A 57,671-nucleotide genomic window follows, 5' to 3' on the forward strand; every position below is an offset into this window, starting at 1 on the left:
ACAAAATGCAGCCGCGCCCCGGCCGGTGCGCACTGCTCGAACAACTGCCAGGCGCAGAGAAAATTCAGCCCGGTGCCAAACCCGGTCTCGCCGATCACCAGCCGCCCGTCGTCCGGCAGCGCGGCAAAACGCTCGGTCAGGTTGTTCTGTTCAAGGAACACATAGCGGGTTTCTTCCAGGCCCGACTGATCGGAAAAATACACATCGTCGAACACCCGCGAGCGCGGGCGACCCTGATCGTCCCAGTCGAGTTGGGCGTGGTGCTGTACGGGTGTCATGGCAGGCTCGGTCAAAACTGGGAGGCCATTCTAGCCGATCGGTATGGGCTTGCTTGACCCATCGCAATACAGCGTTCGTCTGGATGGAATCTGCTGCACCGGCCCGCGTCCAATCCGCTAGTCTTGCCCCATTCCCTGGAAGGAGCTGTCCATGTTCGAATCCGCTGAAATCGGTCACGCCGTCGATAAAGACACCTATGACGCCGAAGTGCCGGCACTGCGTGAAGCGTTGCTCGAAGCCCAGTACGAGCTACACCAGCAGAGCCGTTTTCCGGTCATCGTGCTGATCAACGGCATCGAAGGCGCCGGCAAGGGCGAAACGGTGAAATTGCTCAATGAGTGGATGGACCCGCGGCTGATCGAAGTGCGTACCTTCGATCAGCAGACCGACGAGGAGCTGGCGCGGCCACCGGCCTGGCGTTATTGGCGGATGCTGCCGGCCAAGGGACGCATGGGGATTTTCTTTGGCAACTGGTACAGCCAGATGCTGCAGGGGCGCGTTCATGGCCAGATCAAGGACCCACGGCTCGATCAGGCCATCAATGGCGCTGAACGGTTGGAGAAAATGCTCTGCGATGAAGGCGCGCTGATCTTCAAGTTCTGGTTCCACCTGTCCAAGAAACAGATGAAAGCCCGGCTCAAGGGGCTCAAGGACGACCCGCTGCACAGCTGGCGCATCAGCCCGCTGGACTGGCAGCAGTCCCAGACCTACGACAAGTTCGTCAAATACGGTGAGCGGGTCCTGCGCCGCACCAGTCGAGACTACGCCCCGTGGCATGTGATCGAAGGCATGGACAGTTATTATCGAAGCCTTACGGTCGGACGGATCCTGCTTGACGGGATGCGCCAGGCCTTGCACCGCTCGAGGATCAAAGCGGAAAAGGTCAATGTGGCGCCACTGCCGCCGCTGGACGACCAGGTCACGCTGCTGGACAGCCTGGACATGACCCTGCGTCTGGACAAGGCCGATTACGAAGAACAACTGATCGCCGAGCAGGCGCGTTTTTCCGGCCTGTTGCGCGATAAACGCATGCGCCGCCATGCCCTGGTGGCGGTGTTCGAGGGCAATGATGCGGCGGGCAAGGGTGGGGCGATCCGGCGGGTCGCGGCAGCGCTCGACCCGCGCCAGTACAGCATCGTACCGATTGCCGCACCCACCGAGGAAGAGCGCGCCCATCCCTACATGTGGCGGTTCTGGCGGCATATCCCGGCGCGGGGCAAGTTCACCGTGTTCGATCGCTCCTGGTACGGCCGGGTGCTGGTGGAGCGGGTCGAAGGTTTTTGCAGCAAGGCCGACTGGCTGCGGGCCTACGGCGAGATCAACGATTTCGAGGAGCAGATTGCCGACGCCGGAGTCGTGGTCGTCAAGTTCTGGCTGGCCATCGACAAGGAGACTCAACTGGAGCGCTTCCAGGAACGCGAGGAAATTCCTTTCAAGCGCTTCAAGATCACCGAGGACGACTGGCGCAACCGTGACAAATGGGATGCCTACCGGGCGGCGGTGTGCGACATGGTTGACCGCACCAGCACCGAGATTTCTCCCTGGACCCTGGTGGAGGCCAACGACAAGCGCTGGGCGCGGGTCAAGGTGTTGCGCACGCTTAATGAAGCGCTGGAGGAGGCCTTCGAGCGCTCGGCAAAGCAGGCTCGCAAGGCGAGCAAGGGCAAATAGTGGGCGATGGGAACGCATACGCGGGGTGAATGATCGTCGCGGTCGGTTATGCAGTGGATTTATGCTCAATTGACTCCTAACCGACAATAACAATTGAGGTACAGCCATGCGTGAAGTGGTGATCGTCGACAGCGTGCGGACCGGCCTGGCCAAGTCTTTTCGCGGCAAGTTCAACATGACCCGTCCGGACGACATGGCGGCCCATTGTGTCGATGCATTGTTGGCGCGCAACGGGATCGATCCGGCCAGCGTCGAGGACTGCATCGTCGGCGCCGGTTCGAACGAGGGCGCCCAGGGCTATAACATCGGTCGGAACGTGGCGGTGCTCTCGCAATTGGGCATCGGCACCGCCGGCATGACCCTCAACCGCTTCTGCTCCTCGGGCCTGCAAGCCATCGCCATCGCCGCCAACCAGATCGCCTCCGGTTGCAGCGAGATCATTGTTGCCGGTGGCGTGGAATCCATCAGCCTGACAATGAAAAGCGTCAATACCGATCACCTGATCAACCCGCTGCTCAAGGAGCAAGTGCCGGGGATTTATTTCCCCATGGGCCAGACCGCCGAGATCGTCGCCCGCCGTTATCAGGTCAGCCGTGAAGAACAGGACCGCTACGCTTTGCAGAGCCAGCAGCGCACTGCCCAGGCCCAGGCGGCCGGGCTGTTCGACGACGAGATCGTGCCGATGTCGGTCAAGTACAAGGTCGAGGACAAGAACACCGGTGCGGTGCAGATTCTCGACGGCGTGGTTGATCGCGACGATTGCAACCGCCCCGACACCACCTATGAAAGTCTGGCGGGCTTGAAGCCGGTGTTCGCCGAAGACGGCTCGGTGACAGCAGGCAACTCGTCACAGTTGTCCGACGGGGCTTCGATGACCCTGGTGATGAGTCTGGAAAAAGCTCTGGCCCTGGGGCTCACGCCCAAGGCGTTTTTCCGTGGCTTTACCGTGGCCGGTTGCGCGCCGGACGAAATGGGCATCGGTCCGGTGTTTTCGGTGCCCAAACTGCTCAAGGCCAAGGGCTTGCATATCGATGATATCGACTTGTGGGAACTCAACGAAGCCTTCGCATCCCAGTGTCTCTACAGTCGTAACCGGCTGGAAATCGATAACGAGAAGTACAACGTCAACGGCGGTTCGATTTCCATTGGCCACCCGTTCGGCATGACCGGTTCGCGCCAGGTCGGCCATCTGGTGCGCGAGCTGCAACGGCGCAGCCTGCGCTACGGCATCGTGACCATGTGCGTGGGCGGCGGGATGGGGGCGACGGGGTTGTTTGAGGCGGTGAGATAACCGGGCGCTGACAGTTAGCGAGATGATTACTTGTGGCGAGGGGATTTATCCCCGCTGGGTTGCGCAGCAACCCTAAAATCTACAACCGAGGTATATCAGGCTGACAGAGTGGTTTGCTTTGGGGCTGCTTTGCAGCCCAGCGGGGATAAATCCCCTCGCCACAAGGGGGGCTGCGTCAGCTGCGCTAGCTGGCAACCTGGGTCAGTTGCTGCATCCGCGCGATATACGCTTTTATCTCCCGTTCTGCCGCCTCGCGGCTGGCGAACGGGCCTTCCTGCGTGCCTTCTCGGGTATTGAAATAAAACTCGCCGTTTACCCGGCAGATCCGGTCGCTGCGAAAAATCGTCGTAGGGGCGGGATCCTGGGCGCGTTTGCCAAACATGGCGGTCTCCAAAGGCAGCGGGGGCAATGTCATTTGAGCTTATGCGCAGTCCTTGGTTTGCGCCTGGCCAGGCGATCGACGGCAACGACCCGTACAGTCCCATGGACGTCCACGGCCTAACTGTCCCTGTGTCCTGAAGCGATCCGCGCCTAGAATGGGGGCTCTTTGTCTTGAGCTGCGAGGATTGCATGCACATATCGTCCGGTCGCTGGGTCTACGGCCTGTTCCTTGCCCTGCTGACCGCCCTGCTGTGGGGCATCCTGCCGATCAAGCTCAAGCAAGTGCTGCAGGTGATGGATCCGGTCACCGTGACCTGGTTTCGCTTGCTGGTGTCCGGTGGCTTGCTGTTCATCTACCTGACGGCCACTCGCCGTTTGCCCAGTCGCAAGGTGTTGGGCCCCCGGGGTGGCTGGCTGGTGGCGATGGCGGTGTTGGGGCTGGTCGGCAACTACGTGCTGTACCTGATGGGCCTCAATCGCTTGAGCCCCGGCACCGCGCAACTGGTGGTGCAGATGGGGCCGATCATGTTGCTGGTGGCCAGCCTGTTTGTGTTCAAGGAGCGTTTCAGCGTGGGACAGGGCATCGGCCTGCTGGTGTTGTTGATCGGCTTCACGCTGTTTTTCAACCAGCGCCTCGGCGAGCTGCTGACGTCCCTGAGCGACTACACCGCCGGGGTCTTGATGGTGTTGCTGGCGTCGACGGTCTGGACCTTCTATGCCCTGGGCCAGAAGCAACTGCTGACGGTGTGGAATTCGTTGCAGGTGATGATGGTGATCTACCTGTTCTGCGCGCTGCTGCTCACGCCCTGGGTGCATCCGCTGGAGGCACTGCAACTGAGTCCGCTGCAAGGCTGGCTACTGCTTGCTTGCTGCCTCAATACCCTGATTGCCTACGGCGCCTTTGCCGAGGCCCTGGCTCACTGGGAAGCGTCGCGGGTCAGCGCGACCCTGGCGATCACGCCGCTGGTGACCTTCGCTGCGGTGGCGTTGGCAGCCTGGTGGTGGCCTGACTACGTGCATGCCGAGCAGATCAATCTGTTGGGGTATGGCGGGGCGGTGCTGGTGGTGTTGGGATCGGCATTGGTTGCCCTGGGGCCGTCGCTGATTGCCGGGCTCAGGGCCCGGCGTGAGCGACTGGCTGTCGGGCGATAGACCGCGACTGCAAGAAGAACCGCTTTTTTGTGGGAGCGAGCCTGCTCGCGATAGCGGTCTGGTCGTCGATAATGATGTCGAGCCGACCGGCCTCATCGCGAGCAGGCTCGCTCCCACAGGTGGGTTGTGTTGAGCGCACGCTTTGCGTCCAACCAAGCACACATCTCAACCCTGGCTTCCGGCCTCCAGCATATTCTCCGGCCGCACCCAGGCATCGAACTCTTCGTCGGTCAGATACCCCAACTGCAAGGCCGCTTCGCGCAGGGTCAGTCCTTCGCCGTAGGCTTTCTTGGCGATTTCGGCGGATTTGTCATAGCCGATGTGTGTGTTCAGGGCGGTGACCAGCATCAAGCCACGTTCCAGATGCGCCGCCATCTGCTCGGCATCCGGTTCGAGCCCGGCGATGCAGTGCTGCTGGAAATTGCTGCAGCCATCGGCCAGCAGACGGATCGACTGCAACAGGTTGTGAATGATCACCGGCTTGAACACGTTCAATTGCAAATGACCCTGGCTGGCGGCGAAACCGATGGTCACGTCGTTGCCCATGACCTGGCAGGCCAGCATCGACAAGGCCTCGCACTGGGTCGGGTTGACCTTGCCGGGCATGATGGAGCTGCCCGGTTCATTGGCTGGCAACTTCACTTCGGCGAACCCGGCCCGTGGCCCGGAGCCCAGTAGGCGCAGGTCATTGGCAATCTTCATCAGGGTCACGGCCAGGGTTTTCAGCGCGCCGGACAACGTGGTCAGGGGCTCATGGCCGGCCAACGCCGCGAACTTGTTTGGCGCGGTGACGAAGGGCAGGCCGGACAGCGCCGCCAGTTCAGCGGCGATCGCCTCGCCGAAGCCGTGGGGCGAGTTGAGTCCGGTGCCCACTGCCGTGCCGCCCTGGGCAAGTTCGCAAACCGCCGGCAGTGCCGCACGGATCGCCCGTTCGGCGTAATCGAGTTGAGCGATGAAGGCTGACAGTTCTTGGCCGAAGGTGATCGGCGTGGCGTCCATCATGTGGGTGCGGCCGGTCTTGACCAGTTTCATGTGGCGCGCCGCCAGTTCCGCCAGTGCGCCGGACAACTCGGCGATCGCCGGCAGCAATTGCTGATGGACCGCCTGGATGGCGGCGATGTGCATGGCGGTGGGGAAGCAGTCGTTGGAGCTCTGGGAGCGGTTGACGTGATCGTTCGGGTGCACCGGGCTCTTGCCGCCGCGGGGATTGCCCGCTAGCTCGTTGGCGCGCCCGGCGATCACTTCGTTGACGTTCATGTTGCTTTGGGTTCCGCTGCCGGTCTGCCAGACCACCAGGGGGAATTGGTCGTCATGCTGGCCGGCCAGGACTTCGTCGGCGGCCTGTTCGATCAGGCGCGCGATGTCGGCAGGCAAGTCGCCATTGCGGTCATTGACCCGCGCGGCGGCTTTCTTGATCAGCGCCAGGGCGTGCAGCACCGACAGCGGCATGCGTTCGTTGCCAATGGCAAAGTTGATCATGGAGCGCTGCGTCTGGGCGCCCCAGTAGGCTTCATCCGGGACTTCAACCTGGCCAAGGCTGTCGGTTTCGATACGGCTCATCGGGTCAAACTCCTGTAGGTCTGAATGCGCAGTTTAGGCCCTGAAGGGCGACACGGGTTCCCTCAATCATTTTTCGATCGTTTCGGCCCGTCAATCGGACGCGTAGAGCAATGGGGTTGAGGCTCGGTGTTTATTAGGCGCAGAATGATCGCCCTTGGGGTTTTACCTCGCCTGTAGAAAAGGAAACTCGATGACCCGTCTTCGTGCCATCTGTACCGCAGTTGCTCTGGTGTGTGCCAGCAGTCCTGTTTTTGCCGATACCGCCAGCCACAACGCCAGTGCCGAAGAGTTCCTGACCCTGGCGCACGCCGACAAACTGGGTACCCCGGTGTACATGCAAGTGCAGCAGATGTTTGCCCAGCGCTTTGAACAGACCAAGGCTCCCGAGTCGAAAAAAGCCACCCTCGAAACCTACCAGGCCAAGGCCAACGCCGCGCTGGATCAGGCCATCGGCTGGAAGAAGCTCAAGCCGGACATGGTCAAGCTTTACACCTCCAACTTCAGCGAGCCGGAGCTCAAGGAACTGGTGTCCTTCTACCGTTCGCCTCTGGGCAAGAAAGTCCTGGAAAAAATGCCCCAGCTGACCCAGCAATCGGCCCAGTTGACCCAAGCCAAGCTGGAAAGCGCGGTGCCGGTGGTCAACAAACTGCTGGCAGACATGACCGCCGAGCTTGAGCCCAAAGCCGCCCCTGCCAAGAAAAAGCCGTAAGCGGAGCCCGGTATGAGCATGCAACAACGCATCGAATCGACGCTCGGGCTGTTGCAGCCCGAGCACCTGCAAGTGCTGGATGAAAGCCACATGCACAGCCGTGGGTTACAGACCCACTTCAAGGCCGTGGTGGTCAGCCACCAGTTCGAGGGGCTCAATCGCGTCAAGCGTCATCAGAAGGTCTACGGCACGCTGGGCGAGCTGATGGGTGAGTTCCATGCGTTGGCGCTGCACACCTATACCCCCGAGGAATGGGCGCAGATCGATACAGCCCCGGCTTCGCCGACTTGTGCCGGTGGCAGCAAGCACTGATCTGCAGAGAATGACTGCTGTTGTGGCTGTTGTCGCTGCACTCCTGCAACCCCTCTGTTTTTTGTTAGAATCCGCAACGCGCCTCACGGGGCGCGTTTTTTTTCGCATCCGGTTCACCCTTTGCGAGGGTAGCCACCTGGAGAAATACCCATGACACCATCCATTGTCGTGGCGGCACTGTATAAGTTCGTCACCCTTGAAGATTACGTCGAGCTGCGTGAGCCATTGCTCAAGGCCATGCTCGACAACGGCATCAAAGGCACGCTGCTGATCGCCGAAGAAGGCATCAACGGCACCGTTTCCGGCACTCGCGAAGGCATCGACGGATTGCTGGCCTGGCTCAAAAACGACCCGCGCATGATCGACATCGACCACAAGGAGTCGTACTGCGATGAGCAGCCGTTCTATCGCACCAAGGTCAAGCTCAAGAAGGAAATCGTCACCCTCGGCGTCGAAGGCGTGGATCCCAACAAACAGGTTGGCACTTATGTCGAACCGCAGGACTGGAACGCACTGATCAGCGATCCGGAAGTCTTGCTGATCGACACGCGTAACGACTACGAAGTGTCCATCGGCACCTTTGAAGGCGCGATCGACCCCAAGACCACCAGCTTTCGCGAGTTCCCCGAGTACATCAAAGCCAACTTCGACCCGGCCAGGCACAAGAAAGTCGCGATGTTCTGCACCGGTGGCATTCGCTGCGAAAAAGCTTCCAGCTACATGCTCGGCCAGGGTTTCGACGAGGTCTATCACCTCAAGGGTGGCATCCTGAAGTACCTTGAAGAGGTGCCTCAGGAAGAAACCAAATGGCGCGGCGACTGCTTCGTGTTCGATAACCGCGTGACCGTTCGCCATGACCTTAGCGAAGGCGACTACGATCAGTGTCATGCCTGTCGTACACCGGTGAGCGTAGAAGACCGTGCTTCGGAGCACTATGTGCCAGGCATCAGTTGCCCGCATTGCTGGGACAAGCTGAGCGAGAAGACCCGGCGCAGCGCCATCGACCGGCAAAAGCAGATCGAACTGGCCAAGGCCCGCAACATGCCGCATCCGATCGGCTACAACTATAAGCAATCACCTTCCGAGGCTTGAACCATGGCGCCACGCCTGCTCTATGTGATGGACCCGATGTGTTCCTGGTGCTGGGGTTTTGCGCCGGTTGCCGAGGCACTGGTCGAGCAGGCGCAGGCCGCCGGGGTAGAACTGCACCTGGTGGTGGGCGGTTTGCGCACCGGCAGCGGTTCGGCCCTGGAGCCGACCACCCGACGCTACATCCTCGAGCATTGGCAGGCCGTCACCCAGGCCACCGGCCAGACGTTCAAGCTTGAAGGGGCGCTGCCGGACGGTTTTGTCTATGACACCGAACCGGCCTGCCGGGCACTGGTGACGGCCCGTGGCCTGGCGCCGGACCTGGCCTGGAAGCTGTTGAAGCTGATCCAGCAGGCGTTTTATGTCGAGGGTCGTGATGTGACCCACGCCAGCGTCCTGGTGGAACTGGCCGAACAGGCTGGACTGCCACGCATCGAGTTCGCCGCAGCCTTTGACCGCGCCGAGCAACATGCGGCCACTGCCGCGGATTTCACCTGGGTGCAGGATCTTGGCATCGCGGGTTTTCCTACGCTGCTGGCCGAGCGTGACGGTCAATTGGCTTTGCTTACCAACGGCTACCAGCCCCTGAGCCAGTTGTCTCCACTGTTGGGCCGCTGGCTGGAGCGCGCGGCCTGTGCCTGACCGGGCGGATGACGCATCCCCTGGGCAGCGCGTCGACCGTTTGAGCTGGGCAGAAATCCGCCGTCTGGCCCTTAAACACAAGAAAGCCCTGTGGATCGCCAACGGCGTGGCCGTGCTGGCGACGCTGTGCAGCGTACCGATCCCGCTGCTGCTGCCACTTTTAGTGGACGAAGTGCTGCTGGGTCAGGGCGACGCGGCGTTGAAGGTCATGAACCATGCGTTACCCAGCGGCTGGCAAAGCGCGGCCGGTTATATTGGCCTGATGCTGGTGGTGACACTGGTCCTGCGATGCGGCGCTTTGCTGTTCAACGTGCTGCAGGCGCGATTGTTCGCCAGGCTGGCGAAGGACATCGTTTATCGCATTCGCGTCCGATTGATCGAACGGCTCAAACGTATTTCCCTGGGCGAGTACGAAAGCCTGGGCAGCGGTACCGTGACCACGCACCTGGTCACCGACCTGGACACCCTGGACAAATTCGTCGGCGAAACCCTCAGTCGTTTCCTGGTGGCGATGCTGACACTGGTGGGCACGGCCGGCATTCTGGTGTGGATGCACTGGCAACTGGCGCTGCTGATCCTGTTGTTCAACCCGTTGGTGATCTACGCCACGGTCCAGTTGGGCAAACGGGTCAAGCACCTCAAGAAGCTCGAGAATGACAGCACCTCGCGCTTCACCCAGGCCCTGACCGAAACCCTGGATGCCATCCAGGAGGTGCGTGCCGGCAACCGCCAGGGTTATTTCCTGGGTCGATTGGGGACACGGGCCAGGGAGGTCCGTGATTACGCAGTGAGCTCACAGTGGAAAACCGATGCCTCGAACCGCGCCAGCGGTTTGCTGTTTCAGTTTGGTATCGATATTTTCCGCGCAGCGGCGATGCTCACCGTGCTGTTCTCCGACCTCTCCATCGGCCAGATGCTGGCGGTGTTCAGCTACCTGTGGTTCATGATCGGACCGGTGGAGCAACTGCTCAATCTGCAGTACGCGTTTTATGCCGCCGGGGGCGCATTGTCGCGGATCAACGAGTTGTTGGCCCGTGCCGACGAACCGCAATACACCGGCAGTGTTAACCCGTTCCAGGGGCGTGCCACCGTGGGTATCGAAGTTCAGGGGCTGAGTTTCGGCTACGGCGACGAACTGGTGCTGAACCAGATGAACCTGTCGATTGCCCCCGGTGAGAAAGTCGCGATTGTCGGGGCCAGCGGGGGTGGCAAAAGTACCTTGGTCCAGTTGCTGTTGGGGCTGTACACGCCGCTCGCCGGGACTATCCGTTTCGGCGGTTCGACTCAGCAGGAAATCGGCCTGGAAACCGTGCGCGACAATGTTGCCGTGGTCCTGCAGCATCCCGCGCTGTTCAACGACACGGTACGGGCCAACCTGACCATGGGCCGCGAGCGCACGGACGAGGCCTGCTGGCAGGCACTGGAAATCGCCCAACTGCACCAGACGATCATAAGTTTGCCCAACGGTCTGGACAGCATCGTCGGCCGTTCCGGCGTGCGTCTGTCCGGCGGGCAGCGCCAGCGCCTGGCCATTGCCCGGATGGTGCTGGCCGAGCCCAAGGTGGTGATCCTCGACGAGGCGACGTCGGCGCTGGACGCCGCCACCGAGTACAACCTGCACCAGGCGCTGGCGCGGTTCTTGAGCAACCGTACCACCTTGATCATCGCGCACCGGTTGTCGGCCGTGAAGCAGGCCGACCGGGTGCTGGTGTTCGACGGCGGACAAATCGCCGAGGATGGCGACCATCAGCAACTGATTGCTGACGGTGGTTTATACGCCAAGCTCTACGGGCATCTGCAGCAGCATTGATCGCCAGGGATCAATCGGATTCGGTTGAAGAGCTCATTTCAGTTGCCGGACGCTTACGGCGCTGTCCCCAGATGACGTTCAACGCAGCGGCTCCGCGCTCATGACCGAACTCCTTCATGACAATCGCGCAGGATTCGCAGGGAGGCAGGGTGGTGGCAAGCGTGATCGACTTGATGTCTTCAGGGTTTGGATACTTTTCGCTGATGTAGGCAATCAGTTTGCTTTCACTGTCCGCAGAGGTCACTCGACTTAGCCTGTCCGAGGTGCCCGGAGCATCCATCAGATGAGGGATGGCGAGCAATTTTCCATCGGCGCTCAGAGTGAGGGAGGCAGGGTCAATCGCGTTCCTGATGCCATCAACATTGAAGTAAGTGGCCTCTTTGACGTTGACTTGCGTATAGCCACTGTGGGATTTGAACAGCGGCAGGTGCTGGGTGTAGTCCTCGATTCCGGAAACACTGACATATATTTCGTTGTTTCCGGATGCCGTGATGACGTGGGCAAAAGCTATGTTCTTTTGATTTTTGGTCGGAAGGGTTTTTTGCAGTTCTCGCATGGCGTCATTGATGGTCACCGCTCGGGTGGTGGATTGAGACGGGCCGGCAATGGCCGGCGATGAAAAAAGCGCGTTGAAGATGCTTGCGGTTGATTTTTGTATGGCTTCGGGCGCTTGTGTGGTGGGTCGCCACACGGCTGCCCCGTTAGGCAAATCAGAGACAATCATCCTGGTGCGACGATCGAATAACACCGCCTCGGCGGGGTAGGTACTGACTTTCAACCACTTCATATTGGAGGGTGGATGGCTCGGTGCGCCAATGGGTATCGAAATTTCATCGATCTTGTCCAGTGCCCGTTCGACCTGGTCTCTGCCGTAGATTCGCGCGGCGTTGTTGGCGTTCAACGAACCGATATAAACCCGTTGCAGCTCTTCTCCCAAAGAGCCGGGCGTCAGGTCGCTTGGGCCAAGCCTTTTCAGGCTCAGAGCAGACTCGACACTCTCAGTGGAGAGCAATCTGGTCATGTAATAATCATCCATGTTCAAGCGGGTGAATATGTACGTGAACTGCTCATCGATCGAGGGAATGATGAGCGCGCCGGTTTGATGGATATCGTCAATTTTTTCTGCCGAACCGGTTACTTTGATGCCACCGTACAGACCGGTTTGAAATTCCAGGGTCGCCGTAATGGTTTCTCTGGGGATGGGGACTCTGCTGGAGAGACCGATCCATTGCGGTTTGCCTTTGTAGGTGTTGAGCTTGCCGTCCTTGAGCTCATAGATTTTCCCTTCGAAGGCGAGCAGGGCGCGATCGTTGGGATGCTTGGGCGTGGAGGGATAGAACGTTGCGTCACCAAACCAGGGCGCCCAGCTTAACTCAGTGCTGAACTCGCCCGCGGGTGGGCGCTCGGCAGGTTTGTCTTGCACTACATACCTGGTTTTGCACGCCTCATCCGGCGCACGACGAACACGGCACGCCAGTTTCCTGAAGGGTGGATTGTCATCCCGGTGGCTGATGCGACGCAGGGTTCCGGCCTTCAAACGATAGGGCACGCCATCCACATAGAAGAGGCGGCTGCCATCGGCTTCAAGCACTTCTAGTACCCGGGCATTTTCCGGTAACTCAACGAGGGTCTCGGTGTCGGTTTGCGCCCGTGTGTTGAAGTGGGAGCGGCCCGGTGATACGTCAGCGCCCAGCCCAGGGCCGTAAGGCCTGGACGATAAAGGGTCAATCAAACGGTAATCGGCGCTGCCTGTGGCTGTGGTGTTGCGCACAGGAACATCGTCAACTCCGCGCACAGTGCTCAACTGGTCATTCATTGTCAGTGGACGCCAGCGGCCCGGGTCCGTGGCTTGGGCCATGCCTTGGACGAAATCGTATTGGCCGGCGCGCCCGGACAACGTCTTGAGACTCAGATAGCCCTTTTTACTGAACCTGTACACGCTCTGGCTGCCTGCCCGTAGCAAGGACGCAATGCCGTCGAGCGGGTTCAGGGTGGCGTTGAGCAAACTACCTGTCAGCGTTGCAAAGGCAGGCAGTGCTTTGCCAATGCTCAACTTGCCCGCGGCGCTGACCAACTTCAGCGAGCCTGACGCAAACTTGCCCATGGGCCGGGCGAATGCAACAAAATCTGTGAACAGGCCAAAGGCTCCACTCACCAGGCGATCACGGTCCCCCGAAGCCAGGTCTTCGATACTGCCCCAGAAAGGCACAAACATTTTGAGGATTTCCAGGTTTTTTTCACGCCTGGCCTTTTGGCGATCGAATTCGGTTTCGCCATAACAACTGTCGTAGAGCTGTTTTTCGTCAACGAAAAGCAGCTTCTCGCAAATGTACCGGGCCAGGTCCAGGGTGACTTTCGACTCCAATGTCCGCGGTAGGGGGTGGTTGGCGTCGTTATTGTTCGATTCGCCGAACGTGCCGCCCAGTGGGTCCAGGATGGCTTGGCATTCTTTGTGAGCGCCGGGGAGGGTGCCTTTTACGTGGGCATCCCAATCGAACGGAAGGGTTTTATGGCGAAGAACATCCACACTCACTGCCGAGCCGCGGCTGATTCTCCACTTTTCGATTTTGCGCTCTGCGCCAATATGGTGTGGCTGAATATCTGGGCGTGGGCGGATCACCCCAGCCCGCGGGAGCAGTTCGTAGTACGAGGTTTTGCGCTGGCTCGTCGTTTCCAGAATGAAGCCATTACGCGCGCGCAGGGGCAGCGTCTTATCTTCGGATTCATTGTTTGCTTCAATGCCCGTGGTTTCTTTTCTGAGGGTGTAGACCTTTGTGACGCCGTACTCCAGGGCTTGGCGATCAGCCAGGGGTAGGGATGCGAGCAGGTGGGTGATCAACGTGCGATAGGAGCTTCTGATGAAGCTGAGGTAGATGTCGAAATGGGTTTTGAACGTTTGCTCGATATCGGGGAGCTTCCTGTCCTGCTGGGCAATAGCGCTAAAGCCGGGCCCGGCAAAGTTAGTCTGTAGGGTCGTATCGTGGTCGATCTTGAACCAGACATCGGTGATGACTTTTCCATCGGGCCGGGTGACGAACCATTTATGCTCAGTGAGTTGGCCGGCTGCATACACATCCACGAATGTGTAGGTTTGGGGGACGAGTCTTCCGAGGGGGCCGCTGAGCCGAGTCACGGGGGCGGCGTAAGTGCTGGCCTCCTTCACCAGCTTCCTGCCATCCGTCACGAACCGGCCGTCTGCGAAGAGCTTCGCCATTTTAAGCCTGGCGATGTTCAGCCTCTCGGGGGGGCGGCTATCCAGCCAGTTGACCGCCCGGGTCATGCTATCGATGGTGAAGTCGAGCTTTTCTGCAGCGGTCTGTATGTCCTGCAGGGTGTAGTGCCCGTCGGCCTTATGGGCAACCAGGCCGTTTGTCACGGCCCATTCCAGCATGGGTTTCAATCTGGTCAGGGTGACCAGTTTCAGGTCATCAGCCGTGGCTTCACTGGCGTATTGGCCAGGGAAGTCGACCAGTTGCTGGAAACTCAGTCTTTGCAGCAATGTCGGGTCGATCGCGTCAGCCAGATACACACCATGAGCAAAATTTACCCAAACGGTAGAGCTTCGGTAAGGCAGTTGCGACGGTATATCGTGAATCTGGAAGTGCGGCGGGAACAAGGATTGATAAAGACGCGCGAGCAGAATGGATTCGTTCACTGACGCGGCGCGTTTTGAAGACAGCAGATGCGCCTCGAACTCGGCCCGAATCTGCCCATAGCTTTTCCCCCAGTTGGACGAACGTTGCCACGGGTAACCGGCGATACTGTCCGGGCTCTCGTTTTGCCCGTTTTCAAGCCAAAGACGAATGGCGTGGGCGAGCAGCTTGGTGCATATCCCTGCAGCCGTGTCCTCACCGGGTCTGCCGCCAAACCAGCCCAGCACTTGCAATAACCTGGTTGCCAGCTGCCGGGCGTTCGTCGATTGCAGAATAGCCTCCAGATACGCCGAAGGCTTCGCCCGGATTTGCGTCGTCGTCAATGTGTCGATATCCGAAGCGCCGAGGTAGGCCAGCAATGGGGTGTGCGGCGTAGGCAGGAATTGACGCACTGTGTCAGTGATCAGGTTCTCAGTGTGGGGGCTCAGGGCGTCGATGTTTATTCCATGTCCAAGTCCCAGCGTGTGGTGAGCGCGTTTCTCTTCCAGCGCATTCATCGTGGCGTTGCGTTGCTCGGTGTTTTGCCGAGTGCATGGGGTAATACCGTAAAACCAGGTCATTCGTGCAAATGTTACTTGGCCGTCGAAACGAATTTGCCCGCCCAATAGTCGAGCAGTTTTTTCAATCTTTGCACGCAGCCCGTTCCAAGAGGGGTCGTTGTTCAGTGGAACCCGAATGGTGGTTTCTCTGTTCCTTGACAGTGTCTCGTAGAGGGCTTTGCCGTCTTTTAAAGTGACGATCAAGTGGTAATGAGGGGCGCTCAGCGTTTTGCACAGCGCCTGATAGTTTTTATCCTGGATGAGCGTGTGCAGTGCTCGTTGTCCGGTTTCATTTTCCAACGCGATGGGTGAACAAAGCCTGGGCTTGACCAGGCTGTCGGCCAACGTCTGCAGCGGTATCTGATGGTTTCGAACGAGCGATAGCATGGCCTCGTAATCGCCCAGCAAACCCTGATGTTTCTCGGCATAAGAGGGTGTCGGGCTCAGACTCGTTGAAAGGCCGGGGGCGGCGGTAGATTGCATATGGAGGTTTCCTGGTGATTAACGAACGTTTCTCTACGCGCCTCGATAAAGTGCAAGGTCTAGAGAAGTTCCGTATCAAAACAGTCCAGGCAAACCCGGGGTGGTAGATATGTATGGGGTGCAGGAAAGTTGTAACGGCGTTTGGCAATTACCAGGGTTTTATCACCGCTGTTGTCTCAGGCATCCAGGGGCATGGGGTGTCAAATAGTGTCCGGCCTCTTGCGGGGAGCTGCTACGCCTCCTAGTCTTGCGGGAATGAGCGGTCTGAATGCTGATCGCCTACGCCTATGCAAGGGATCTCATGACTCAAGCGCGGACTCTCGGAACCCCCCGGTTGTTGGGCATCGTCTGGCCTTTTATCGCCGTCGTCCTGTTTCAGGCATTGTTGGGGGGTGTCAGTCTTTACGTGTTGTCTGCGGTGCGCGGCTACGTGGCGGGAGAAAGCCTTTGGTCCAAGGGTCAGAAAGACGCCATTTATTACCTCAATCTTTATGCCGACAGTCGCGACGAAACAATCTTTCAAAAGTACCAGCGGGCCATCGCCGTACCTGAGGGCGGGCATGAGCTGCGGGTGGCCTTGGACCGTCAGCCGCCGGATCTGGAGGCTGCACGGGCGGGAATCCTCAAGGGCGGCAACCACCCGGACGACGTGTCCAGTCTGATCTGGCTCTACCTGAATTTTCGACACTTCAGTTACCTGGAAGAGGCTATCGATCTCTGGACGGTGGGCGACGGCTACCTGATTGAACTGGATGACGTCGCCCGCCAGATGCACAGCCGGATTACCGCAGGTCAGGCTTCTGAGGCCGATATTCGTGGCTGGAAGGCGAAAATCTTTGCCATCAACGATTCCGTCACCCCGGCAGCCAAAGCTTTCAGCGATGCGCTGGGGGAGGGGTCGCGCTTCATCCTGCGCCTGTTGCTGGTGACCAACTTCGCCACCGCACTGGGGTTGATCGTGCTGGCGCTGTTGCGCACGCATAAACTGCTGGCCCAGCGGCAGGTCTTCGCCAATGCCCTGCAACTGGAAAAGGAGCGGGCGCAGATCACCTTGCAGTCCATTGGCGACGGCGTGATCACCACCGATGTGGAAGGGGCAATCGCCTACATGAACCCCGCCGCCGAAGCGATGACTCACTGGAAGGCCGAGCACGCCACGGGATTGCCTCTGGCCGCCCTGTTCAATTTGCTCGATGACAACGCCCAGAGTGAAGGGCTGACCCTGATCGAGCATATTCTCAGCGGCCGGCTCGGTGGCGGCAGCGAGCATTCCAAACTGATCCAGCGCCTGGATGGCAGCACTGTGTCCGTCACGCTCGTAGGTGCGCCGATCCGCCACGCCGGCAAGGTCAGCGGAGCGGTGCTGGTGTTGCACGACATGACCCAGGAACGCCAATACATCGCCAACCTGTCGTGGCAAGCCACCCATGATGCGCTGACCGGCCTGGCCAATCGCCGGGAATTCGAATATCGCCTTGAGCAAGCCTTGCACAATCTGACGCGCCAGGTGGGGCGCCATGCATTGATGTTCCTCGACCTGGACCAATTCAAGCTGGTCAATGACACCTGTGGTCATGCCGCCGGTGACGAACTGTTGCGGCATATATGCGCACTGTTGCAATCGGGGCTGCGGGAAAACGACACCCTGGCCCGACTGGGGGGCGATGAGTTCGGTATCTTGCTGGAGAACTGCTCGCCGGAGGCCGCGGAAAAGATCGCCGAAGGGCTGCGCCAGACCGTACAGAACCTGCATTTTGTCTGGAAGGGCCGGCCATTCGTGACCACCGTTAGCATCGGTCTGGTGCATATCGCCCAAAGCCCGACGACGCTGGAGGCGTCCCTGCGTGCCGCCGATATGGCCTGTTACATGGCCAAGGAAAAGGGCCGCAATCGCGTCCAGGTCTATCACGCCGACGACTCGGAGCTGTCCCTGCGCTTTGGCGAGATGGCTTGGATCCAGCGCTTGCACATGGCTCTGGAGGAGAATCGCTTCTGTCTTTATGCCCAGGAAATTGCCGCGCTGGGTCCGGGCGACCATGGCGGCGGGCATATCGAGATCCTGTTGCGCCTGCATGATGAAGCCGGAAGGATGATTCTGCCGGACAGTTTCATTCCTGCGGCAGAACGCTATGGCTTGATGACTTCCCTGGATCGCTGGGTGGTGGAAAACGTCTTCAAGATCATCCGCCAGTGCCTGAACGATTCGCGACAGGGACCGATGGCCATGTGTGCGATTAATCTGTCAGGCACAACTATCGGAGATCAGGCATTCCTTGATTTCCTGCGTAAACAGTTCGCGGCCTACTCGATTCCACCAGAAATGATTTGTTTTGAAATAACCGAGACCAGTGCTATTTCGAATTTGGGCAGCGCCATCCGCTTTATCAATGAACTCAAGAGCTTGGGTTGTTACTTTTCGCTCGATGACTTTTGTGCCGGAATGTCTTCATTCGCTTACCTGAAACATTTACCTGTAGACTTCCTGAAGATCGACGGGAGTTTCGTAAAGGATATGCTGGACGACCCGATTAACCGTGCAATGGTCGAGGTGATCAATCACATCGGCCACGTCATGGGTAAGCGCACGATTGCCGAGTTTGTTGAAACTACCCAGATCGAGCAGGCGTTGCTGGAGATTGGGGTGGACTACGCTCAAGGGTATGTGATTGAACGCCCGCAGTTGTTTACCTGTGATACGTTGCAATGCAGGCCGGCCCGGCCGCAGCCGCTGTTATTCAAGGCCCCCGGCACGTTCCGCTGAACCTCTTGTTGATCCGGAAAAAATCACAATCAAAAGGAGCCCGACAGTGATCGACACATTCAACCGAACAGGCCCGCTCATGGACGCCACAAGCTATCCGAAATGGGCACAACAGCTCATTACCGATTGCAGCGAGAGCAAGCGCCGGGTTGTCGAACACGAGCTGTATCAACGCATGCGCGATAACAAGCTCAGTGCCAAGACCATGCGCCACTACCTTATTGGTGGTTGGCCGGTCGTTGAACAGTTCGCCTTATACATGGCACAGAACCTCACCAAGACACGCTTTGCCCGCCATCCCGGCGAGGACATTGCGCGTCGCTGGCTGATGCGCAACATTCGTGTCGAACTCAACCATGCCGATTACTGGGTCAACTGGAGCGCCGCCCATGGCGTGACCCTGGAAGATCTGCAGGCGCAGCAAGTGCCACCCGAACTCCATGCGCTGAGCCACTGGTGCTGGCATACGAGTTCTTCGGACTCGCTGATCGTGGCCATCGCCGCGACCAACTATGCCATCGAGGGGGCAACCGGGGAGTGGTCGGCACTGGTGTGTTCCAGCGGTATCTACGCGGCGGCTTTCGCCGAGGAAGACCGCAAGCGAGCCATGAAGTGGCTGAAGATGCACGCCCAGTACGATGATGCCCATCCCTGGGAAGCCCTGGAAATCATCTGCACCCTGGCGGGCATGAACCCGAGCAAGGCCTTGCAGATCGAACTGCGCCAGGCTGTCTGCAAGAGCTACGACTACATGTACCTCTTCCTGGAGCGCTGCATGCAACTGGAGCAATCGGAATCGGTGGGGAAAACCTCATCGCCCCGTGAGCGCCTGGCACTGGCCGGAAGCTGATATCCGATAGCCAGCCCATGTGGGAGCGAGCGTGCTCGCGAAGGGGTCAGGACAGTCAACGGGGAGGTTGATTGCCTGATCGCCATCGCGAGCACGCTCGCTCCCACATTTTTCGACGGTGTTCACAGAATCTGTCATTGCTGGTTTTCAACCCGCCATCGCCAGCCGGTTGCGGCCCTCGCGCTTGGCCACGTACAACGCGTTGTCGGCCCTGCGCAGCAGGCTTTCGACTGACTCACCCGGCAGCAGCGTCGCGCAACCCAGGCTGACCGTCAGTTCGATCCGCGTACCTGCGGCAAAATAATCCTGCGCCTGGGCGGCATGACGCAGTCGTTCTCCGACCAAGGCCGCGGCGTCCCTGCTGGTGTTCGAGAGCAGAATCAGGAATTCTTCGCCGCCGAACCTGAACACCATGTCCACATTGCGCAGCTGATTCTTGATGGCCTCGGCTACGTCCTTCAACACCTCATCGCCGATACCGTGCCCATGACTGTCGTTGACGCGCTTGAAATGATCGATGTCCAGCATCAACAGTGACAGCGGTTGCACATGACGCTTGGCCATATCAATTTCACGGATCAGCGTCTGGTCCATGGCGATGCGGTTGCCGGTGCCGGTCAGTGGGTCACGCAGGGCACTTTGGGTCGCGGCGCGGTAGAGCAGAGCATTGCGCAACGGAAACAGCAGCGTCGACAACACAGACTCAAGGTCGGCTTGTTCGGTCTCGGTGAAGCGTTGATTGCGGCGAAACACCAGCTCGCCCAAATACTCGCTTTCATGGCTGAGGTTGTAGGTGAGGGTGTGATGCCCGCGTTGCCCCAGCTCCAGGCGCAGATCGCTGGGGCTGTGGCGATAGATCAGCGCGTCCAGCGGCACCAGCCGCTGAACCTCACGAAAAAACAGCCCCAGGATCCGTTGCGGCTCCAGGCTGGTCTGCAATTGCTGGCTCAGCTGCTGACGCAACTGCGAAAGATTGACAGAGCGTGCCACCAGCGGTGACGGCTGGCCAAAGCCCAGGCGCTGCAGTTTGGCGCTGTCGAAATCAATCGCGTTGATCTGGGTTGGCGTTTTCATATGGCGTGAGCCCCTAAGCAAATCTGTCCTGACAGGTTGGGTGAGGCGGCTTTGGGCGGCGCGTCGTACTGGTCCTTCAGTCCCGTAGGACATCTGATTTGAGTTTAGTCCGCTTTACCTGGCAGGCATAAGTCTCATCTCAACATCCATTACCCGCCGAACATGGCGTGTTTGAGGATCTTTAGAGCGAAAGTCGTGCCATTCGGTTCAGTAGAATAAAAACCGATTGTAAATCAATGTATTGACTACAAACGGCGAGCGCCTCGTCGGCATGGGGTGACATGGGCTTGGCGGTTCGCCTGGCTACGTATTGGGCGCAGGGACGTCGCGACGGTAAACCGACGCGACGCGAAGGTGAACAATTATTGGGCGTTGAACGCCTGACCGTTGACGCCTGTGCTATCCGGCCCCATGAGGTACAGGTAGACCGGCATGATTTCTTCAGGCGTAGGGTTGTTGAGCGGGTTTTCCCCCGGATAGGCCTGGGCGCGCATGCTGGTGCGGGTGGCGCCGGGGTTGATGCTGTTGGCGCGCATGGGTGCGACGGTCTCGATTTCGTCGGCCAGGGTTTGCATCAGCCCCTCGGTGGCAAACTTGGAGACACCATAAGCCCCCCAGTAAGCCCGTCCCTTACGCCCGACGCTGCTGGAGGTGAACACCACGGACGCGTCCTTGGACAGCTTGAGCAGCGGCAGCAAGGTGCTGGTGAGCATGAACATGGCGTTGACGTTCACCTGCATCACCCGCATGAAGTTCTCGCCGGACAACTGCTCCAGCGGCGTACGCGGGCCGATGATCGAGGCGTTGTGCAGCAGGCCGTCCAGATGGCCGAATTCGGTTTCAATCATCGCCGCCAGTTCATCGTACTGATGGGGCAGGGCGGTTTCGAGATTGAACGGGGTCACCACCGGCTGTGGATGCCCGGCCGCTTCGATTTCATCGTAGACCTGGGTCAGGTTGGCTTCGGTCTTGCCCAGCAGCAATACAGTAGCGCCGTGGGCGGCATAGGTCTTGGCGGCTGCGGCGCCGATGCCGCGACCAGCGCCGGTGACCAGGATGACCCGGCCATTGAGCAGGTCGGGGCGGGCGGAATACTCAAACATAAAAAAACCTCAACAATTAAAGCAGCACGGTTCCTGTGGCACAGAACTGTCATGGCGAGTGAGCTTTTGTGGCGAGGGAGCTTGCTCCCGCTCGGCGGTGAAGCCGTCGCCAGCTGACTCAGGGACCGCTTCGCGGTCCAGCGGGAGCAAGCTCCCTCGCCACAAGAGCGGTCAGCTCAGCAACTGCACAGCGCGTTATCCAGCACTTCACGCAGCGCCGAGGGGTGATCGATCACCACATCCGCGCCCCAATGGTTCGGGTTGTCGTCCGGGTGAATGTAGCCGTAGGTCACCGCGCAGGTCCTGGTGCCGGCGCTGCGGCCAGACTCGATGTCCCGCAGGTCGTCGCCTACGAACAATACGCTGGCCGGATCCAGGTCGAGCATCTTGCACGCCAGGGTCAGCGGTTCGGGGTCCGGCTTGCTGTTCTTTACATGGTCGGGGCAGATCAGCACTTTCGAGCGTTCGGCCAGGCCTAGCTGCTGCATGATCGGCTCGGCAAAGCGCACCGGTTTGTTGGTGACCACCCCCCAGATCAGGTTGGCGGCCTCAATGTCGGCCAGCACCTGGGCCATGCCGTCAAACAGGTGGCTGTGCACCGCGCACCCCTTGAGGTAGCGGTCGAGGAATTCCTGGCGCAGTTCCTCGAAACCCGGCGACTCCGGGTCCATGGAGAAGGTCACCGCGACCATCGCCCGGGCGCCGCCGGAAATCTCGTCGCGAATATGCTGCGTGTTCATCGGTGGCAGGCCACGGTCGGCACGCATGGCCTGGCAGATGGCGATGAAGTCCGGCGCGGTGTCGAGCAGCGTGCCGTCCATGTCGAAGAGAACCGCTTTGAGACGCATCGACTTACTCCTCGCGCAAGGTCTGGATCATGTAGTTGACATCAACGTCGGCGGCCAGCTTGTAGTGCTTGGTCAGCGGGTTGTACGTCAGGCCGATGATGTCCTTGACGGTCAGCCCGGCCATGCGGCTCCAGGCCCCCAGCTCCGAAGGCCGGATGAATTTCTTGAAGTCGTGAGTGCCACGTGGCAACAGCTTCATGATGTATTCGGCGCCGATGATGGCGAACAGGTAGGCCTTCGGATTGCGGTTGATGGTGGAGAAGAACACCTGGCCACCGGGCTTGACCATGCGAAAGCACGCGCGGATGACCGATGATGGATCCGGTACGTGTTCAAGCATTTCCAGGCAAGTGACCACATCGAACTGCTCGGGCATTTCCTCGGCCAGGGCTTCGGCGGTGGTCTGCCGGTATTCCACGCTGACGCCGGATTCCAGTTGATGCAGTTGCGCAACCGCCAGCGGTGCTTCGCCCATGTCGATGCCCATCACCGTCGCTCCGCGCTGGGCCATGGCTTCGCTGAGGATGCCGCCGCCGCAGCCGACATCGAGCACCTTCTTGCCAGCCAGGCTGACTCGCTCGTCAATCCAGTTGACCCGCAGCGGGTTGATATCGTGCAGCGGTTTGAATTCGCTTTCACGGTCCCACCAGCGATGGGCCAGGGCTTCGAATTTGGCGATTTCAGCGTGGTCGACGTTGCTCATGTGCAGATCCTCGAAAAACTTGAAAAATCGTAGGGCCCGAGCCGTGGCTCAAGGGACCTGGTTATTCGTTGTGGCCGCTGATGCGACGACCCCATGCCTGTGCCGTGGCACTGAGCTGCGATTCGTCCAGGCGGGTCAGGCGGCCGTCCTCAAGCAAGGGCTTGCCGGCCACCCACAGATGTTTCACGCAGTCGCGACCGGTGGCGTAGATCAGTTGCGACACCGGGTCATAGACCGGCTGCTGGGCCAGTCCCGACAAGTCAAAGGCCACCAGGTCGGCGGCCTTGCCGACTTCCAGCGAGCCGACCGTCGCTTCGATGCCCAGCGCCCGGGCGCCATTGAGCGTGGCCATGCGCAACGCCCGGTGGGCGTCCAGGGCCGTGGCCGAACCGGCAACGGCCTTGGCCAGCAACGCGGCGGTACGCGTCTCGCCCAGCAGGTCCAGATCGTTGTTGCTCGCCGCCCCGTCAGTGCCGACCGCGACATTGACCCCGGCCTGCCACAAGCGCTCCACCGGGCAGAACCCGCTGGCCAGCTTCATGTTCGATTCCGGGCAGTGGATCACGCTACAGTTGCTTTCTACCAGCAACGCCTGGTCTTCATCGCTGACCTGAGTCATGTGCACCGCCTGAAAGCGTGGCCCCAGCAGGCCCAGGCGCCCCAGCCGGGCCATGGGTCGCTCACCGGTGTTATCCACAGCCTGCTGTACTTCGAAGGCGGTTTCGTGAACATGCATATGAATGGCCGCGTCCAGTTCTTCGGCGATCACCCGGATTTTTTCCAGGTTCTTGTCGCCGACGGTGTAGGGCGCATGGGGGCCGAATGCCACTTTGATCCGTGGATGATGCTTGAGGTCGCCAAACAATTCGATGCCCTGACGAATGGCATTGTCGGCGCTGGCGGCACCGGGGATCGGAAAATCGAGGATCGGAATGGCGATTTGTGCGCGGATACCGCTGTTATGCACACGCTCGCTGGCAACCTTGGGGTAGAAATACATGTCCGAGAAACACGTGATGCCGCCCTTGAGCTGCTCGGCGATCGCCAGGTCAGTGCCGTCGCGAACAAAATCTTCGTCGACCCATTTGCCCTCGGCCGGCCAGATGTGTTGTTCAAGCCAGGTTATCAAGGGCAGGTCGTCGGCCAGGCCGCGGAACAGGGTCATCGCCGCATGGCCGTGGGCGTTGATCAGTCCGGGGCTCAGGAGCATGCCCGGCAGTTCGCGGACCTGGGCTGCGTCACACTTGAGGGCTTCTGCCCGTGGACCGATGAACACGATGCAGCCGTCGCGGATGCCCAGGCCATGATCCTTGAGCACGACACCGGCGGGTTCGACAGGCACCAACCAGGTCGGCAGCAGTAATAAGTCGAGCGCAACGGCAGGCTTGGGCATCGTGGAACGGTTCCATGGCGTATAAAGGATGGCGAAGTATACCCGAGCGTCTTCGCGGAGGGATCGCTATAATCGGCGGCTTTTGTTCATGAGTGCGGGGTGTGGGATGCGCGATCGACTGTTGGCTGCGGAGAAGGTGAAGGCCATCGATTGGCGTGATGGCGCCCTCTATCTGTTGGATCAGCGTATTTTGCCGTTCGAGGAAACCTGGATCGCCTATACCTCGGCGGCCGGCGTGGCCGAGGCCATTCGCTCGATGGTGGTGCGGGGCGCGCCGGCCATCGGCATCAGTGCGGCCTATGGCGTGGTGTTGGCAGCGCGGGCGCGGGTGGCCGAGGGCGGGGACTGGCAGACGGCGCTGGAAGCTGATTTTGCCCTGCTGGCCGACTCCCGGCCGACGGCGGTGAACCTGTTTTGGGCGCTTGACCGGATGCGCGACCGGCTGGGGCGCTTGAAAGAGCACGCCGAACCGCTGGCGGCCCTTGAGGCCGAAGCCATCGCAATCCATGAAAGCGACCGCGAAGCCAACCTGACCATGGCTCAGTTGGGTGTCGACCTGATCCGCAAGCATCAGGGCAACGCCCAGGCCATCCTGACCCATTGCAATACCGGTGCCCTGGCCACCGGCGGCTTTGGCACGGCCCTTGGCGTGATCCGGGGGGCATTCCTCGAGGGCATGGTCGAGCGCGTCTACGCCGACGAAACCCGTCCGTGGCTGCAAGGCTCGCGCCTCACCGCGTGGGAGTTGGCCAATGAAGGCATCCCGGTGACCCTCAATGCCGATTCCGCCGCCGCCCACATCATGAAGACCAAGGGCGTGACTTGGGTCATCGTCGGCGCCGACCGCATCACGGCCAATGGCGACGTGGCGAACAAGATCGGCACCTATCAACTGGCGGTCTGCGCCATGCACCATGGCGTGCGCTTCATGGTGGTGGCGCCGAGTTCGACCATCGACATGAACCTGGCCAGCGGCGAAGACATTCCGATTGAAGAGCGCGACGGGCGCGAACTGCTGGAGGTTGGTGGCAAGCGGGTCGGGGCGGAGGTGGATGCCTTCAACCCGGTGTTCGACGTCACCCCGGCGGACCTGATCGACGCCATTGTCACCGAGAAAGGCATCGTCGAGCGCCCGGATACGGCGAAGATGGCGCAGTTGATGTGTCGCAAGCGGTTGCACTGAAGGCTTTGAGTGGCGGGTCTGCCGCTATCGCGAGCGGGCTCGCTCCCACATTGGATCGGTGTTGTGGCCGGAATCTTCGGCATACACAGATCCCCCGTGGGAGCGAGCCCGCTCGCGATGAGGCCCTGAAAGTCAGCAAATGAGCCTGAATTGAACCTCAAATCTGCTTTCGGCAAGCCTCTAAGCCCCTCTCGTCCCATATCAGCCTGTCACCGGTCAACTAACTATGCTCCATGCGCATCAGGGGGATAGGTGCGTGGCGGCTCTTGTGATAACATCCGGCGGTTTCCAGGGCTGCCTCACGAGGTGGCCTTTACTGCGCAGATCCATGGCATAACTCGTTGATTTGTCGTAAGTCGCTGCATGGCACTTGTTCTGCAGCGGCGAGCTTCGTTCGTCCCATCTGGATGTGACGAGGTTTCACCAGAAAAAGGAATCAGGCTTCTCATGGGCGAACTGGCCAAAGAAATCCTCCCGGTCAATATCGAAGACGAGCTGAAACAGTCCTACCTCGACTACGCAATGAGCGTAATCGTCGGGCGGGCGCTGCCGGATGCGCGCGATGGCTTGAAGCCCGTGCACCGGCGCGTGCTGTTCGCGATGAGCGAGCTGGGCAACGACTTCAACAAGCCGTACAAGAAATCAGCCCGTGTCGTCGGTGACGTGATCGGTAAGTATCACCCCCACGGTGACACCGCCGTGTACGACACCATCGTCCGGATGGCCCAGCCATTCTCCCTGCGCTACTTGCTGGTAGACGGCCAGGGCAACTTCGGTTCCGTGGACGGCGACAACGCCGCGGCCATGCGATACACCGAAGTGCGCATGACCAAGCTGGCCCACGAACTGCTGGCCGACCTGCATAAGGAAACCGTGGACTGGGTGCCGAACTACGACGGCACCGAAATGATCCCGGCGGTCATGCCGACCCGTATCCCGAACCTGCTGGTCAACGGCTCCAGCGGTATCGCCGTGGGCATGGCGACCAACATCCCGCCGCACAACCTCGGTGAAGTCATCGACGGTTGCCTGGCCCTCATCGACAATCCCGAGCTGACGGTCGATGAGCTGATGCAGTACATCCCTGGTCCTGACTTCCCGACCGCTGCGATCATCAACGGTCGCGCCGGCATCATCGAAGCCTACCGCACCGGTCGCGGCCGCATTTACATGCGCGCCCGCTCGACCATCGAAGACATCGACAAGGTCGGTGGTCGCCAGCAGATCGTCATCACCGAACTCCCATACCAGCTGAACAAGGCCCGTCTGATCGAGAAGATCGCCGAGCTGGTGAAAGAGAAGAAGCTTGAAGGCATCACCGAGCTGCGGGACGAGTCCGACAAGGACGGCATGCGCGTCGTGATCGAACTGCGTCGCGGCGAAGTGCCCGAGGTGATCCTCAACAACCTCTACGCCCAGACCCAACTGCAAGCGGTGTTCGGCATCAACATCGTGGCGCTGATCGACGGCCGTCCGCGGATCCTGAATCTCAAGGACCTGCTGGAAGCCTTCGTGCGTCACCGTCGCGAAGTGGTCACCCGCCGCACCGTGTTCGAGCTGCGCAAGGCCCGCGAGCGTGGTCATATCCTCGAAGGCCAGGCCGTTGCCCTGTCGAACATCGACCCGGTCATCGCCCTGATCAAGGCCTCGCCAACGCCGTCGGAAGCCAAGGAAGCGCTGATCAGCACGCCTTGGGAATCCACCGCGGTAGTGGCGATGGTCGAGCGTGCCGGCGCCGACTCGTGCCGTCCGGAAAATCTCGACCCGCAATACGGCCTGCGCGACGGCAAGTACTTCCTGTCCCCGGAACAGGCGCAAGCCATCCTGGAACTGCGTCTGCACCGCCTGACCGGCTTGGAACACGAGAAGCTGCTGGCTGAATACCAGGAAATCCTCAACCAGATCGGCGAGCTGATCCGCATCCTCAACAGCGCCACGCGCCTGATGGAAGTGATCCGCGAAGAATTGGAAGTGATCCGCGCCGAATACGGCGACGTGCGCCGCACCGAGATTCTCGATGCGCGCCTGGACCTGACCCTGGGTGACATGATCCCGGAAGAAGAGCGCGTGGTGACCATTTCCCACGGCGGCTACGCCAAGACCCAGCCGTTGGCCGCCTACCAGGCCCAGCGTCGCGGCGGCAAAGGCAAGTCGGCCACAGGCGTCAAGGACGAGGACTACATCGCTCACCTGCTGGTTGCCAACAGCCACACCACGCTGTTGCTGTTCTCCAGCAAGGGCAAGGTGTACTGGCTCAAGACCTACGAAATCCCCGAAGCGTCCCGTGCCGCCCGTGGTCGTCCGCTGGTCAACCTGCTGCCGCTCGATAGCGATGAGTACATCACTACCATGCTGCCGGTGGAGGAATACACCGAAGGTCATTACATCTTCATGGCCACCGCCAAGGGCACCGTGAAGAAGACTCCGCTGGAATCCTTCAGTCGTCAGCGCAGTGTCGGCCTGATCGCCCTGGAGCTGGACGAAGGTGACGTGCTGATTTCCGCTGCCATCACCGACGGTGAGCGTGAGGTCATGCTGTTCTCCGACGGCGGCAAGGTTACTCGTTTCAAGGAATCCGACGTTCGCGCCATGGGCCGTACCGCCCGCGGTGTGCGCGGCATGCGCCTGCCGGAAGGCCAGAAGCTGATTTCCATGCTGATCCCCGAAGAAGGCAGCCAGATCCTCACCGCTTCGGCGCGTGGTTATGGCAAGCGCACGGCCATCAGTGAGTTCCCTGAGTACAAGCGTGGCGGCCAGGGCGTGATCGCCATGGTCAGCAACGACCGTAACGGTCGTCTGGTCGGCGCTGTCCAGGTGCTCGATGGCGAGGAGATCATGTTGATCTCCGACCAGGGCACCTTGGTGCGCACGCGGGTGGCCGAAGTGTCGAGCCTGGGTCGTAACACCCAGGGTGTGACGCTGATCAAGCTGGCCAGCGACGAAACGCTGGTCGGGCTTGAGCGCGTGCAGGAGCCATCGGAAGTCGAAGGCGAGGAGCTGGAAGGCGAGGAGGGCGTGGCGTTCGACGGCACTCTTGCTACCGACGTTGACGACATGACCGGCGACCAACCGCTCGACGCTGCCGCAGACGAAGAAGAACCGCAGGACTAAGCGGACATGCAGGGGGCGGATGAAGATTCGCCCCCTTGTTGTTTGTCCCGTTTGAAAATTTGCGACACTGCACATGACGCGCAACTGTGGGAGCGAGCCTGCTCGCGATGACGGACTGACATTCAACATGGATGCTGACTGTTACATCGCTATCGCGAGCAGGCTCGCTCCCACATTTGGGTCATGTGTTGATTGAAGATTGATGTGACCACCAGATCAGAGCGAGATTGGATGTGAGCAAGAGAGCCTATAACTTCTGTGCCGGCCCGGCGGCGCTTCCTGAAGCGGTCCTGAAGCGTGCCCAAGGTGAACTTCTCGACTGGCATGGCAAGGGCCTGTCCGTCATGGAAATGAGCCATCGCAGCGATGAGTTCGTGTCCATTGCCACCAAGGCCGAGCAGGACTTGCGTGATCTGCTGAACATCCCCTCCAACTACAAGGTGCTGTTCCTGCAGGGCGGCGCCAGCCAGCAGTTTGCGCAGATCCCGCTGAACCTGCTGCCTGAAAGCGGCAAGGCCGACTACATCGACACCGGGATCTGGTCGCAGAAAGCCATCGAAGAAGCCTCGCGCTACGGCCACGTCAATGTCGCGGCCACTGCCAAGCCCTACGACTATTTCGCCATTCCCGGCCAGAACGAGTGGAACCTGTCCAAGGACGCGGCCTACGTTCATTACGCGCCGAACGAAACCATCGGCGGCCTGGAATTCAACTGGATTCCGGAAACCGGCGACGTGCCATTGGTGGCTGACATGTCTTCGGACATCCTCTCGCGCCCTGTGGATATCTCCCGTTTCGGCATGATCTACGCCGGCGCCCAGAAGAACATCGGTCCCAGCGGCATCCTGGTCAGCATCATTCGCGAAGACCTGCTGGGGCGCGCCCGTTCCTTGTGCCCGACCATGCTCAACTACAAGGTCGCCGCCGACAACGGCTCGATGTACAACACCCCGCCGACCCTGGCCTGGTACCTGTCCGGCCTGGTATTCGAGTGGCTCAAAGAACAGGGCGGTGTCGAGGCCATCGGCAAGCTCAACGAAGTGAAGCAGCGCACGCTCTATGACTTCATTGACGCCAGCGGCCTCTACAGCAACCCGATCAACAAGACTGATCGTTCGTGGATGAACGTACCGTTCCGCCTGGCCGACGATCGTCTCGATAAGCCGTTCCTGGCCGGTGCTGACGAGCGCGGGCTGCTGAACCTCAAGGGTCACCGTTCGGTCGGCGGCATGCGCGCTTCCATCTACAACGCCGTCGATATCAACGCGGTCAATGCGTTGATTTCCTACATGGCAGAGTTCGAGAAGGAACATGGTTGATGTCTGAGCAAGAACTCAAGGCGCTGCGCCTGCGCATCGATGCCCTGGACGAAAAGGTCCTGGAGCTGATCAGCGAGCGCGCGCGCTGCGCCCAGGAAGTGGCGCGGGTGAAAATGGCCTCCCTGGCCGAAGGCGAAGTGCCGGTGTTCTATCGCCCGGAGCGTGAAGCGCAGGTACTCAAGCGCGTCATGGAGCGCAACAAGGGGCCTCTGGGCAACGAAGAAATGGCGCGGTTGTTTCGCGAGATCATGTCTTCGTGCCTGGCCCTCGAGCAGCCTTTGAAAGTCGCTTACCTGGGCCCTGAAGGCACCTTCACCCAGGCTGCCGCCATGAAGCATTTCGGCCACGCCGTGATCAGCAAACCGATGGCGGCCATCGACGAAGTCTTCCGTGAAGTGGCGGCGGGCGCGGTGAACTTCGGCGTGGTGCCGGTGGAAAACTCCACCGAAGGTGCGGTCAACCACACGCTGGACAGTTTCCTTGAGCATGACATGGTGATCTGCGGCGAAGTCGAGCTGCGCATCCACCATCACCTGCTGGTGGGGGAGAACACCAAGACCGACAGCATCAGTCGAATCTACTCCCACGCCCAGTCCCTGGCCCAGTGCCGCAAGTGGCTGGATGCCCATTACCCGAATGTCGAGCGCGTGGCGGTCTCCAGCAACGCCGAGGCGGCCAAGCGGGTCAAGGGTGAATGGAACTCGGCGGCGATTGCCGGCGACATGGCGGCCGGCCTCTACGGCCTGACCCGCTTGGCGGAAAAAATCGAGGATCGCCCGGACAACTCCACGCGATTCCTGATGATTGGCAGCCAGGAAGTGCCGCCGACCGGCGACGACAAGACGTCGATCATCGTCTCCATGAGCAACAAGCCCGGCGCGCTCCATGAGCTGCTGGTGCCGTTCCATGACAATGGCATCGATCTGACACGGATCGAGACCCGTCCGTCGCGTAGCGGTAAATGGACCTACGTGTTTTTCATCGATTTTGTCGGCCACCACCGCGATCCACTGGTAAAAGGTGTGCTGGAAAAAATCAGTCAGGAAGCAGTGGCACTCAAGGTGCTGGGTTCCTACCCCAAAGCAGTTCTTTAAGGGCGGATAGCTAATGAGTGGCAACTTCCTCGCTCTGGCTCAGCCAGGCGTGCAACAACTCTCGCCTTACGTTCCAGGCAAGCCGGTGGACGAATTGGCTCGTGAGCTGGATCTGGACCCGGCCAGCATCGTCAAGCTGGCAAGCAACGAAAACCCTTTGGGGGCGAGCCCCAAGGCGCTGGAGGCGATCCGGGACGAGCTGGCCGAGCTGACTCGTTATCCCGACGGTAACGGTTTCGCCCTCAAGAGCCTGCTGGCCGAGCGCTGTGGCGTGGAGTTGAGCCAGGTCACCCTGGGCAACGGTTCCAATGACATTCTCGAGCTGGTGGCGCGTGCCTACCTGGCGCCGGGTCTCAATGCCGTGTTCAGCGAGCATGCGTTTGCGGTCTACCCGATCGCCACCCAGGCCGTCGGCGCCGACGCCCATGTGGTGCCGGCCAAGGATTGGGGGCACGACCTGCCGGCCATGCTGGCGGCCATCGACGCCAACACGCGGGTCGTCTTCATCGCCAACCCAAACAACCCGACCGGCACCTGGTTCGACGCCCAGGCGTTGGACGACTTCCTGCAGGACGTGCCCGAGCACGTGCTGGTGGTGCTGGATGAGGCCTACATCGAATACGCCGAAGGCAGCGATTTGCCCGATGGCCTGGATTTTCTCGCCGCCTACCCGAACCTGCTGGTCTCGCGCACGTTCTCCAAGGCCTATGGCCTGGCGTCTTTGCGGGTTGGCTATGGCTTGTCCACCGCCGTGGTGGCCGATGTGCTCAACCGCGTGCGTCAGCCGTTCAACGTCAACAGCTTTGCCCTGGCCGCTGCCTGTGCTGCGCTCGGGGACGACGCCTACCTGGCCGAAAGTCGCCGCCTGAACGAGGCTGGCATGCAGCAGTTGGAAGCCGGGTTCCGTGAGTTGGGCCTGAGCTGGATTCCATCGAAAGGCAACTTCATCTGCGTCGACCTGGGCCGTGTCGCTGCCCCGGTGTTCCAGGGCTTGCTGCGCGAGGGTGTGATCGTGCGTCCGGTGGCCAACTACGGCATGCCGAACCACCTGCGCGTCACCATTGGCCTGCCAGCGGAAAACAGCCGCTTTCTCGAGGCGTTGAGCAAGGTTCTGGCTCGTGGTTGATGTCACTTCACTGCAATCTGCTGCACCTATGATCGGTCGCCTGGTGGTGGTCGGTCTGGGGTTGATCGGCGGCTCTTTCGCAAAAGGCCTGCGCGAAAGCGGTCTGTGTCGTGAAGTGGTGGGTGTCGATCTGGACCCGCAGTCGCGTCGGCTGGCGGTGGAGCTGGGGGTGGTGGATCGCTGTGAGGACGACCTGGCGATTGCTTGTCAGGGTGCGGACGTGATCCAGTTGGCCGTGCCGATCCTCGCAATGGAGAAGCTGCTGGCACGCCTGGCGACCATGGACCTGGGGCAGGCGATTCTCACGGACGTCGGCAGTGCCAAGGGCAATGTCGTGCGGGCGGCCACCGAAGCCTTCGGCGGGATGCCGGCGCGCTTTGTGCCCGGTCATCCGATTGCCGGTTCCGAGCAGAGCGGGGTGGAAGCCTCCAACGCCGAACTGTTTCGTCGTCACAAAGTGATATTGACGCCTCTGGAGCAGACCGATCCGGCTGCGCTGGCAGTGGTGGATCGCCTGTGGCGCGAGCTGGGTGCGGACGTCGAGCACATGCAGGTCGAGCGCCACGATGAAGTATTGGCCGCCACCAGCCATTTGCCGCACCTGTTGGCGTTCGGTCTGGTGGATTCATTGGCCAAACGCAATGAAAATCTTGAGATCTTCCGTTACGCTGCCGGCGGTTTCCGCGATTTCACGAGAATCGCCGGTAGCGACCCGGTCATGTGGCACGACATCTTCCTCGCCAACCGCGAAGCTGTCCTGCGCACACTCGATACATTTCGCAGCGACCTCGACGCCTTGCGCGACGCGGTCGATGCAGGGGACGGGCACCAATTGCTGGGCGTTTTCACACGCGCCAGGGTGGCCCGCGAGCATTTCAGTAAAATCCTGGCCCGTCGGGCCTATGTGGACGCTATGAACTCCAACGATCTGATTTTCCTGGCACAACCTGGTGGCTCCCTGAGTGGGCGTATTCGTGTACCGGGCGATAAATCGATTTCCCACCGTTCGATCATGCTCGGCTCCCTGGCTGAAGGCGTGACCGAAGTGGAAGGCTTTCTCGAAGGTGAAGACGCCCTGGCAACGCTGCAAGCGTTCCGTGACATGGGCGTGGTCATCGAAGGCCCGCATCACGGTCGCGTGACCATTCATGGTGTCGGCCTGCACGGCCTCAAGCCGGCCCCGGGCCCGATCTACCTGGGCAACTCCGGCACGTCGATGCGCCTGCTGTCCGGCCTGCTGGCCGCCCAGGGCTTCGACAGCACCCTGACCGGTGACGCTTCGCTGTCCAAGCGGCCGATGAATCGCGTGGCCAACCCCCTGCGGGAAATGGGTGCGGTGATCGAGACGGCGGCCGAAGGTCGTCCGCCAATGACCATTCGCGGTGGCAACAAGCTCAAGGGCCTGACCTACACCATGCCGATGGCCAGCGCCCAGGTGAAATCCTGCCTGCTGTTGGCCGGTCTCTATGCCGAAGGCAAGACCACTGTCACCGAGCCGGCCCCGACTCGCGACCACACCGAGCGCATGCTGCGCGGCTTCGGCTACCCGGTCACGGTCAACGGCGCCACGGCCTCCGTCGAGTCCGGCAGCAAACTGACCGCGACCCACATTGAGGTGCCGGGCGATATCTCGTCCTCGGCGTTCTTCCTGGTAGCCGCCTCGATTGCCGAAGGTTCCGAGTTGGTGCTCGAGCATGTGGGCATCAACCCGACCCGTACCGGCGTGATCGACATCCTGCGCCTGATGGGCGCTGACATCACCCTGGAAAACCAGCGTGAAGTGGGCGGCGAGCCGGTTGCAGACCTGCGCGTACGAGCAGCTAAACTCAAGGGTATCGAGATTCCCGAAGCGCTGGTGCCACTGGCCATCGACGAGTTCCCGGTGCTGTTCGTGGCGGCGGCCTGTGCCGAAGGGCGCACCGTACTGACCGGCGCTGAAGAGCTTCGGGTCAAGGAATCGGATCGTATCCAGGTGATGGCTGACGGCCTGATCACGTTGGGCGTGAAATGCCAGCCGACGCCGGACGGCATCATTATCGACGGCGGCCAGATCGGCGGCGGCGAAGTCCATGGTCACGGTGATCACCGTATCGCCATGGCCTTCAGTGTTGCGTCTTTGCGCGCCAGTGCGCCGATCCGCATCCATGATTGCGCCAACGTCGCGACGTCGTTCCCGAACTTCCTGGCACTGTGTGCCCAGGTCGGTATTCGAGTAGCACAAGAGGCACAGTCGTGAACATCAAGGCACCGGTTATCACCATCGATGGCCCAAGCGGTTCGGGCAAGGGCACCATCGCCGGAATACTGGCCAAACAATTGGGCTGGAACCTGCTCGATTCGGGCGCCTTGTATCGTCTGCTGGCGTTCGCCGCGGCCAATCATGGCGTCGATCTGACCAACGAAGAGCTGCTCAAGGCCCTGGCTGCGCATCTGGACGTGCAGTTCATCGCGGCGACCGACGGTCAGCTGCAGCGCATCATTCTGGAGGGTGACGAAGTCAGCAATGTCATTCGTACCGAAAGCGTCGGGGCCGGGGCCTCCCAGGTCGCCGCGCTGCCGGCGGTGCGCGAGGCGTTGCTACAGCGCCAGCGCGCTTTCCAGGAGCCGCCCGGATTGGTGGCCGATGGGCGCGACATGGGGACCGTGGTGTTTCCCGATGCCCCGCTGAAGATTTTCCTCACCGCCAGTGCCGAGGAGAGGGCTCGTCGCCGATATTTGCAGTTGAAGGGCAAAGGCGAGGATGTTAGTCTGTCGAGTCTGCTAGGTGAGATCCGTGCACGCGACGAGCGTGACACCCAGCGCGCAGTAGCCCCGCTCAAGCCGGCGGCTGACGCGATACAGCTGGATTCCACGGAGTTGTCCATCGATCAGGTGTTGCAACGCATCATGAGCGAAATCGCCATCCGCGATATCGCCGGGTGACCAGGAAGCTCCGCAGGGGACCAGTCATAGTCCTGCGGTGCTTCTTTTATATGAAACTAACCCACACCGTCTGGGGTGTGGAGGCGGGCGTATTCTTCGCCCTAATCAACAGGAATTAAAATGAGCGAAAGCTTTGCGGAACTCTTTGAAGAAAGCCTGAAAACCCTGAACCTTCAGGCAGGCTCCATCATCACCGGTGTTATCGTTGATATCGATTACCAAGCTCGCTGGGTAACCGTTCACGCTGGTCTGAAGTCTGAAGCACTCATCCCGCTTGAGCAGTTCTACAACGACGCTGGCGAACTGAACATCAACGTCGGTGACGAAGTTCACGTTGCGCTGGACTCGGTTGAAGATGGCTTCGGTGAAACCAAGCTGTCCCGTGAAAAAGCCAAGCGCGCTGAATGCTGGATCGTTCTGGAAGCGGCTTTCGCAGCTGAGGAAGTGGTCAAGGGCGTTATCAACGGTAAGGTTAAAGGCGGCTTCACTGTCGACGTTAACGGCATCCGTGCGTTCCTGCCAGGTTCCCTGGTTGACGTCCGTCCAGTGCGCGACACCACGCACCTGGAAGGCAAAGAGCTGGAATTCAAGGTCATCAAGCTGGACCAGAAGCGCAACAACGTTGTCGTTTCCCGTCGCAGTGTCCTGGAAGCCGAGAACTCCGCCGAGCGTGAAGCTCTGCTGGAATCGCTGCAGGAAGGCCAGCAGGTCAAGGGTATCGTCAAGAACCTCACCGATTACGGCGCATTCGTCGATCTGGGTGGCGTCGATGGCCTGCTGCACATCACCGACATGGCCTGGAAGCGTATCAAGCATCCTTCGGAAATCGTCAACGTTGGCGACGAGATCGATGTCAAGGTTCTGAAGTACGATCGCGAGCGCAATCGTGTTTCCCTGGGCCTCAAGCAGCTGGGTGAAGATCCATGGGTTGCTATCAAAGCCCGTTACCCAGAAAGCACCCGCGTCACCGCTCGTGTTACCAACCTCACCGACTACGGCTGCTTCGCTGAGCTGGAAGAAGGCGTTGAAGGTCTGGTACACGTTTCCGAAATGGACTGGACCAACAAGAACATCCACCCTTCGAAAGTCGTACAAGTCGGCGACGAAGTGGAAGTCATGGTTCTGGACATCGACGAAGAGCGTCGTCGTATCTCCCTGGGCATCAAGCAGTGCAAATCTAACCCATGGGAAGATTTCTCTGGCCAGTTCAACAAGGGCGATAAAATCTCCGGCACCATCAAGTCGATCACCGATTTCGGTATCTTCATTGGTCTGGACGGCGGCATCGACGGTCTGGTTCACCTGTCCGACATCTCCTGGAACGAAGTGGGCGAAGAAGCCGTACGCCGCTTCAAGAAGGGCGACGAGCTGGACACCGTTATCCTGTCGGTTGACCCAGAGCGCGAGCGCATCTCCCTGGGCATCAAGCAACTGGAAAGCGATCCGTTCTCCGAGTACGTTCAAGAGAACGATAAAGGCGCAATCGTTAAGGGCATCGTGAAAGAAGTTGACGCTAAAGGCGCCATCATCACCCTGGCCGACGATATCGAAGCGACTCTGAAAGCCTCCGAAATCAGCCGTGACCGCGTTGAAGACGCGCGCAACGTTCTGAAAGAAGGCGAAGAAGTAGAAGCCAAGATCATCAGCGTTGACCGCAAGAGCCGCGTAATCCAGCTCTCCATCAAGTCGAAAGACGATGCTGAAGAGAAAGAAGCAATCCAGAGCCTGCGCGACAAGCCAGCTACCTCTGACATTGCTGCTGGTCCTACCACTCTGGGCGACCTGCTGCGTGCACAAATGGAAAAGCAGAACTGAGTTCTGTCAGACCATAGAAAAAGGGCGACTTCGGTCGCCCTTTTTTGTGGCCATGATTCAGGAAAGCCAGGCTTTGCTCGTTTCACTTACGCTGTCTGGTCTCGCTGTGAAACCAATCCTGCAACCCAGCTGTCTCTTTCTTTAAGTGGATCAAGCATCTATCAAGGCTGGACTACAGATGTCATGGCTTCTCTGGAACAATGTGGGAGCGAGCTTGCTCGCGATAGCGCCAGGTCATGCACCACCCAGTCGAGTATTGGATATTTAAGGAGATGAATGAACAGGCTCATCCTGGTATTCGCGGCATTGGCATTGGCAGGTTGCACCACAAGTGCCAAGACCCACGCAGTGCGTGGTGTCAGCGGTATCGAGGTTGATTGCTCAGGGTTGGGCTCCGGCTGGGAGAAGTGTCATAAGAGAGCTGCCAGAGAGTGCAAGGGCGCTGGCTACAAGGTCATTACCCGATCAGACGACGCCAAAGATGACGATCAGTACCCCTTTGGTTTCAATCCGGCTGGCTATCTGACTCGTACGATGCTGGTCATCTGTCGATAGTTTGAGAAAGTCTCCCTGTCTGCATGGAAAGAAGCGATAGGCGAGCAAAGAAGAATGTCAATACTTGGGCTGTTCAAATCCCTCCGGTCATGCTAAAACCTTTTCAAGCGATTTTCCTAGCTGCTTGAAAAAGAAGGGAAAAATATGACGAAGTCGGAGTTGATCGAACGAATTGTCACCCATCAAGGGCTACTCTCATCCAAGGATGTGGAACTGGCCATCAAGACCATGCTTGAACAAATGTCCCAGTGCCTGGCTACGGGTGATCGCATCGAGATCCGTGGCTTCGGCAGCTTTTCCCTGCATTACCGCGCCCCACGGGTTGGGCGCAATCCGAAGACCGGTCAGTCCGTCAGCCTTGACGGCAAGTTTGTTCCTCATTTCAAGCCAGGCAAAGAGCTTAGGGATCGGGTGAATGAGGAGGAGGGGGATGAGCTCTGACGCAGCACTAAAGCAAAGGAATTCTCATGCGGAACTTTAAACGCCTGGCCCTGGTCGTACTTGCGCTGCTCGTGGCCTCAGCTATCGTCCTGTTCGTGCTTGAAAACAACCAGCCGGTTGCACTCCTGTTTCTGGGCTGGTCAGCTCCGCAGCTTCCTGTCTCGGTTTTCGTGATCCTGGCGCTTCTCGCTGGTATGATAGTCGGGCCGTCGCTTGCGTGGTTCCTGGGAATGCGCAGACGGCCAAAATAATGGATATGTGAGCCCAGTAGTCTTGGTGTAAGGATCACGGCCAATAACTTTGTTCTGACTATGGGGGGCGTTTTGTTCGAATTTACTTTGATTCCATCTACCGCTTTATTTGCAGAGAACTCGCGTGCCTTACCTTTTGATGGGGGGGTTGTGTTTACTGCCAGCGAGGCTCTTTATGCAAAATGATCGTGACGGTATTCGTAGAGCTGATGAAGTAGATCTGATTGAGCTTATTCAAAGTCTTTGGAATCAAAAATGGCTTATATTGAGTGTTACTCTCTTGATTGCTGCCGGCTCTGGCGTTTACGCCTTTCTCGCTAAACCTGTCTATGAAGCGAAGGTTTTTATTGTACCTCCAACTCAGAACGGCATCGCTGAGTTGAATTATGGGCGTGGGAAAAGCACAGAGCTTGAGCCTTATTCGATCGGATATGTTTATGGTGTTTTTACCCGGAATTTGCAAGGGGAGTCACTTCGCCAGAGGTTCTTTAATGATATCTATCTCCCCTCTCTCTCTGAACAAGCGCGTCAGGGTGCAATGGATCGATTGTATGAGGCTTTTTCTAAGCAGTTGGTCGTGAAAGGTGGGAGTAAAGATGTTCCGGATCGATATTCTGTAACTGTTCAGGGGAGCGATCCCGTGAAGGCGACGGAATGGATCAAGGCTTATGTATCGCGCGCCAGCGAAGCTGCCGAGCTAGAGTTGGTTAAGAACGTAACTGCCGAAGCAGCGGTGAGAGCTCGAAATTTGGAGCAGCGGATTATCAGCTTGCGTGAAAATGCACAACGCATCCGCGAGGATCGCATTCAGCAGCTTCGTGAGGCGCTGAAAATAGCTGAGTCCATAGGGCTAACCGGCCCGGCAATAAAATCTACAGCCGCAATTGATATAACCGTAGAGGCTGGTAGTAAGATGGATTACCAACGGGGAAGCAAAGCGTTGGCTGCCGAAATTAATGCTTTGGAGTCTCGTGCCTCAGACGATGCTTTTATATCGGATTTACGGTCATTGCAGATGCGATACAACTTTTACCGAAAGTTAAATGTTGATCCCGAAAATATCTCGGTTTATCGGCAAGATGGTAGCGTTGAGGTACCTGAGAGCCCTATAAAGCCCAGAAAGTTTTTTATTCTTGAGATGGGAATAATCATTGGTTTTCTGCTGGGTGGGTTTGTGGCTTTGATTCGGTTTTTCTTGGCCCGCGCTAATGCGCGTGAAAGAATGAATAATTAATTATATAGCGCCAATTGTCTCTGTGCATGGGTTGAGCATCGACAAATGAGTCCGCGGGGTCTGCTAAGCCCCGCGATTCAGTTGTTATTCTTTGTTTTGATAGGTTGCTCATAAAACTCCAGTGCTGCGTATTGACGTGATCTGCTCGATGTCTTGCTCTTGGATCTGTAGCTGCCTCTCTTAGTTGCTACAGATATCCCCTTTTTTAGGGAGTGTTTTTAGTGCGTTCTAAGTTGACATGTATTTATATAAGCTCATCTTGTTGTAAAGGTGCATACATCCAGTTCTCTAAATAATTTAATGATATCTGATTGGGATGGCTCTTGCTGCCTCTAAGCTTTTCTCCAAAGTTTTCATTTTCAGACGGCGAGTAATGTTTGATCTCAGTCACGTGTTCCCTGATTAAGTAAGACTTATGCTGGGTTAATTTACATTTCGTAAGGGTGGAGATGATCTGTCAGATAAATCTAATGGAACAATGTGAAATGTGGATAGGCATCCAGTGTGATGCCGGTTGAGGTTTGGTGTGCTTGGGTGGCACGCCATTTTTTTTGGGGCCCGCCTTTACGATTTTTTCAGCTTGCGCAGAGATTTATTCGCTTCGTCCAAAAGGATCGAGGTGCATATTTTGCTGAATCTCGCTCAGGGCCGACAAAATTTTGACCATTGCAGTCATTTGCCAATCGGATTGAGATCGCATCTATCCAGGGGTGAGCTAGGTCATGAGGAGTCAATAGAATTTTATTGGCATGGATGTTATCTTCATGACGATGAAATCGAAAATTGTGTCTGAGCGGAGTAGAACGCTTAATCAGCAAGCGGTCGATTGCTAGTGGCTAAAGGCTATTAACCTTTGACGTGGGCATCCATGTCCCGCATGAGGCCTGATGATCTGGTGGGTCAGGCGTTTCAAGAAACGGTAGTACATGCTAAGGCAATATCAGCCTATATGGGTTAACTGAACAAAACAGAAGCGTAAAAATGAGGGGATAGCCCCCTGTCAAAAACGCTTGGTTACAGAAAATAGGGAGTTGTGTTTGATGTCAAGCTTGAAGCAGGCGAGCGTCGCCAGATTTAAGAATAAAGAGGCCGTTATCGGCATAGTGGGCCTCGGCTACGTCGGTCTGCCTCTGATGCTTCGATATAACGCTATTGGTTTCAAAGTGCTGGGTATAGATATTGATGCTTCAAAAGTAGAAGCGTTGAATTCAGGGAAAAGCTATATCGAACATATTTCCAGTGAAAAGGTTTTCCTTGCACGTCAAAGTGGTTTTGAAGCAACGGTTGACTTCACGCGTGTTGCGGAATGTGATGCCTTGATCCTATGTGTGCCTACTCCTTTAAATAAGTATCGTGAACCTGATATGAGCTTTGTGATTAATACCACAAACGCTCTTAAACCTTTTCTTCGTCCGGGACAAATTGTTTCTCTGGAGAGCACCACTTACCCGGGTACAACTGAAGAGGAGTTACTGCCACGCGTGGAGGAGGGTGGTCTGCGCGTTGGACAGGATATTTTTTTAGTTTACTCACCTGAGCGTGAGGATCCAGGCAATCCAAATTTCGAAACGCGTACGATACCTAAGGTGATCGGTGGGCACACCCCGGCTTGCCTCGAGGTGGGAATAGCGTTGTACGAACATGCTATTGATAGGATTGTATCCGTCAGTTCAACCAAAACTGCGGAAATGACAAAGTTGTTGGAAAATATACATCGAGCTGTGAATATTGGTTTGGTTAATGAGATGAAGGTCGTGGCTGACCGGATGGGGATAGATATTTTTGAGGTTGTTGACGCCGCGGCGACCAAACCATTTGGCTTCACGGCCTATTATCCAGGGCCTGGCTTGGGGGGGCACTGTATCCCGATTGATCCATTTTATCTGACTTGGAAGGCTCGTGAATATGGCCTGCATACCCGATTTATTGAATTGTCGGGTGAGGTCAATAAAGCGATGCCTGAATATGTTGTAAACAAGTTGATGGATGGACTGAATGACCGAGGCAAGGCGCTTAAGAATAGTCGAGTACTAGTTTTGGGTATTGCTTACAAAAAAAATGTCGACGATATGCGAGAATCTCCCTCTGTGGAAATTATGGAGTTAGTTGCAGCTAAAGGTGGGGTAGTTGCCTACAGCGATCCGCATGTCCCTGTTTTTCCAAAAATGCGAGAGCATAATTTTAATCTTGTAAGTGAGACGCTTTCGGCCGAAAATATCGCCAGCTTTGATGCGGTGATTTTGGCGACGGATCATGATGGGTTTGATTACAGCTTTATTTCTAAGCACTCAAATTTATTAATTGATACGCGTGGAAAATATCGAATCTCAGAAAAACATATCATTAAAGCTTGATTGCTGGAGAGGTGATCTTGAAACGTTTTGCTCTAATTGGTGCAGCGGGTTATATAGCTCCACGTCATATGCGTGCAATCAAGGATACAGGTCATGAGCTGGTCTCTGCTTATGATGTTAATGATTCAGTTGGTATAATTGATAGTATTTCACCTCAGAGTGAGTTTTTTACTGAGTTTGAGCGCTTTTATGAACATGCTTGGAATTTGAAGCGAGATCCCACCCAGGCATTAAATTATGTAGCTGTATGTTCGCCTAATTATCTTCATAAGGCCCATATCGCTGCGGGGTTGCGTTTGGGGTGCGACGTTATTTGTGAAAAGCCGCTGGTGCCAACGTCGGAGTGTCTTGATGAGCTTGTTCTAATTGAGCAGGAAACGGGGCGCCAAGTATACAATATCCTACAATTGCGTCATCACCAGGCAATTATCAAACTCAAGGATGAAGTTTCTCGAGAACTCCTTGAGCATAAACATGATGTAGAGCTTACCTATATCACTTCGCGGGGTAAGTGGTATATGGAAAGCTGGAAGGGCGATCCACGTAAGTCCTATGGCGTGGCTACCAATATTGGTGTGCATTTCTACGATATGCTGCATTTTATATTTGGGAAGCTTCAGAGAAGCGTCGTTCACTTTAATAGTGAATATAAGGCAGCCGGTTATCTGGAATACGAGAAGGCCCGCGTGCGGTGGTTTCTATCAATTGATGCCAACGATCTGCCGGAAGCGGTGAAAGGCAACAAGCCTACCTATCGCTCGATCACAGTCGATGGCGAAGAAATGGAGTTTTCTGAGGGGTTTACGGATCTTCACACTGTAAGTTATGAGGAAATACTTGCGGGGCGTGGTTATGGCCTTGAGGATGCCCGGCACTGTGTCGAGACGGTTGAAAGTATTCGATCTTCAATGATTTGCAGCGTTCGGGATGATGAAGGTCACCCGTTTCTTCAAAACTGAACAGATGAGCAGTCTATGAACTATCAGTTACATCCTTCCGCTATCGTGGATCAAGGCGCCGAGATCGGAAACGGGTCGCGTATATGGCATTTTGTTCATATTTGCTCGGGTGCGCGTATCGGTGAAGGTTGTTCGCTTGGTCAGAATGTGTTTGTAGGTAATTGTGTCGTTGTAGGTAATAACGTAAAAATTCAAAATAATGTTTCTGTCTACGATAATGTCACTCTCGAAGATGATGTTTTCTGCGGCCCGAGCATGGTATTTACTAACGTATATAATCCACGTAGTGCGGTTTCTCGCAAAGATGAATATCGGGATACGTTGGTCAAGCGAGGGGCAACATTAGGCGCGAACTGCACAATCGTATGTGGGGTTACGATAGGTGAGTACGCGTTTGTTGCTGCAGGTGCAGTAGTGAACCGAGATGTTAAACCTTATGCGCTGATGGCAGGTGTACCTGCTAAACAAATCGGCTGGATGAGCCAGCAGGGGGAGAGGGTGCCGCTCGGCCTTGCTGGAGAAGGTACGTACATATGCCCTCACACCGCTCAACATTATAAATTGGTTTCTGGCTATTTGGAGTGCAGTGGCGGATGAGTATTCCTTTTGTTGATCTAAAAACCCAGTATGAGGCACTGAAAGACGATATCCAGTGCCGAATCAATGCTGTACTCGAGCACGGACAATATATCATGGGACCCGAAGTGGCGGAGCTTGAGTTAGAACTCTCTGCCTACACGGGCGCCAAGCACTGTATAACGGTTTCAAGCGGTACTGACGCGTTACTCATTAGCTTGATGGCTTTAGGTGTGGGGCCTGGAGATGAAGTCGTAACAACGCCATTCACCTTTGCAGCTACTGCAGAAGTTATTGTTTTGGTGGGTGCAACTCCAGTTTTTGTTGATATCGATCCGTTAACCTGCAATATCGACATAGCGCAACTGGAAATAGCAATTACGCATAAAACCAAGGCCATTATGCCTGTCAGTCTTTACGGGCAACCGTCGGACATGGATGAGATAAATTCGATTGCTGCGCGTCACGGCAATATACCGGTGATTGAAGACGCCGCGCAAAGTTTTGGCGCGGAATACAAGGGGCGTAAAAGTTGTAACTTATCGACCATCGGTTGTACCAGTTTTTTTCCAAGTAAGCCGTTAGGCTGCTATGGCGACGGCGGCGCAATATTTACTTCCGACGATTCCTTTGCGCAAGCCTGTAGGGAAATTCGTGTTCATGGGCAAAGCAAACGGTATTGGCATACTCGTATTGGCCTGGGTGGGCGTATGGATACACTCCAGTGCGCAATTGTGCTGGCCAAGCTTAAGCGATTTGACTGGGAAGTGTCTCAGCGGATTGAGGTAGGGACTCGTTATAATCAGATAATGGATGAGTTAGGTGTTCGGCGTGTTCACCAAAAAAGCGATCGTACTAGTATGTTCGCGCAATATACTGTCATGGTTGAACATCGCGAAAAAATACAAGAGTTTCTAAAGTTGGAAGGTATTCCAACAGCTGTTCATTATCCAGTTCCGTTAAACGAGCAGCCTGTTTATAGGAGCCTCGGTTCTTTGCAGGGTACTCCTGTTTCCAGTTCTGTGGCTAAACTGGTCATGAGTCTACCTATGAGTGCAGATGTAGCTCCCGTTCTTGAACGCGTAGTCTCGGGGTTGCGATGTGCGTTGAGCGCTGACTCGGTCCACATTCTACGTGAGCATGAATGAATATAAGATTTTTTAGTAAGGCAGGGATTTTTTTAGGCGCAAACATAATTAATGCGGCGATCCCTTTTCTGCTCCTACCGTTCCTGACAAAAGCATTGACTCCTGCCGACTATGGCGTGGTTGCGATGTTTGGCGTCATGGTAAATCTCTTCGGAACATTGACCGGTCTCAGCGTGCATGGGGCGATAGGTGTTCGTTATTTTGAGCTTGAAAAAAGCGCCCTAGCCCGATACATCGGAGCCTGTGTTGGGATTCTCTTTATTAGCACGGCGGTGGTCTTCAGTTTAGTCGCTGTATTAGGGAGATGGCTTGTTGAACCAACGAGCCTGCCATACGAATGGCTACTTGCTGCCGTTCTGATTTCTGGAATGCAGTTTATTATAAATATAAAGCTTACACTATGGCGAGTGCATGGAGCTGCCAAAAAATATGGTATTTTTCAAGTGTCTCAAGGCTTGGTAAATGCTGGGGTTTCGCTGATCTTTATATTTGTAATTTTGATGACGTGGGAAGGCCGGGTGCTAGGGCAAGTCATCGCTACTAGTCTTTTTGGTATTATCGCTTTGTTGGGGCTGTTCCTTAATAACGAATTAAGTCGCCCCAAGACGGGTGAAGGACAGGTTGCTGATGCATTGAAGTTTGGCGTTCCCCTCATTCCTCATGCGATCGGTGGATTAGTGATCGTAGTAGCTGATCGATTTATTATTGCCAATATGCTTGATGTTCAAGCAGTAGGTATTTATACCCTGGCACTACAGATAGGCATGATGATGGGGCTGGTTTCGGACGCTTTTTCCAAAGTTTACTCTCCTTGGCTATATGAGAAGTTGAAGGAAAATACTGACAAGGCTCGTTTGGAAGTAGTGGGTTTTACTTATCTGTTTTGGTTGATTTTTTTTATTTTTGCCCTATTTGCAATAGGATTCTCTGAGTTGTTTTTCTTTGCTGTAATAGGGGAGAGTTTTGCTGCTGCGAAAGACATCGTGTTCTGGTTTTTCTTGGGGCAGACTTTTAAAGGGATGTATCTTTCTGTAGTGGGATTGTTTTTCTTTACCTCTCGCACAAGTTATGTTTCGTTGGTTACTGTGTGTACGGGTTTTTTTTCAGTCGTTGTGACTATCGCTTTTGTTAAGTTGTTCGGCCTGCAAGGTGCAGCTATTGCGTACGCTCTTTCCGAAGGGCTGCTATTTTTGTTGGCTTGGTTGGTTTCGCGGCGTATCTGCTCCATGCCGTGGTCCGAAGTGTCTGCGTCAATGTCGCTGGTTCTGAATCGTGGCTTTTCGAAGTGAGGTCGCGTGTGGTATTTCCTATTTTGGGGATCCACACCCTATTGGAGCGTGCCGGAGGGATTTGTCCGTTGCAGCTAACTTTCTATATGGTTGCTAGGAAGCTTCGTCGTACGAGATTCGAAGGAGTTTCGATAGGACTTCGCAGAAAAATTAATCGTCAGCCTTGCGATTTTATAGCAGAATTGGTTTTTAGGTGCTGACAATTTTTAGAGCCTTCGTCTGCGGAGGCGTCGGTGTAGGCAGTCCGCCGGTCGGGAGATACAGCTCCATTTGGACTGTCTGAGTCGTTTTTGATAAGAGGAATTACGAGTGAAGGCATTAATTACAGGTGCTGATGGTTTTATCGGTTCTCACCTGACCGAATTGCTTGTGCGCGAAGGGTACGAGGTCAAGGCGTTATCTCAATATAATTCTTTCAACTATTGGGGTTGGTTGGAGAGTGTTGACTGTTCGTCGAATATAGAAGTGCTGAGTGGTGATGTTCGCGATCCGCATTACTGTAAGCATATTACGAAGGACGTTGATGTTGTATTCAATCTGGCGGCGTTGATTGCCATTCCCTACTCATACATCGCACCTGACAGTTACGTCGATACTAACATCAAGGGCACCTTGAATATCTGCCAGGCGTCGTTAGAGAACGGCGTTCAGCGTGTTATTCATACTTCGACCAGTGAGGTATATGGCACCGCGCAGTATGTGCCTATCGATGAAAAACACCCGTTGCAGGCACAGTCGCCCTACAGTGCATCGAAAATTGGTGCCGATGCGATGGCGATGAGCTTTTATAATTCGTTTGATTTGCCTCTGACTATTGCGCGTCCATTCAATACCTATGGTCCTCGTCAATCTGCAAGAGCGGTGATTCCAACGATTATTACTCAGATAGCTAGCGGAAAAAAACAAATTCAGCTGGGCGATACCACACCCACTCGTGACTTCAATTATGTCGCCGATACCTGCCGTGGGTTCCTTGAGCTGGCTCGATGCAATGAAGCTGTGGGAGAGACGGTAAATATCGGGTCGAACTATGAAATATCCGTAGGGGATACGTTGAACCTGATTCGCGAATTGATGGGTAGTGATGTGGAGTTTCTCACGGATCAGCAGCGGATTCGCCCTGGTAAATCAGAAGTGTTCCGGTTATGGTGCGATAATACTAAAATACGCGGACTGACTGGTTTCCAACCGCAATATGACATTCGTCAGGGGCTTCAGAAAACAATCGACTGGTTGTTGCTTCCTGAGAACCTGGCTAAATACAAAGCAGATATTTATAACGTCTGAGGCGCTCATATGTTCGACTCTTTAATCCAGTTCGTACGTGCGCAATACCGTACGAATGATTTCATCCCACTCCACGCTCCTGTTTTTTTGGGGCGAGAGCGTGATTATGTGACGGAAACCATCGAGTCGACATTCGTTTCAAGCGTAGGCGCCTTCGTTGATCGCTTTGAAAAGGATATGGCTTCTTATACCGGAAGTCCTCGAGCGGTTGCAACGGTGAATGGCACCGCGGCGCTGCACGTCGCGTTGTTATTAGCAGGTGTTGAGCGTGGTGATTTGGTCGTTACCCAATCATTGACGTTTGTTGCTACTTGTAACGCAATTGCATATTGCAACGCCGAACCAGTATTTGTAGACGTTGACCGACATACGTTAGGTCTATCACCAAAGGCTCTTGAAGTCTGGCTCGAAAGCAATGCGCAGCTGGGAGCTGATGGCTTGTCTCGGTATAAAGCGACTGGACAGATCATCCGAGCTTGCCTTCCAATGCACACTTTCGGCCATCCCGTAGAATTGGATGATTTGGTAGATGTATGTATCCGTTGGGGATTGGTTCTTGTTGAAGACGCAGCGGAATCGTTAGGCAGTTTGTATAAGGGGCGTCACACCGGCTGTTTTGGTCGTTTGGGAACTTTAAGCTTCAACGGTAACAAAATCATTACGACGGGCGGTGGCGGAATGATTCTGGCCAATGAAGAGTTAGGTGTGCGGGCTAAGCACCTAACAACGACTGCTAAGCAATCCCATCCCTACGAGTACGTGCATGATGAACTCGGTTATAATTATCGATTGCCTAATATAAATGCCGCATTGGGTTGTGCGCAGTTGGAGCAGTTGGAACGCTTTATTGATTACAAGCGTGAGCTGGCTTTGAACTATGCGCAAGCGTTGGAAGGCAGCGGCTTACAGTTTTTCAAAGAGCCTGATGGTTGCCGTTCTAATTATTGGCTTAACGCTGTCATTTGTGAGAATACTCTCCAAAGAGACGAATTGCTTAAGGCTACCAACGATAGTGGAGTTATGACTCGTCCCATTTGGAAGTTGATGAATCATCTACCGCTCTATGCTAAGTGTATACATGGTGATCTGACAAATTCTGAATGGCTGTCCGCGCGTATTGTAAATTTGCCAAGTAGTGTTGTGCCGGAGATACAAGCGTGAGACGTAAAATCGCTGTATTTACCGGTTCGAGGGCTGAGTATGGCCTGCTCTACTGGTTGATGAAGGACCTTCAGTCGAGTAGCGAAGTCCAGTTGCAGATTATTGTAAGTGGAATGCACCTTTCGCCTGAGTTTGGCGAAACATGGCGGCAGATTGCGGAGGATGGCTTTGACATCGATGCGAAAGTAGAAATGTTACTTTCCTCGGACTCTGCCGTTGGGATCGTAAAGTCAATGGGCGTCGGTACGTTAGGTTTTGCTGACGCTTTGGACCGATTGCAACCGGACATGTTGGTAGTTCTAGGGGACCGTTTCGAAGCATTGGCGATTGCGCAGGCCGCTTTGATCATGCGCATTCCCATTGCACACCTTCACGGCGGTGAAATTACCGAGGGGGCTTATGATGATGCGATTCGACACGCCATCAGTAAAATGGCTTACCTTCACTTTGTAGCCGCTGAGCCTTACCGTCAGCGGGTCATTCAGATGGGGGAGGCGCCCGAGCGGGTTTTCAATGTAGGGGCTGTTGGAATTGATCATTTGCTGCGTGCTTCGAGGATGAGTATCGAGCAGCTTCAAGAAAGTTTGGCTTTCGATTTGCAATCACCTTATATGGTCGTCACCTACCATCCCGTCACATTGATGGATGAGCATCCTCAGAAGAGTTTCATTGCGCTCACGGAAGCACTGGATAAATTTCCCCAGCATCAGATCATCTTCACCTACCCAAATGCTGACAATGGGGGACGTGCTATTATCCCACTGCTTGAAGCCTACGCACGGACCCAGCCAGATCGAATATTGGCGGTTCCGTCGTTGGGCTTCAGACGTTATTTGTCGGCGATTTCCATGGCATCAGCTGTCGTGGGTAATTCCTCGAGCGGGATTATCGAGGTCCCGGCCTTCGGTATCCCCACAGTGAATATTGGTGTTCGGCAGAAGGGAAGGTTAGCCGCCGACTCGGTGTTGCACTGCGAACCGAACGGCAGTTCAATCGCGCAGGCAATTCAAAAAGCGCTAACACCGGCGTTTACCGTCGCATGTAAAACAACTGTCAATCCATATGGAAACGGCAAAGCGGCAGAGGCAATCTTGAAGGTCCTGGAAAGTTACGACGGGGCATCCCATAAATCATTTTACGATCTGAGCTGACCTATGAAACAGTCCGACACAGATAGAGTTTATATTATCGCCGAAGCGGGTGTGAATCATAATGGGGACCGGGCGTTGGCGTTTGCATTGATAGATGCAGCAGTTGAAGCCGGTGCTGATGCCGTAAAATTTCAAACGTTCGATGCTTCGAAGCTGGCTTCAAAGAATGTGGCCAAAGCGGCTTATCAAAGGAAAAGTCTAGACGAGACCGAAAGTCAGCTATCAATGTTGAAAAAACTCGAGTTGCCTAGAGAATGGCATTCAGAGTTGCAAGATTATGCTCACCAGAAGGGAATCGATTTTCTCTCAACGGCATTCGACTCCGAAAGCCTGGTGTTTCTTAACGATCTTGATATGCCCCTGTTTAAAGTTCCGTCGGGAGAACTGACAAATGGTCCTCTTTTATGGCAGTTTGCACGTACGGGGAAAAAACTAGTTCTCTCTACCGGAATGGCTACGCTTTCAGAAGTAGAGCAAGCGCTGGCCATTGTGTCCCATGCTTTAGCATTCACCACAGAGCCTAAGGATATGGACGACGTATGGCGATGCTGGGGAAGCCAAGAAATACGCAGCAGGCTGCTCGGCCACGTTACACTGCTTCATTGCACGTCCCAGTATCCAACGCCTTGGCCTGAGGTCAACCTCAGGGCAATGGATACGCTAGCCTCCGCTTTTGGACTTGAGGTCGGGTATTCGGATCACACCGAGGGAGCTCTGGTTTCCATAGCTGCCGTGGCTCGGGGGGCACGAGTAATCGAAAAGCATTTTACTTTGGACAGGTCCTTGCCCGGACCGGATCACATGGCCTCTCTTGAGCCTCATGAACTCAAGCTAATGATCTCCGACATTCGTGCGCTACAACAGGCTCTCGGGGATGGCGCCAAAGCTCCCCAGTTTAGCGAGTGGGACACTCGTAAGGCTGCTCGTCAACAAGTGGTGGCCGCTTGCCAGATAGCGGAAGGGGAGATTTTGAAACGCGAGCATCTAACTACCGCAAGAACGGGGCAAGGTATGGCGCCAACAGCGTTGTGGGGACTCGTAGGCTCTCGCGCTACTAGGGCCTATGCTGCTGGCGAGAACCTTGAGCCTTGAACAATCGTAAACCTCTGGTCATTTTGGGGGCCGGCGGGCATGCCAAAGTACTGCTATCCCTAGTTACATCGGCCGGGTTTGACGTATTGGGGGTGTGTGATCCTCTACTGGAAGATCAAATCGGCGAGCAGTGGCGCGGAATATCGATCTTGGGCGGTGACGCTGCGCTTGACGCCCTGGATCCAGGCGCCATAGAGCTGGTCAATGGTATAGGGCAACTGGTCGGCGCGTCCGGAAGGCATAAGATTTTTCAACGTATGAAGGAGCGTGGATATCGGTTTCCGGTGCTCTTGCATCCGACGGCATGGGTTGATGCTACTGCGCATTTGCACGAAGGCGTCCAAGTCATGGCCGGCGCAATCATTCAGGCTGATGTAGTCGTTGGCGCTAACTCTATTATTAACACTCGGGCCGGAATCGATCATGATTGCTGCTTGGGCGAGGATGTCCACGTCGCTCCCGGGGCCACCCTTTGCGGCGGCGTTCAGGTGAGCGATGGGGCATTCATTGGTAGTGGAGCCACTGTTATTCAGGGACTGAAAGTCGGAATGGAAGCAGTCGTAGGGGCTGGTACTGTATTGACCAAGGACCTCAGCGCTCGACAAGTTATGTATGGTCCTTCGGCGCGCAAGAAAGACGCCCCGAAGGAAGACTAGGAGTATTTTATGCAGCGATGGGAATCAGTACTCGTAAGTCCAGAGACGTCTTTGGAAGATGCAGTCGCGACGCTCGATCGCGTGGCGCTGCGAATTGTTCTGATTGTAGATGACGATCGCCGTCTACTGGGGACCCTTACAGATGGTGACGTACGACGTAGTCTGCTCAAACATCTACCGCTGAATATAAAAGTAAGCGAAGTGATGTGTGCTTCGCCACAAACTGTTGAGCGGGGATGGAGCAAAGAGCGCACTCTGGCAATAATGGAGAAGTACCAATTGCTGCAACTGCCGATCGTGGACGCGCAGCGTCGCGTGGTAGGGTTGGAAACGCTCCATGGACTGCTGCATAAAAAGCAGTACGACAATCCTGTTTTTCTGATGGCCGGAGGTTTCGGGTCTCGCCTGCGACCGCTAACGCAACACTGCCCGAAACCCCTACTGAAAGTCGGCGATAAGCCAATTCTCGAACTCATTCTAGAAAGCTTCATTAATGCAGGCTTTCATCGATTTTTTGTTTCGACGCATTACATGCCAGAAATGATTCGTGAGTATTTCGGCGATGGCAGCCGTTGGGGGGTCAGTATTCGCTATGTTCACGAAGAACAGCCGCTGGGAACCGGAGGCGCTCTTGGCTTGTTACCCCATGATGAAATTGATTTGCCGATCTTTATGATGAACGGCGATTTGTTGACGACTCTGAACTTTCAGAATTTACTGGAATTCCATCAGGAGCGTCCCGGTGTAGCCACGATGTGTGTTCGAGAGTATGAACAGTGCATTCCTTACGGTGTTATACAGAGTGAAGGGCATCGAGTTCTTTCGATGGTCGAAAAACCGGTGCACAGGTTTTTTATTAATGCCGGTATCTACTTACTTTCTCCGGACCTTGTAAAAAGTGTAAGGCCAGGAACGAATATAGATATGCCAACCCTTTTGGGCCAGCAAATCGCCGACGGCAAAGATGTAAATATGTTTCCGGTACATGAATATTGGTTGGATATCGGTCGAATGGAAGATTTTCAACGAGCGCAATCTGATATATCCGGACTTTTCAATGGATAGCAACAAGGATTTGGATCTCTTGGTTATCGTGCCTGCTCGTGGGGGAAGTAAGCGTCTTCCTGGGAAAAATCTTTTGAAGATGCAGGGTAAACCACTGATCCGTTGGACGCTTGAGGCTGCCCTTGAAAGTCAGGTTGGTGACTTGATGGTGGTTAATAGCGATGATGATGCGATTCTTGAAGAAGGCAAAAAGTTAGGCATCAGAACGTTGAAGCGTCCCGCATACCTCGCCGCGGACACTTCCTCGACGTACGACGTTCTAGTCGACACTTTGGAAGTATTGGCAAAGGAAAACATCAGACCCAAAAAAATAATGCTTTTGCAGCCGACTTCACCTTTGAGAAATGCTGAAAATATTCGCGCAGCAGTGCAGTTAATGGACGAAACGCAAGCTTCCAGTATTATTAGTGTCTGTCCCTGTGAGCATTCACCTTTATGGAGTAATGTTCTAGGACCTAAAGGGAGCATGGCCGATTTCCTGCGCCCGGAACTACTCAATCAGCGCAGCCAGGATCTACCGGTTTATTACCGTTTGAACGGATCGATTTATTTAGCCAATACCGAGGACTTTCTGCGGGAAAAAGGATTTTTTATGGCAGATAGTGTTGCTTACATTATGAAGACTGAACAATCAATAGATATTGACACCTATCTTGATTTTAAGGTTTGTGAGGCGCTAATGGGGAACGAAATAAATGAACGTTCTTTATAAGCTTCGAACCGTGCTGTCCGCATTTTTTTCACAAAGCAAGTGGGAGGCGCTGAGGAAGTCTGATGTTCTTGTGGTGCGTCATGATGCCAATTGCGGATATAACTATAAAGGAAAGGTCTATTCGCCTATCATTGATACTATCGTTGATATTTGTTTTTCTCGTGGCGTAAGCGTGCAATCAGTTGCAAGTCCGTACAGCAAATTGGTAGGTGGGCAGGCCTATAACTCTCCTGTCGCTTTTAACCGATCGTTTATTCTCATTGCTTTATTTGGTCGTGTTATCACCTTGCTGATTGGCCACAAAAAAGGTGCAGAATGGGTCACTAGAAATAGAGCAAATATATGGTTGAAAATTCTACAGTCAGTCGGTCCAAAGATCGTAATAAGTATCCAAGCGGAGCCTGCGCTGTGTCGAGCTGGTCGGATGATGGGGATACCTGTATACGACTACCAGCACGGTGTAATTGACAGAAAGGGGAAATGGTATGGGGAGTTATTGACCAAGTCGAAATCCTCTGATATTCCCCATGGCTTTCTGTGTTGGGATCAACCGAGTGCCGAGGCCCTGAGCGGGTGGGCTGCAGAAAAAGGTTCCTCGGTGACGGTTGTTGGTCATCCGTGGTTCCAACGATTTAGCAATGTAAACGCTGATGATTCGTTGGCTGATGCGGCGACGCGTGAACATGGACGAATATTTAACGATGAAAAGCCTGTAATTCTTGTTGCTCTTCAGTGGGGGTTACATATTCATTATTACCCAGAAGAGGGTTTTAATAAGGTTTTGTGCAATGCTTTGGAGTCTGTAATAAAGTCAACGAGCAATAAATACAACTGGTTACTACGACTTCACCCAGTCCAGTTAAGGGGTGAAGAGGGGGCTTATTGTGAGAGATATTTGACTGTTCAGTTTTCAGGAATGACGGTTGAGTGGAAAAAAGCAAGCAATATACCGTTGCCCATTCTCCTCGCTCAAACTGATCTACATATCACAGATATGAGCACTGTGGTGGTTGAGGCTTCTTGGTTCGGTATTCCATCTGCTTTACTCAATCCATTCTTGAACAAGGGCGGTCGTCTAGAAGGCTTGTATGAGCACGAACGAGTTTCAGGGATTGCGACACTCGTTCCTCAAAATTCTGATTCAATAATATCGTGGATTGAAGAACATTTGCGGGCTGGAAAAGTTGCCCTAGGCCAGCACGGAAGCGATAAGTCTGTCGCGTCTTGGTTAAGCGAAGCACTTGATCACTCCAATAAAAGAGCTGCTCTGTGCGGGGTATAATGGAGCGCTAATAGAAAGTAAGGCAGCGAGGTTGAAGTGCAGATGTATTTACAAAAAACCACCATTTACCTGTTCTTGTATTCCTTAATGGCAGTGCTTTTCTTTTTTACTATAGGTCAAGACGCACTGAATGGTGTGATTGATTTTCAATTTTATGCTGACTCATTGACATACGAACAAGCGTATGTTGACAACAATTTTTCGTCAGTCTTTGAAATGGTCTCTGTTGGTAATAACTATTTAGGGCCTCTGTTGCTGTTGGAGGCCGTGGGGGGTAATAGATTTTTAATCCTGTTGGTCAATATTTTTATTTTGTTCTGGGCGATAAAGCTTGTGCGGAAAAGTAAAGAGCCCGTGGATCTCGGTGTTGCGGTTTTTTTGTTGTTTCTGAGTCCGATTACGTTCTTTAGTTTGATATCAGTCAATAAAGAAATTATTTCGATGTTGGCCATGGCTTTTTTGATTGCCTGGGTGCGGAAGAAGGGGCTCGGGTATCTGTTACTTTGTCTGCTATGTTCTTTTTTTGTCCGTTGGCAGTTTACCCTATTTGTCATAATGGTTTTTTTGTCATTTTCTCCTCTAAACTTTTTGCGTTATCGAAGGTATTGGTATGTAGGGGTTCTGCTGGTTGCTCTGTCGATAGTGTATTGGCTCATGCTCGGCTTTTTTTCCGGCGTCAATAACATCGCTGAAATTGGAGGTGCGGAGAGTAACGGAAGCGGGTTGTATACACAGTTTATTGTATTGCAGAATCAAGGTTTGTACTTTCTGGTGTTCATTCCCAAAGCACTGCATGCAATGTACGGCTTGATCTTTAAAGCCAATCAACTGTTTTCACCGACAAATATTTATAATGATGTCGTAGTGATGCTGCATTGCGTTGCCGCGTTCTTGGTTTTTATTCTGGCCTTGTTCAGAGGGAAGCTGCGGATGAAAGATGACTTGGTGTTCATAGCTGTTATTTATTGTGCTGTCTTTGTTCTGAGTCCAATTTATGCTCCACGGTATTTTTATCCCGTTTTTTTTCTGCTCTGTCTGGTTTTGTCAAGACCATCTCTTCAGCCATCACCCAAGTTAAAGGCGCCGGATTAGGCGAGCGTACGGGGTATCTTAGGGCTTTTCGAGCGGCTGAATGCGAAGGTGATTTCAATCTGCCATGTATCGCCATTTAGGCAGTGGTAAGAAAGCTGATTTCACAGGTATGCATCCGCTGGTTCGCCAGGCTGCCCTTAAGGTGGTCTAGCACTGCCTACGAAATTTGCATCGTTTGAGGTATCCTATGAGGCGCCACCATAGCTGGCGTTTTTACGACGCACATGCTTACAAGGACGAAAATGCTCCTGCAGGCCCTCTGTGTAAAAGGTGTTGAGATTCATGATCTGAGGATGAAATTTTGCTTACAGGGTTGCGTCTTAAGTTGCTAGAGAGTTTTTCAATATGAATGTCCTTTACATTGATGGAGTAGGGCCCTTTGGCGGGGCGTCCAGAAGTCTTTATGAGCTTGTAAGGACCTTATCCAGCCGTGAAGTGAAGCCATATTTCGTATGCGTGCGCGGCACGGCATTGAATTTCTATAGCCGCGTAGCCGTGGATTTTATAGCCAGTACTGGTTTAACGCGATTCGATAACACTCTGTATGGTTATTATCGAGGGAGTCGTTGGTTAATCCTATTGCGAGAGTTATCCTATCTGCCTTTCACACTGATTTCACTATTTCAAGCAAGGCGTCGTTGGAAAGATATAGATCTTATTCATGTAAATGAACTTACTGAAATCATTCCTTTGTTGCTGGCGCGTTTACTATTTAGAGTTCCGGTAGTGGTTCATGTGCGCTCACTTACTTGGTCGGATTCTAAGTCATTGCGTTGTAAGTGGCTTTTTGAAAAACTTAGGATCCGAGTGGACGCGATAATTGCGATCGACGAAAATGTTCGTGCGACTTTGCCGTCGGACTTTGGCGTGACGGTTGTTCAGAATTCGTTTACCCCTTCGAGCGCTAATGTAAAAGATGACGCTATCATTGCTAAACTTGAATGCCTCTGTACGGATTCCCTAAAAATCGGATTCGTTGGGAATTTACATCATTCAAAGGGATTGTTTGATCTGTTGGAAGCAGCGAAGCTGGTGAGCGAGCGAGGTGAAAAAGTCCAATTTGTGATTGTGGGTGGTTCAACTCGTGCAGAAACGGGGCTGAAGTCATGGCTTATAAGAAAAGCAGGTTTTGCCCAAGATGTGGAGTCGGAACTTCAAGCATTAATTTCTCGTTATTCATTGCAGTCGATTTTTCATCTGTTGGGCCCGACAATCGACATCCAAAGTGTGTATGAAAGGATTGATGTTCTTTGCTTCCCGTCTCACTTCGACGCCCCGGGCAGACCCGTTTTCGAAGCAGCGTTCTCAGGTGTACCTTGCATAGCCGCTGTTAGTAAACCTCGCCCTGACACATTGCTAGATTATGAAACTGGAATCGCTGTACCGCCAAAAAATTCAGAAAGGTTAGCGGATGCAATCTGCTATTTTTCTCGAAATCGTGCGGAGGTCACGCGAATGGGTATAAACGCAAAGGCGCTCGCGGAAAATAATTTCAACCCGGAAAAAAATGCCGACAGGGTTTTGAAAGTTTACTCGGATATTTTGGCGGCGAAGAGACCTCGCTGAGCAGCGATGCTAATGGATTTGTATTATTTGACGGAATTATTCATGAGTAAAGAATATAAAATATGCAGCTGTTGCATTATGGATACTTCGGATCCAAATATAAGTTTTGATGAGCTTGGCCGATGCGATTACTGCCGGAATTTTGAGACAGTTATAGCTCCTAATTGGCATGTTGACCAGCGTGGCGAAGCCGAGCTGATGAAGATGGCTGAAAAAATCAAGGAGGACGGTAAGGGGCGCGAGTTCGATTGTATTATTGGCCTAAGTGGTGGCCTTGATAGTTCCTATGTTAGCTATGTCGCGAAGGAAAAGATGGGGTTGCGGCCCTTGTTGTTCCATGTTGATGCGGGATGGAACACTGATCAGGCTGTGGGTAACATTGAAAAATTGGTGGACGGGTTGGGCTTGGACCTATACACCGAAGTTATTAACTGGGAGGAGATGAAGGATCTCCAGGTCGCCTTCCTCAGGTCTCAAGTATCGGATCAAGATCTACCACAGGATACCGCTTTTTTTTCGGCGTTATATAAATTTGCTAAGGCACATAAAATCAAATATGTGCTGACTGGTGGGAACTACTCTACGGAATGCTGTCGTGAACCTGAGGAGTGGGGAGGGTATCCAGGAATTGACAAGCTATTGATCAAGGATATTCATGCAAAATTTGGCAAGAGACCATTAAAGAGTTTTCCAATTGTAGATATACTCGTCTATAAGTTGTATTACCGTTATGTGCTGGGGATGAAGGTGGTCAAGCCACTAAACTTGGTGCCTTATGTGAAGGCTGAGGCTGAGGAGACTTTAGGTAGGTTGTTCGGTTGGAGAAAATTTCAACATAAGCACCATGAATCTCGATTTACTCGGTTTTACGAAGATTATTGGATGCCCCGCAAGTTTGGCTACGAGAAGCGGCGTGCACATTTTTCA

The 57,671-nt window shown here is 55.4% G+C and carries 47 protein-coding genes (2 of these 47 only partly in view); 38 read left to right on the forward strand and 9 right to left on the reverse strand.

Going from position 1 to position 57,671, the window contains the following annotated elements; translation table 11 throughout:
• Nucleotides 1-278, reverse strand: partial view of a bifunctional tRNA (5-methylaminomethyl-2-thiouridine)(34)-methyltransferase MnmD/FAD-dependent 5-carboxymethylaminomethyl-2-thiouridine(34) oxidoreductase MnmC gene (mnmC, locus tag MKS85_RS06290; RefSeq protein WP_188251142.1) — the start only. 1,705 nt of this gene lie to the left of the window's left edge; 278 of the gene's 1,983 nt are visible here — the first part of the coding sequence; the start codon lies at nt 276-278; its stop codon lies beyond the left edge, outside the window.
• 151 nt (nt 279-429) lie between these two features.
• Here mnmC and pap point away from each other — a divergent pair, with 151 nt between their 5' ends.
• Nucleotides 430-1,950 carry a polyphosphate:AMP phosphotransferase gene (gene pap / locus MKS85_RS06295; protein WP_047226290.1) on the forward strand — a complete coding sequence of 507 codons (1,521 nt, stop codon included), beginning with the start codon at nt 430-432 and terminating at the stop codon, nt 1,948-1,950.
• A 106-nt stretch (nt 1,951-2,056) separates the two neighbouring features.
• Nucleotides 2,057-3,241, forward strand: a complete 1,185-nt coding sequence (locus MKS85_RS06300; RefSeq protein WP_188251143.1) for a thiolase family protein — start codon at nt 2,057-2,059, stop codon at nt 3,239-3,241.
• Between the two features lie 184 nt (nt 3,242-3,425).
• Here the strand turns inward: MKS85_RS06300 and MKS85_RS06305 are convergent, their stop codons facing one another.
• The gene (locus MKS85_RS06305) at nt 3,426-3,623 is read right to left on the reverse strand and encodes a DUF6316 family protein (RefSeq protein ID WP_047226415.1); all 198 of its coding nucleotides are present in this window, start codon (nt 3,621-3,623) and stop codon (nt 3,426-3,428) included.
• Between the two features lie 188 nt (nt 3,624-3,811).
• Between MKS85_RS06305 and MKS85_RS06310 the strand changes: the two genes are divergently transcribed.
• A complete protein-coding gene (locus MKS85_RS06310; RefSeq protein ID WP_076385796.1) occupies nt 3,812-4,774 on the forward strand; it encodes a DMT family transporter in 963 nt (320 codons plus the stop codon).
• A gap of 165 nt (nt 4,775-4,939) precedes the next feature.
• On the opposite strand, the gene MKS85_RS06315 is transcribed toward MKS85_RS06310, so the two are convergent.
• A complete protein-coding gene (locus tag MKS85_RS06315; RefSeq protein ID WP_047226293.1) occupies nt 4,940-6,334 on the reverse strand; it encodes a class II fumarate hydratase in 1,395 nt (464 codons plus the stop codon).
• Nucleotides 6,335-6,524: 190 nt separating this feature from the next.
• Between MKS85_RS06315 and MKS85_RS06320 the strand changes: the two genes are divergently transcribed.
• The 5 genes from MKS85_RS06320 to MKS85_RS06340 all read left to right on the forward strand — a co-directional run bounded on the left by MKS85_RS06320 (nt 6,525) and on the right by MKS85_RS06340 (nt 10,896).
• The gene (locus tag MKS85_RS06320; RefSeq protein ID WP_047226294.1) at nt 6,525-7,043 is read left to right on the forward strand and encodes a DUF2059 domain-containing protein; all 519 of its coding nucleotides are present in this window, start codon (nt 6,525-6,527) and stop codon (nt 7,041-7,043) included.
• A 12-nt stretch (nt 7,044-7,055) separates the two neighbouring features.
• The gene (locus tag MKS85_RS06325; RefSeq protein WP_047226295.1) at nt 7,056-7,355 is read left to right on the forward strand and encodes a BolA family transcriptional regulator; all 300 of its coding nucleotides are present in this window, start codon (nt 7,056-7,058) and stop codon (nt 7,353-7,355) included.
• 150 nt (nt 7,356-7,505) lie between these two features.
• Nucleotides 7,506-8,447, forward strand: coding sequence for a rhodanese-related sulfurtransferase (locus MKS85_RS06330; protein WP_092397619.1), 942 nt, complete (start codon nt 7,506-7,508; stop codon nt 8,445-8,447).
• A 36-nt stretch (nt 8,448-8,483) separates the two neighbouring features.
• Nucleotides 8,484-9,086 (forward strand): DsbA family protein, encoded by a 603-nt coding sequence (locus MKS85_RS06335; protein WP_171061403.1) that lies wholly within the window; start codon nt 8,484-8,486, stop codon nt 9,084-9,086.
• Nucleotides 9,079-10,896: an ABC transporter ATP-binding protein gene (locus MKS85_RS06340; protein ID WP_047226298.1), complete on the forward strand. Its 1,818-nt coding sequence runs from the start codon at nt 9,079-9,081 to the stop codon at nt 10,894-10,896. The genes MKS85_RS06335 and MKS85_RS06340 overlap by 8 nt, the downstream gene beginning before the upstream one ends.
• Nucleotides 10,897-10,906: 10 nt before the next feature.
• Here the strand turns inward: MKS85_RS06340 and MKS85_RS06345 are convergent, their stop codons facing one another.
• Nucleotides 10,907-15,571 (reverse strand): deaminase domain-containing protein, encoded by a 4,665-nt coding sequence (locus MKS85_RS06345; RefSeq protein ID WP_310662770.1) that lies wholly within the window; start codon nt 15,569-15,571, stop codon nt 10,907-10,909.
• A gap of 301 nt (nt 15,572-15,872) precedes the next feature.
• On the opposite strand from MKS85_RS06345, the gene MKS85_RS06350 reads away from it, so the two are divergent.
• Together MKS85_RS06350 and MKS85_RS06355 are read left to right on the forward strand one after the other, a co-directional pair.
• Nucleotides 15,873-18,332, forward strand: a complete 2,460-nt coding sequence (locus MKS85_RS06350) for an EAL domain-containing protein (protein WP_310662798.1) — start codon at nt 15,873-15,875, stop codon at nt 18,330-18,332.
• Between the two features lie 79 nt (nt 18,333-18,411).
• Entirely contained in the window at nt 18,412-19,182 is a 771-nt protein-coding gene (locus MKS85_RS06355; protein WP_409078005.1) for a TenA family transcriptional regulator, read from the forward strand.
• Between the two features lie 147 nt (nt 19,183-19,329).
• Here MKS85_RS06355 and MKS85_RS06360 read toward each other — a convergent pair whose 3' ends face one another.
• The 5 genes from MKS85_RS06360 to MKS85_RS06380 form a co-directional block, all read right to left on the reverse strand.
• On the reverse strand, nt 19,330-20,256 hold the full coding sequence (locus MKS85_RS06360; protein WP_188251145.1) for a GGDEF domain-containing protein: 927 nt from the start codon (nt 20,254-20,256) through the stop codon (nt 19,330-19,332).
• Between the two features lie 362 nt (nt 20,257-20,618).
• Nucleotides 20,619-21,359: a YciK family oxidoreductase gene (locus MKS85_RS06365; RefSeq protein WP_188251146.1), complete on the reverse strand. Its 741-nt coding sequence runs from the start codon at nt 21,357-21,359 to the stop codon at nt 20,619-20,621.
• A gap of 176 nt (nt 21,360-21,535) precedes the next feature.
• On the reverse strand, nt 21,536-22,207 hold the full coding sequence (gene mupP, locus MKS85_RS06370) for an N-acetylmuramic acid 6-phosphate phosphatase MupP (RefSeq protein ID WP_047226303.1): 672 nt from the start codon (nt 22,205-22,207) through the stop codon (nt 21,536-21,538).
• 4 nt (nt 22,208-22,211) lie between these two features.
• Nucleotides 22,212-22,910, reverse strand: coding sequence for a bifunctional 2-polyprenyl-6-hydroxyphenol methylase/3-demethylubiquinol 3-O-methyltransferase UbiG (ubiG, locus tag MKS85_RS06375; protein ID WP_047226304.1), 699 nt, complete (start codon nt 22,908-22,910; stop codon nt 22,212-22,214).
• A 61-nt stretch (nt 22,911-22,971) separates the two neighbouring features.
• Entirely contained in the window at nt 22,972-24,303 is a 1,332-nt protein-coding gene (locus MKS85_RS06380) for a TRZ/ATZ family hydrolase (RefSeq protein ID WP_188251147.1), read from the reverse strand.
• 106 nt (nt 24,304-24,409) lie between these two features.
• On the opposite strand from MKS85_RS06380, the gene mtnA reads away from it, so the two are divergent.
• The 28 genes from mtnA to MKS85_RS06520 form a co-directional block, all read left to right on the forward strand.
• The gene (gene mtnA / locus MKS85_RS06385) at nt 24,410-25,486 is read left to right on the forward strand and encodes an S-methyl-5-thioribose-1-phosphate isomerase (RefSeq protein WP_188251148.1); all 1,077 of its coding nucleotides are present in this window, start codon (nt 24,410-24,412) and stop codon (nt 25,484-25,486) included.
• Between the two features lie 447 nt (nt 25,487-25,933).
• The gene (gene gyrA, locus MKS85_RS06390) at nt 25,934-28,597 is read left to right on the forward strand and encodes a DNA gyrase subunit A (RefSeq protein WP_047226307.1); all 2,664 of its coding nucleotides are present in this window, start codon (nt 25,934-25,936) and stop codon (nt 28,595-28,597) included.
• A 233-nt stretch (nt 28,598-28,830) separates the two neighbouring features.
• Nucleotides 28,831-29,916: a 3-phosphoserine/phosphohydroxythreonine transaminase gene (gene serC / locus MKS85_RS06395; RefSeq protein ID WP_076385786.1), complete on the forward strand. Its 1,086-nt coding sequence runs from the start codon at nt 28,831-28,833 to the stop codon at nt 29,914-29,916.
• Complete coding sequence (pheA, locus tag MKS85_RS06400; protein ID WP_003199233.1) at nt 29,916-31,010, forward strand: prephenate dehydratase; 1,095 nt, start codon at nt 29,916-29,918, stop codon at nt 31,008-31,010. The genes serC and pheA overlap by 1 nt, the downstream gene beginning before the upstream one ends.
• Nucleotides 31,011-31,023: 13 nt before the next feature.
• Nucleotides 31,024-32,136, forward strand: a complete 1,113-nt coding sequence (gene hisC / locus MKS85_RS06405) for a histidinol-phosphate transaminase (protein ID WP_107322147.1) — start codon at nt 31,024-31,026, stop codon at nt 32,134-32,136.
• Between the two features lie 28 nt (nt 32,137-32,164).
• A complete protein-coding gene (locus MKS85_RS06410) occupies nt 32,165-34,372 on the forward strand; it encodes a bifunctional prephenate dehydrogenase/3-phosphoshikimate 1-carboxyvinyltransferase (RefSeq protein WP_262927072.1) in 2,208 nt (735 codons plus the stop codon).
• Nucleotides 34,369-35,058, forward strand: coding sequence for a (d)CMP kinase (cmk, locus tag MKS85_RS06415; protein ID WP_188251150.1), 690 nt, complete (start codon nt 34,369-34,371; stop codon nt 35,056-35,058). Before MKS85_RS06410 ends, cmk begins: the two co-directional genes overlap by 4 nt.
• A 120-nt stretch (nt 35,059-35,178) precedes the next feature.
• A complete protein-coding gene (rpsA, locus tag MKS85_RS06420; RefSeq protein WP_014337228.1) occupies nt 35,179-36,873 on the forward strand; it encodes a 30S ribosomal protein S1 in 1,695 nt (564 codons plus the stop codon).
• 276 nt (nt 36,874-37,149) lie between these two features.
• Nucleotides 37,150-37,428: a hypothetical protein gene (locus tag MKS85_RS06425; protein ID WP_188251151.1), complete on the forward strand. Its 279-nt coding sequence runs from the start codon at nt 37,150-37,152 to the stop codon at nt 37,426-37,428.
• A gap of 144 nt (nt 37,429-37,572) precedes the next feature.
• The gene (gene ihfB / locus MKS85_RS06430) at nt 37,573-37,869 is read left to right on the forward strand and encodes an integration host factor subunit beta (RefSeq protein WP_003199243.1); all 297 of its coding nucleotides are present in this window, start codon (nt 37,573-37,575) and stop codon (nt 37,867-37,869) included.
• 26 nt (nt 37,870-37,895) lie between these two features.
• Complete coding sequence (locus tag MKS85_RS06435; protein ID WP_041475801.1) at nt 37,896-38,120, forward strand: lipopolysaccharide assembly protein LapA domain-containing protein; 225 nt, start codon at nt 37,896-37,898, stop codon at nt 38,118-38,120.
• Between the two features lie 175 nt (nt 38,121-38,295).
• Nucleotides 38,296-39,354: an LPS O-antigen chain length determinant protein WzzB gene (locus MKS85_RS06440; protein ID WP_188251152.1), complete on the forward strand. Its 1,059-nt coding sequence runs from the start codon at nt 38,296-38,298 to the stop codon at nt 39,352-39,354.
• Between the two features lie 1,040 nt (nt 39,355-40,394).
• Entirely contained in the window at nt 40,395-41,708 is a 1,314-nt protein-coding gene (wbpA, locus tag MKS85_RS06445) for a UDP-N-acetyl-D-glucosamine 6-dehydrogenase (protein ID WP_188251153.1), read from the forward strand.
• Nucleotides 41,709-41,725: 17 nt separating this feature from the next.
• A complete protein-coding gene (gene wbpB / locus MKS85_RS06450) occupies nt 41,726-42,667 on the forward strand; it encodes a UDP-N-acetyl-2-amino-2-deoxy-D-glucuronate oxidase (RefSeq protein WP_188251154.1) in 942 nt (313 codons plus the stop codon).
• A 15-nt stretch (nt 42,668-42,682) separates the two neighbouring features.
• Nucleotides 42,683-43,264 (forward strand): acyltransferase, encoded by a 582-nt coding sequence (locus tag MKS85_RS06455; protein WP_188251155.1) that lies wholly within the window; start codon nt 42,683-42,685, stop codon nt 43,262-43,264.
• On the forward strand, nt 43,261-44,391 hold the full coding sequence (locus MKS85_RS06460) for a DegT/DnrJ/EryC1/StrS aminotransferase family protein (RefSeq protein WP_223194394.1): 1,131 nt from the start codon (nt 43,261-43,263) through the stop codon (nt 44,389-44,391). The genes MKS85_RS06455 and MKS85_RS06460 overlap by 4 nt, the downstream gene beginning before the upstream one ends.
• On the forward strand, nt 44,388-45,680 hold the full coding sequence (locus MKS85_RS06465; protein ID WP_188251156.1) for a lipopolysaccharide biosynthesis protein: 1,293 nt from the start codon (nt 44,388-44,390) through the stop codon (nt 45,678-45,680). The genes MKS85_RS06460 and MKS85_RS06465 overlap by 4 nt, the downstream gene beginning before the upstream one ends.
• Nucleotides 45,681-45,989: 309 nt before the next feature.
• Nucleotides 45,990-46,967, forward strand: coding sequence for an NAD-dependent 4,6-dehydratase LegB (locus tag MKS85_RS06470; RefSeq protein WP_188251157.1), 978 nt, complete (start codon nt 45,990-45,992; stop codon nt 46,965-46,967).
• 9 nt (nt 46,968-46,976) lie between these two features.
• On the forward strand, nt 46,977-48,128 hold the full coding sequence (locus MKS85_RS06475) for a LegC family aminotransferase (protein ID WP_188251158.1): 1,152 nt from the start codon (nt 46,977-46,979) through the stop codon (nt 48,126-48,128).
• The gene (gene neuC / locus MKS85_RS06480) at nt 48,125-49,279 is read left to right on the forward strand and encodes a UDP-N-acetylglucosamine 2-epimerase (RefSeq protein ID WP_188251159.1); all 1,155 of its coding nucleotides are present in this window, start codon (nt 48,125-48,127) and stop codon (nt 49,277-49,279) included. Before MKS85_RS06475 ends, neuC begins: the two co-directional genes overlap by 4 nt.
• A gap of 3 nt (nt 49,280-49,282) precedes the next feature.
• Nucleotides 49,283-50,371, forward strand: coding sequence for an N-acetylneuraminate synthase (gene neuB / locus MKS85_RS06485; protein WP_188251160.1), 1,089 nt, complete (start codon nt 49,283-49,285; stop codon nt 50,369-50,371).
• 23 nt (nt 50,372-50,394) lie between these two features.
• A complete protein-coding gene (locus tag MKS85_RS06490) occupies nt 50,395-51,027 on the forward strand; it encodes an acetyltransferase (protein ID WP_310662799.1) in 633 nt (210 codons plus the stop codon).
• Nucleotides 51,028-51,036: 9 nt separating this feature from the next.
• Nucleotides 51,037-52,092 carry a nucleotidyltransferase family protein gene (locus tag MKS85_RS06495; protein WP_188251162.1) on the forward strand — a complete coding sequence of 352 codons (1,056 nt, stop codon included), beginning with the start codon at nt 51,037-51,039 and terminating at the stop codon, nt 52,090-52,092.
• Nucleotides 52,085-52,804, forward strand: a complete 720-nt coding sequence (locus MKS85_RS06500; protein ID WP_223194395.1) for a cytidylyltransferase domain-containing protein — start codon at nt 52,085-52,087, stop codon at nt 52,802-52,804. The genes MKS85_RS06495 and MKS85_RS06500 overlap by 8 nt, the downstream gene beginning before the upstream one ends.
• Entirely contained in the window at nt 52,788-54,086 is a 1,299-nt protein-coding gene (locus tag MKS85_RS06505) for a hypothetical protein (RefSeq protein ID WP_188251163.1), read from the forward strand. The genes MKS85_RS06500 and MKS85_RS06505 overlap by 17 nt, the downstream gene beginning before the upstream one ends.
• Before the next feature lie 42 nt (nt 54,087-54,128).
• Nucleotides 54,129-55,178: a hypothetical protein gene (locus MKS85_RS06510; RefSeq protein WP_188251164.1), complete on the forward strand. Its 1,050-nt coding sequence runs from the start codon at nt 54,129-54,131 to the stop codon at nt 55,176-55,178.
• A gap of 345 nt (nt 55,179-55,523) precedes the next feature.
• Nucleotides 55,524-56,744, forward strand: coding sequence for a glycosyltransferase family 4 protein (locus MKS85_RS06515; protein ID WP_188251165.1), 1,221 nt, complete (start codon nt 55,524-55,526; stop codon nt 56,742-56,744).
• A 42-nt stretch (nt 56,745-56,786) separates the two neighbouring features.
• Nucleotides 56,787-57,671, forward strand: the 5' portion of a protein-coding gene (locus tag MKS85_RS06520; protein WP_188251166.1) for an N-acetyl sugar amidotransferase. 255 nt of this gene lie beyond the right edge of the window; the window shows 885 of its 1,140 coding nt (coding positions 1-885); its start codon is at nt 56,787-56,789; its stop codon lies off the right edge, out of view.

Origin of the sequence: Pseudomonas sp. JL2 (assembly GCF_031570495.1) — a bacterium.
Lineage (GTDB): Bacteria > Pseudomonadota > Gammaproteobacteria > Pseudomonadales > Pseudomonadaceae > Aquipseudomonas > Aquipseudomonas rhizophila.

What these genes read in the sequence shown, in the direction of transcription:
- rpsA (WP_014337228.1), top strand. Translation starts at nt 35,179, where the DNA reads ATGAGCGAAAGCTTTGCGGAACTCTTTGAAGAAAGCCTGAAAACCCTG.
- MKS85_RS06515 (WP_188251165.1), top strand. Translation starts at nt 55,524, where the DNA reads ATGAATGTCCTTTACATTGATGGAGTAGGGCCCTTTGGCGGGGCGTCC.
- pap (WP_047226290.1), top strand. Translation starts at nt 430, where the DNA reads ATGTTCGAATCCGCTGAAATCGGTCACGCCGTCGATAAAGACACCTAT.
- MKS85_RS06440 (WP_188251152.1), top strand. Translation starts at nt 38,296, where the DNA reads ATGCAAAATGATCGTGACGGTATTCGTAGAGCTGATGAAGTAGATCTG.
- wbpA (WP_188251153.1), top strand. Translation starts at nt 40,395, where the DNA reads ATGTCAAGCTTGAAGCAGGCGAGCGTCGCCAGATTTAAGAATAAAGAG.
- MKS85_RS06435 (WP_041475801.1), top strand. Translation starts at nt 37,896, where the DNA reads ATGCGGAACTTTAAACGCCTGGCCCTGGTCGTACTTGCGCTGCTCGTG.
- MKS85_RS06410 (WP_262927072.1), top strand. Translation starts at nt 32,165, where the DNA reads ATGATCGGTCGCCTGGTGGTGGTCGGTCTGGGGTTGATCGGCGGCTCT.
- MKS85_RS06365 (WP_188251146.1), bottom strand. Translation starts at nt 21,359, where the DNA reads ATGTTTGAGTATTCCGCCCGCCCCGACCTGCTCAATGGCCGGGTCATC.
- MKS85_RS06460 (WP_223194394.1), top strand. Translation starts at nt 43,261, where the DNA reads ATGAGTATTCCTTTTGTTGATCTAAAAACCCAGTATGAGGCACTGAAA.
- ihfB (WP_003199243.1), top strand. Translation starts at nt 37,573, where the DNA reads ATGACGAAGTCGGAGTTGATCGAACGAATTGTCACCCATCAAGGGCTA.
- MKS85_RS06310 (WP_076385796.1), top strand. Translation starts at nt 3,812, where the DNA reads ATGCACATATCGTCCGGTCGCTGGGTCTACGGCCTGTTCCTTGCCCTG.
- neuB (WP_188251160.1), top strand. Translation starts at nt 49,283, where the DNA reads ATGAAACAGTCCGACACAGATAGAGTTTATATTATCGCCGAAGCGGGT.
- MKS85_RS06495 (WP_188251162.1), top strand. Translation starts at nt 51,037, where the DNA reads ATGCAGCGATGGGAATCAGTACTCGTAAGTCCAGAGACGTCTTTGGAA.
- pheA (WP_003199233.1), top strand. Translation starts at nt 29,916, where the DNA reads ATGTCTGAGCAAGAACTCAAGGCGCTGCGCCTGCGCATCGATGCCCTG.
- mupP (WP_047226303.1), bottom strand. Translation starts at nt 22,207, where the DNA reads ATGCGTCTCAAAGCGGTTCTCTTCGACATGGACGGCACGCTGCTCGAC.
- MKS85_RS06475 (WP_188251158.1), top strand. Translation starts at nt 46,977, where the DNA reads ATGTTCGACTCTTTAATCCAGTTCGTACGTGCGCAATACCGTACGAAT.
- MKS85_RS06345 (WP_310662770.1), bottom strand. Translation starts at nt 15,571, where the DNA reads ATGCAATCTACCGCCGCCCCCGGCCTTTCAACGAGTCTGAGCCCGACA.
- mtnA (WP_188251148.1), top strand. Translation starts at nt 24,410, where the DNA reads ATGCGCGATCGACTGTTGGCTGCGGAGAAGGTGAAGGCCATCGATTGG.
- gyrA (WP_047226307.1), top strand. Translation starts at nt 25,934, where the DNA reads ATGGGCGAACTGGCCAAAGAAATCCTCCCGGTCAATATCGAAGACGAG.
- MKS85_RS06305 (WP_047226415.1), bottom strand. Translation starts at nt 3,623, where the DNA reads ATGTTTGGCAAACGCGCCCAGGATCCCGCCCCTACGACGATTTTTCGC.
- hisC (WP_107322147.1), top strand. Translation starts at nt 31,024, where the DNA reads ATGAGTGGCAACTTCCTCGCTCTGGCTCAGCCAGGCGTGCAACAACTC.
- MKS85_RS06350 (WP_310662798.1), top strand. Translation starts at nt 15,873, where the DNA reads ATGACTCAAGCGCGGACTCTCGGAACCCCCCGGTTGTTGGGCATCGTC.
- MKS85_RS06315 (WP_047226293.1), bottom strand. Translation starts at nt 6,334, where the DNA reads ATGAGCCGTATCGAAACCGACAGCCTTGGCCAGGTTGAAGTCCCGGAT.
- ubiG (WP_047226304.1), bottom strand. Translation starts at nt 22,910, where the DNA reads ATGAGCAACGTCGACCACGCTGAAATCGCCAAATTCGAAGCCCTGGCC.
- MKS85_RS06300 (WP_188251143.1), top strand. Translation starts at nt 2,057, where the DNA reads ATGCGTGAAGTGGTGATCGTCGACAGCGTGCGGACCGGCCTGGCCAAG.
- MKS85_RS06510 (WP_188251164.1), top strand. Translation starts at nt 54,129, where the DNA reads ATGTATTTACAAAAAACCACCATTTACCTGTTCTTGTATTCCTTAATG.
- MKS85_RS06425 (WP_188251151.1), top strand. Translation starts at nt 37,150, where the DNA reads ATGAACAGGCTCATCCTGGTATTCGCGGCATTGGCATTGGCAGGTTGC.
- MKS85_RS06500 (WP_223194395.1), top strand. Translation starts at nt 52,085, where the DNA reads ATGGATAGCAACAAGGATTTGGATCTCTTGGTTATCGTGCCTGCTCGT.
- MKS85_RS06360 (WP_188251145.1), bottom strand. Translation starts at nt 20,256, where the DNA reads ATGAAAACGCCAACCCAGATCAACGCGATTGATTTCGACAGCGCCAAA.
- MKS85_RS06320 (WP_047226294.1), top strand. Translation starts at nt 6,525, where the DNA reads ATGACCCGTCTTCGTGCCATCTGTACCGCAGTTGCTCTGGTGTGTGCC.
- MKS85_RS06505 (WP_188251163.1), top strand. Translation starts at nt 52,788, where the DNA reads ATGAACGTTCTTTATAAGCTTCGAACCGTGCTGTCCGCATTTTTTTCA.
- MKS85_RS06465 (WP_188251156.1), top strand. Translation starts at nt 44,388, where the DNA reads ATGAATATAAGATTTTTTAGTAAGGCAGGGATTTTTTTAGGCGCAAAC.
- MKS85_RS06325 (WP_047226295.1), top strand. Translation starts at nt 7,056, where the DNA reads ATGAGCATGCAACAACGCATCGAATCGACGCTCGGGCTGTTGCAGCCC.
- MKS85_RS06330 (WP_092397619.1), top strand. Translation starts at nt 7,506, where the DNA reads ATGACACCATCCATTGTCGTGGCGGCACTGTATAAGTTCGTCACCCTT.
- MKS85_RS06355 (WP_409078005.1), top strand. Translation starts at nt 18,412, where the DNA reads ATGGACGCCACAAGCTATCCGAAATGGGCACAACAGCTCATTACCGAT.
- MKS85_RS06335 (WP_171061403.1), top strand. Translation starts at nt 8,484, where the DNA reads ATGTGTTCCTGGTGCTGGGGTTTTGCGCCGGTTGCCGAGGCACTGGTC.
- MKS85_RS06455 (WP_188251155.1), top strand. Translation starts at nt 42,683, where the DNA reads ATGAACTATCAGTTACATCCTTCCGCTATCGTGGATCAAGGCGCCGAG.
- MKS85_RS06380 (WP_188251147.1), bottom strand. Translation starts at nt 24,303, where the DNA reads ATGCCCAAGCCTGCCGTTGCGCTCGACTTATTACTGCTGCCGACCTGG.